This is a genomic window from Rheinheimera faecalis, from assembly GCF_021290965.1.
GTDB lineage: Bacteria > Pseudomonadota > Gammaproteobacteria > Enterobacterales > Alteromonadaceae > Pararheinheimera > Pararheinheimera faecalis.
In genome coordinates this window covers 1-57,671 of record NZ_JAJOYT010000015.1, presented here as the reverse complement: position 1 = coordinate 57,671, position 57,671 = coordinate 1, and the positions used below count along the sequence as shown (strand labels likewise).

Sequence of the window (57,671 nt, the reverse complement as noted above, 5' to 3'; positions counted from 1 at the left end):
CCGGCGCCAATCAACAGCACTTTGACTTTGCCGAGCTGACCAAAGATTTGTCGGGCTAAACTTACCGCAGCAAAAGCGACAGACACTGCACTGGCACCAATGTCCGTTTCAGTACGAACCTGCTTGGCCACTGAAAAGGTCTTCTGAAACAAACGCTCAAAAGCCGGATTAATAGTACCGGCCTGACGCGAATGGCTATAAGCCTGCTTCACTTGCCCCAAAATTTGTGGCTCACCCAGCACTAAAGAATCCAGGCCGCAAGCCACACGCATTAAATGACTGCTGGCCTGCTGATCCTGATGCAGGTATAAATGATGCTGCAATTCGGCCAGATCCAGCTGATGAAATTTGCTCAGCCAGTCAATTACTTGTTTCGATTGTTCAGGGCTGCCGCTAAAATACAGCTCAGTTCTGTTACAGGTGGACAAAATCACAGCGTCAGACACCTGGGTCTGAGTGGTCAGATCCCGCAAGGCGTCCAAAATTTGTTCAGGCGCAAAAGCGACCTGCTCACGTAAGGAGACAGGTGCAGTTTTATGATTAATACCTAAAGCAAAAATGGTCATTCACCTGTTTGGCCCGTTTCGAAAAAACCGGCGTTAGTCAAAAGAGGGCGAATTGTACGAAAAAGCCCAAACTAAAAAAAGCGTAGAGAAGGAATTAGTGTGTTTGCAGCGATAAAAACTGGTTGTTTTGTAGTTTTCAGTCTGATTTTGACAGGTTGTGCCAGCAACAGCAGCCAGCTAAAACCAGTTATTCCCCTATCAGCCCAACAACGACAACTGCAATTAGAGCAATTGCAGGAGTTTACACTGACCGGAGCCTTAGGTGTAAAAGCGCCTCAAGAGAGCGTCAGCGGCAGTTTAAACTGGCAACAACAAGGCCCCTATTTTCAGGCCAGTATGACCAACTTTGTGGGCATCAGCATCTTTGAACTGGAAACCGACGCTTTGGGCGCTACGGTCAAAGCAGATGGCGAAACTCATAAAGCCCAGTCGGCCAGTGCCCTGCTGGATTATTTATCCGGCTGGAGTTTACCTATTGAAGAAATGCCGCTCTGGCTCAAAGGAGTGGCAAGCCCGGAAAGCTTTAATCATCAATGGGATGCTCAAGGCCGTTTAACCAGTTTTACGCTAAAAGACAGTCAGCAGCGTGACTGGCAAGTCAGTTACAGCGAGTTTTTCCCCGATGCCTTAGCTTTGCCAAAACGTATTCAGTTGGATTCGAAAGCCGATGGCAGCCGTATTAAGCTGGTGGTGCGTAAATGGCAACTTTAACTTTATCGGCGCCAGCCAAACTGAACTTATTTTTACATATCACAGGCCGCAGGGCCGATGGTTATCATAATCTGCAAACCTTGTTTCAAATGCTTGATTGTGGCGACCAGCTTAGTTTCTCACTCACCAGGGATGGTGAAATCCACTTTAGTTGTTCAGATAAAAGTATAGAAAACGACAGCAATCTGGTGGTGCGCGCCGCTAAGTTACTGCGGCCTTTAGCCTCGGATAACGCCGGTGTAAAAATCCATCTGGATAAACAAGTGCCTATGGGGGGCGGCTTAGGGGGCGGCTCGTCCGATGCAGCGACCACACTGCTGGCATTAAACCAGTTATGGCAATTAAAGCTATCAAACGCACAGCTTTGTGAACTGGGCTTAAAGTTAGGGGCTGACGTTCCTGTCTTTGTATTCGGAAAAACAGCCTTTGCGGAGGGGGTTGGAGAAAAATTACAACCCGTTAGTTTGCCGGAAAAATATTACCTGATTGTGACGCCAGATGTGCATGTCAGCACGGCTGAAGTGTTCGGCAACCCTGATTTAATCCGCAATACGCCCGTCATGTCCGTCAAAGATCTACTAGACTGTGAGTGGCAAAATGACTGCGAAACTCTGGTGAAACGGCTCTACCCCGAGGTTGCAATGGTACTGAACTGGTTGATAGAATACGCGCCGTCCCGAATGACAGGTACCGGTGCCAGTGTGTTTGCCGAGTTCCAGGATGAATTAAGTGCCCGTCAAACCCTTGCAAAACTGCCTCCACCATGGCGTGGTTTTGTTGCTAAAGGGGTCAATCAGTCTGCTGTCCTGACTGAATTGGAACAAGCCGTATGACGCACAGCAGGCGACACAAAAAGCCTGCTGCATTATTAACCGGACTCACAAACTGCCCTGAGGATCCTACCGTGCCCGACATGAAGATTTTCGCTGGTAACGCCATACCAGAACTCGCCAAGAAGATAGCCAGCCGTTTATATATCAAGCTGGGCGATGCCGAAGTCGGCCGTTTTAGTGACGGTGAAGTCTGTGTACAAATCAATGAAAACGTCAGGGGATCTGACGTTTTTATTATCCAGTCTACCTGTGCACCAACCAATGACAACCTGATGGAACTCATTGTAATGGTAGACGCCTTACGCCGCGCCTCTGCCGGTCGTATTACCGCTGTTATCCCTTACTTTGGTTATGCCCGTCAGGACAGACGCGTACGCTCTGCCCGTGTGCCAATCACTGCCAAAGTAGTAGCTGACTTTTTATCAAGCGTTGGTGTAGACCGTGTATTAACGGTTGACCTACACGCTGAGCAAATTCAGGGTTTCTTCGACGTTCCGGTAGACAACGTCTTTGGTAGCCCGGTATTGCTGGAAGATATGCGCAAACGTGAATTCGTTGCACCAGTAGTGGTATCTCCGGATATAGGTGGTGTAGTGCGTGCCCGTGCTATCGCCAAACTGTTGAATGATGCTGACTTAGCTATTATCGATAAACGTCGTCCTAAGGCCAACGTGTCTCAGGTGATGCATATCATTGGTGATGTAAAAGATCGTGACTGTATTATTGTCGACGACATGATTGATACAGGCGGCACTTTATGCAAAGCCGCTGAAGCCTTAAAAGAACAAGGTGCCAAACGTGTATTTGCTTATGCGACTCACCCGATTTTCTCTGGCAATGCCGCTGAGAACATCAGAAACTCAGTGATCGATGAGCTGATCATCACCGACACTATTCCGCTGAGTGCAGAAATGCGCGCAGTCAGCAAAGTAAAACAGCTGACCTTAAGCGATATGCTGGCCGAATGTATCCGTCGTATCAGCAACGAAGAATCTATCTCTTCTATGTTTGATTAATTTCAGACTGAAGATTTGAAAAAGGCACCGCTCGGTGCCTTTTCTTTTTGTAGCTTTCATTTGCAGCCTTAAGGCTCCAGTGATACCATAGCGCGCTTTTTTGCGTCGGCTGAAGTTCACTTCATCCACCGAAAAAGCTTCTTCCTGGGGTCAGGTCGCGGAACTCAGGGTCTATTAATTTTTGGAGAATACCATGTCAAACGCCATTTACACGTTAAATGCAGAAGTCCGCTCTGATTTAGGGAAAGGTGCGAGCCGCCGCCTACGTCACGCAGACAAAGTACCAGCTATCATTTACGGTGGTCACAAAGAAGCTCTGTCTATCACTTTAGATCACTCTAAATTGTTACAAGCTCAGGCTAACGAAGGTTTCTACACTCACATCCTGACTATCGTTGTTGGCGGTGAAGAAGTAAAAACTATCGTTAAAGCTATGCAACGTCACCCGTTCAAGCCAAAAGTTATGCACGTTGACTTCCAACGCGTAGAAGCTGGCCACGAGTTACACACTGTAGTTCCAGTACACTTCATCAACGAAGCTGCTGCAACTAAGAAAGGTGGCGTAGTTGCTCACCACATCAACGAACTGGCTATCACTGTGTTACCACAGAACCTGCCAGAATTCATTGAAGTGGATTTAGCTGACGTTGCTGTTGGCGTAACTCTGCACTTGTCAGACATTAAAGTTCCTGCTGGCGTAACTATCACTGAGTTAGCCAAAGGCGCTGGTCATGACCAAGCCGTTGTTACTGTGAACAAGCCTGCTGGCAAAGCAGACGAAGACACAGCTGAGTAATGACTGAAGCAATTCAGTTAATTGTGGGCCTGGGTAATCCAGGCCCAGAATACAGCCAGACCCGCCACAACGCAGGTCAATGGTTTGTAGAACAACTTGCCCGCCGCTATAACGTTTCTCTTCGTCCTGACAGTAAATTTTTTGGCCTGACTGGTAAATTTGTCACCCAAGGTCAGGAATATAAATTGCTGGTTCCCACTACGTACATGAATTTAAGTGGCAAAGCCGTTGCAGCTATGGCGCAGTTCTATAAACTTTTACCCGAAAATATTCTGGTGGCTCACGACGAAATGGCGATAGCGCCCGGCGTAGCTAAATTTAAACTGGGTGGCGGTCATGCTGGTCACAATGGTTTAAAAGACATCACCAGTAAACTCGGCAATAATGCCAATTTTTATCGCCTGCGACTGGGTATTGGCCATCCTGGCCACAAAGATTTAGTCACAGGTTATGTGCTGGGCAAAGCACCGCAATCCGAACAGAAGCTGATCGACGAAGCTTTGGATGAATCGATGCGTTGTTTTGAGCTCTGGTTAAGCGATGGCTTAATTAAAGCGCAGCACAGGTTACATAGTTTTAGCGCGGCTTAAGCAAAAGTTTAAGCGCGTCCGGTTCGCAAACAGCACGGCTTTGCCGTCTACAGCACAAAGGAAACACCCATGGGTTTTAAATGTGGCATCGTTGGTTTACCAAACGTAGGTAAATCCACTCTGTTCAACGCACTGACAAAAGCTGGTATTGAAGCGGCTAACTTCCCGTTTTGTACTATCGAACCAAATACCGGTGTGGTGCCTGTGCCTGATTTGCGTTTACAGCAACTGGCCGACATTGTAAAACCACAACGTATCCTGCCAACGACCATGGAATTCGTCGATATCGCAGGTTTAGTGAAAGGCGCTTCTAAAGGTGAAGGTTTAGGTAACAAATTCCTGGCCAACATCCGTGAAACCGACGCAATCGGCCACGTAGTACGTTGTTTTGATGATGAAAACATCATCCACGTTGCAGGTAAAATTGATCCGGCTGACGATATCGATACCATCAATATGGAACTGGTATTGTCTGATATGGACAGCGCCGACAAAGCTATTTTCCGCGTCAGCAAAAAAGCCAAAGCTGGTGATAAAGACGCTAAAGCTGAAATGGAAGTGCTGGAAAAAGTAAAAGCGCATTTAGAAAAAGGCTTAACTTTACGTCAGCTGGAATTAAGCGACGACGAAAAAGCTCTGGTGTCGTACATGAACTTCCTGACCATCAAACCTACTATGTACATAGCTAACGTACTGGAAGATGGTTTTGAAAATAACCCACACTTAGACGTAGTAAAAGCCATAGCTGCCAAAGAAGGCGCCATTGTGGTGTCTATCTGTGCTGCTATTGAATCTGAAATTGCTGAGCTGGAAGATGAGGAAAAAGCTGAATTCCTAGAGTCTATGGGCTTAGAAGAACCAGGCTTAAACCGCGTGATCCGTGGTGGTTACTCGCTGCTGAACCTGCACACTTACTTCACTGCTGGTGTAAAAGAAGTGCGCGCCTGGACTATTCCGGTTGGCGCCACAGCACCACAAGCAGCAGGCGTGATCCACACCGACTTCGAACGTGGTTTTATCCGCGCTCAAGTGGTGTCATACGACGACTTTATCGCCTGCAAAGGTGAAGCCGGTGCCAAAGAAGCAGGTAAACTGCGCGTTGAAGGTAAAACCTACGTCTGTAAAGACGGCGACGTCATGCATTTCTTGTTTAACGTTTAACGCTAAGGTTTTACGTTACCTTTGAAAACCGGACTTTTTAGTCCGGTTTTTTGTTGGAATTAGCAGAGGCTGACAGTTCCATGTCCAATCTATTAATAGCTCAGCATCTGATCATAATTTGGCCACCCGGTTAAAGCCTAGCTTTGTGATCCACACCAAACATCAATGGTTGAAAACGTATTGTTTTTAGGTAAGGATGTTATTCATAACGCCCGCGCTATCAATAAACCAAAATTTGAGGTAAGAAATGAACGATACAGCCATCGCCTTGCTGGAACGCTTAGTATTTATTAACGAAAATGTGTTAGAAACGCTTAACGACATCAAACTAGAGTTATCAGCAATCAAAGAGGAGCTTGACTGGACCAAGGAGCACTCGCATAGCAAAGTACAGTTAGACCAGTTGGTAGAGATTCAATCGATTTTGTCTGAGATAGAGTGCAACACAATGCCCTGAAAAAAAAGAAAAAATCAACAGGGTCGGAATTTGAGCCATAAGACGCTTCGCCCATCCAGAATACCAATACGTACGCCTGTGGAATTAACATATTCAGAGATGCACTGTATCTCTCAGGGCAATGATTAAGGAAAAAGCATGCCAAGGAAAGTACTGGTAGCCATTGCATTAATATTATTAACAGCATGTGGTCGCATCACTGAAGGTGTACAGACTGTAGAATATACCACCGAACTTATTTTCCCTATGAAGCTTGCCGATGCTGAAAACATTGAGTTTTTTGTAAAACACAGAGCCCTGCTTGAACACGAAAATACTAGACGATTTTTGGCTGATGAGCTCAGGCTGTCTTTTGATGCCAATGGAAAACCATCTCACCAACTACATCCGAGCACATTCGAAGTCTATCAGCTCGGCCTCCAGATAATAGACAGCAACCCCGAGCTAGCAGAAATGTACATGTTTGGGATAAGACAAGAAATTGTAGCTATGAGCCACACCGGTGGCATTGATGGCATCGTAAATGGTATAGCCGATAAACTAGGTCGCCCTTACATCTACGGCATGGTAGACGAGTCGATGCAATTTCTGATGGAAGGGCTAGATCGCAAAAACATTGAAGTGTTGAAAAATGTGCTGAACGTTAATAGTGTGACAATGCGTCATGCTGAGATGTTACAAAAAAGTCTGTTTCCATCTGAAGAGGATGATGAAAATTTTAAAATTAAAGGCGTTGTCACTAAATCCATTTTCATGCAAAACGTTTTCGTTAATACCGTGAATCTGGAGATTAGGTTAGGTTTACTCCAACTTGGAACAAGATTCAGTGATGAAGCCTACGATGCAGCGAGAATGACCAAAGCCCGTTTAAAAATTAAATTTAACCAAGAGAATGAGGAAAGACGTAAAAGGTTAGACCGAATAATTGATATGACCAATTCTTTAGGTTAACTAGTGGTTTAAAACTTTGCCTTGTTCACTCTGAACAGAAAAAAATAACACTTTTAACCATAAGCATTTCTCAGGAAGGGAAGTAAAAATGAAAGCAAGAGATGTACTTAATGATTGCATTCTAGCCAGAGACTACTTTTCAACCGCTGTAGGAAATGGCGATTATCAGCAAGCAAAGATTTTGTGGTTTTCATGTGTAACCTTGCTTAGGGCTGTAGGTCATGTTTTGCATAAAGTCGATTCGCAAAACTTCACTGCGGCTCTTAGGGATACTCTTAATTCTCAATTTAAGCAATGGAAAACTGAAGACGCTATTTTTAGGGATTTCATTGAGAAAGAGCGCAACATCATTCTGAAAGAATATGATTTAACTATTGAAGTTTCTGAGTCCGAAGAACCAGTAACTTTTACGACTTCTGATGGTTACCAATTTATAACTAGTGATGGGCGTGAGCTGTGTGTAAATATGACGCTGATGGAGTTAGTTAAAGCAAGGGGACATGGCGAAGGCAATACTCCACTTTCTGTACTAGACGAGGCCATAGAGTGGTGGAAATCCAAGCTAAAGCTATTTGAATGATACAGAAACCTCCTCAGAATCCCCTCAGGCTAGAAGTGCAAACTGGGGGCAAGTCTTGCCCAGAAATTCGAGGTGGTAAAACGCTTTTAAGGCAGCTGATTATTTGTCGATTGTTTCTTTTTAATGGGTTGCAAGGTAGCCTTAGAATTTATTGTTAGGCATTTTTAAGAGGGTATTTAGTTGAACTTCAATTACTCGATGGCAATTCTCGCTTTGTCTCTTCTAGTAGGAGCATGCTCACCAGCAACTGATATCGCCCAAGAAAATCAATATGGCGTTCTAAGAGTCCCCCTTCCACTTGATTGCGAACTTAACCCCAGCGATCTCAATTTACCATTTGTTCAAAAGGTGGAAGTGGTCAATTTCGACTTTCCGATTGACGGAATTAACACAAATGCATTTTTGCATATTCAGCATAAAGGCTTTCCAGATCAAGTATTGACACCGCTTCTCAAAGTATTGGAGCACTGTTCACCCAACATGAAAGTGACATATGACACTCCTGCTATGCTTTCGACGGATCTCGAAGAATATAAATCTCTTTCTGCCAAGCAAAACATCTATATGGTTGTTAACAAAGGTGAGTTTGTTGTGTATTACAAAAGCCCCAAGTGAAAACAGAGGAAAACAGAGGAAAACAGGGTCAAGTCTTGCGTCTTGCCCCAAGCTTTTTTGAAGTAAATCTTAAGTTTCAAATTGCTCTACACCTCAGTACTATTGATGCGAAGTTTGGTGAATGTATGCATATAAGCTCATATGAAACTTAGTGATTTTTGCAGAACACCACAGCCAGAATGTGTGGCGAAAAACCAGATCCCCATAGTTTGGAGTAACCAGTGTTGTTAAAAACTTATTTGCAAAAACACTTCGTTGATAAACCAACCTTCGTTTCACTTCTTGGCATCACCATCGAACGCCTGGATCAGCTGATTGCCGCCAAAGCAGTCCCGGAGCCTACCTACGTCTGCGATGGAAACACCATAGGCTCTGCTGTTTTTGGGGTTATTGAGATTGAAGAATCTATTTATGGCGATTTTTTTCGTCCCGAATGCAGCAGATGGGTCAAAATTGCAGATCAAGCCGCGCCGGGCAAAGAGCGTGATGCAGTGTTCTCAGTATTAAGCCATCAGCTGGAGCTTGGCTTGCAGGACTACTTCAAAGAGCCTGAAATTATTGGAAAAAAGATCCAGGATTTCCTACCCTACTTTTTGAATGGCACCTTTGGCCTTTGTATTGCCGATCCATCCAGCGGAACCAACATAGCCCGAAAGGAAGTACTGCAGCATAAACTGGCAGAGCTCACAGAAAATGGCAGCAATCCGTCACCAGCAGGCATCAGCAACAGTGAGCTTCTACAACTTATTGACGACTACGCCCTATCCAGCATGCCGTTTTCACCTGCTGAGTACGAGCGCAGTAGCAGAAAGCGTCTGGTCGATGATTTGCGTCCTGCAGTTGCCAAAGCCTGACCTTTCTGAAAATCGCCCCCAGACAGCCGAGTTCCATGCGCTCAATCACGCACGATAAACACTGCAAAATAACAGCAAAAATTGAATAAACTCCAATTATGAAGTATTCTTTTACCAAAGAAATAGCGGAGAGCCATGATGTCGGCAAATACACAGGCGGTATTACAACAAGATCCAGAGAAAACGGCTCAGGTTGCGCTTAGCGTGTTTTTTAACATCATGAATGCCTGGCAGGTGAAAGCCAAAGACCAAATGGTATTGCTGGGTAAACCTGCTGAATCCACTTTTTACAATTGGAAAAAAGGCAAAATAGCCAGTTTGTCGCCCGACACATTGGAACGGATCTCCTACGTCATGGGGATTTACAAAGCTCTGGGTATTTTATTTGCCAGCCGCGAGCAAGCCGACGCCTGGCCACAGAAACCCAATGCAGCCTTTAACAATGAAACGGCTTTGGATTTTATGCTTAAAGGCAGCGTGATGCATTTAAGTGATATGCGCAGGTATCTTGATGCACAACGAGGTTAAGACCTGCCTGCCTGACTGGGAAAAGTTATACCGGCTGGTTCCCAGTCACTTCCCGCCCATCAACTTGTTTGAAGAGGTCGCGAGCCCAGCAGAGCTGGACATCGTATTTGCGCTGGAGTCGCTTACCAATGACAGGCTGCGTCAGCAAGCTGGTGATTTGGCGCTGGTGCCTTTAGAAGATCGAATTTCCGGCCCTGGTAGCTCTCCTGTGATGGCAGCTTTTACTCATATCAGAACCGCAACCCGATTCAGCGATGGCACAGCTTATGGTGTGTATTACGCTGCAAATAGCTTAGCCACAGCCTTTGCAGAAACTATCTATCACCGGGAGCAATTTTTAGCCGCAACCCATGAACCAGATACCGAACTGACGATGCGCTGCTATATCAATACAGTAGTTTTGCCTTTGCACGATATCCGCGGTGCTGAATTTGACGGTCTACACAGCAATGATTATGCAGCGCCACAACTTTTCGCAAAAACATTGCGTGCTTCAGGCAGCAATGGCTTGGTATACAACAGTGTTCGGCACTCAGGTGGGCAATGTATTGCAGCCTTTAAGCCTAAGGCTGTCAGCATCCCTGTTCAGGCCGGACACTACAAATACGTCTGGAGCGGCAAAAAACAAAAGATTGAACATGTACTTGAGGTCAGTCTGGTAAAACTGTCTTAGCTGTTGGGTCGGATCACTGCAAAAACAAACCCGGCATTAAAATCCGGGTTTGTTTTATATCAGAGAAAAAAGCTTAAGCCGCCGCTCTATTACACAGCCCTATAGTTATCCAACATAGTATAACTACGTGCATACAAGGCAAAAACAGCAGCAGCCAACAACGCAAAACCGGCAAAGAAGAACATTAAAAATGCGGTTTGCGACAAGCCTGTGGAGGCTACATGCGACAACACTGTTTCACTTCGAATACTGTTATTCGCCAACAAAACCCATAAGTTACCCACTGTTACCGACAACTGCCAAAAGCTGGTGATGGTACCTTTCATCGCAGCTGGTGCCTGGCTGTAGGCAAACTCTAAACCTGTGGCCGATACCAGTACTTCGCCAAAAGTCAGCAGTGCATAAGGCAGCACCTGCCAGACAATAGACATCACAGTGCCACCGTCCATCGCCAGTTGTACTGAACCAATCACAATCCAGCTTAAACCGGCAAAGGCAATACCAGCGCCCATACGGCGTAATGCGGTAATACGCACACCACAACGCTCCAGAAGCGGATACAAGACTATATGGTTAAAAGGGATCAGCAGCATCACCAGCAGCGGGTTTAATGCCTGCATCATGGCGGGTTCAAACCATTCTGGTTTGCTCATGTCATTGGCCTGTAAAATCCAGGTCGAGGCTTTTTGATCAAACAAAGACCAGAAAGGCGTCACCAGTGCAAACAGGATCAGAATACGCAGTACTGAACGCACCCCATCTACGGCTATATCAGGGTGCACACCTCGTGCTCTTTCCAACTGAATAGCTGCGCCAGCACCACCAAAGCCCATCACCAGCACTAAAGCTAAACAAAAGGCTGCGACAAAACCTAAAGTTGGGGTTTGGCTTAAGCTAAACAACGCTAACGCAAAACCTACTAAAGCCAGATAAAATCCGCCATTGGCTTTGCCCGATTCTTTGGAGAATAAGGCAGTTTTCACTACTTTTAAAAAACTATGTGGGTCTTTAGGTTCTGGCGCTATATGCACATAACGTTTGCGGCCTAACCAGAAAAACAAAGTAGCTAATGCCATCAGCACGCCTGGAATACCAAAAGCAACGGCAGCACCAAAGTACTTCAGTGTCAGTGGCATTAATAAGGAGGCGAAAAAGGAGCCGAAGTTAATAGTGAAATAGAAGATATCAAAGGCTTTTTGGGCAAGCTTTTTATTACTCTGGTCAAACTGATCGCCCATAAAGGCCGAAACTAAGGGTTTAATGCCGCCCGAGCCCAGCGCTATCAAAAATAGCCCGGTGTAAAAGCCTTCCTTACTGGTTTCGAACAGGGCCAAAAACAAATGACCAATCACATACACAATGCTCAGCCATAAAATAGTGTTGTATTTACCAAGATAACGGTCAGCTAACCAGCCGCCTAATAAAGGGAAAAAATACACGCCTATCACAAAAGAGTGAAATACGTCCTTGGCTTCACCTGCTCTTAAATGCTCAGGCACAGCAAGTAACAAAGCCGTCATTAAAAAAGGCGTTAAAATATTGCGCATACCGTAGAAGCTGAAACGCTCACAAGCTTCACTGGCAATAATGTAGGGGATTTGTCGTGGCCAACGGGCCTGTTTTACATCTGTGGACATTGGTTTTCCTCTGGCTTGCTCTGTACAAAAGCCGCTTATTTTTTAGTTTTAAGTACAAACCGATACTACCCCATCAGCCGTATATGCCCAAGCAGCGAGCAGAAAAAGCGAAAAAACTGGCTGTGTTGACATCAACTTGCATAGAAAACCAGCAAACAAACCGAATAGATAAAGATGTGGTAAAAAAACGGTTGACGCAAAAAAGTCTGGTGAGCATAATACGCGCCACTTGCTTAGGACAACTAAGACATAGTGGCTACATAGCTCAGCTGGTTAGAGCACAGCACTCATAATGCTGGGGTCGCAGGTTCGATTCCCGCTGTAGCCACCACTTAATTTGTTCGTCCAGTGTTTGCGGAAATGGCGAAATTGGTAGACGCACTGGATTTAGGTTCCAGCGCCGCGAGGCGTGAGAGTTCGAGTCTCTCTTTCCGCACCAAGCAAGTAAGAATTCTGCAGTTTCTGCAGGGGTATAGCCAAGCGGTAAGGCAGCGGGTTTTGATCCCGCCATTCTGGGGTTCGAATCCCTGTACCCCTGCCATTTAATTGAAGTGGCAGTGTAATCATCAAATTACACAATTTTAGCTACAACAGTTCTGCAGGGGTATAGCCAAGCGGTAAGGCAGCGGGTTTTGATCCCGCCATTCTGGGGTTCGAATCCCTGTACCCCTGCCATAAATTGGAACCCAGCTTCGGCTGGGTTTTTTCTTTTCTGTTGTTTCAGTTCTACTATTGGCTAGTTCTGCGAACCCCAAACTGTTTTGCCTTCAGTGGATAACGCACTAAAAGTCACAGTCCATTTGGCTGGTGTTTCATGCCACTGCCGTGATACCACTCCTTCATAACTGCCACTGCCATCCAGCTGAATACTGATCTGCTGATTGACTCCATACACCCAGCTACCGGTTTTCTCACCGCTGATACTGCCATTGGCCAACAAGTTAATACTGAGCGGCTTTTTAATGTCGGCCGAAATATCTTTGCCATGCTCAATCAGCTTGTAGCTGCCAGCTAACTGCTCTGCCGTTACTGTTTTGTCAGTGTTGGCGGCATACCTGTGCGGCGCTACCACTGGCCAGCCATTTTTGTTGATAAACATCTGATGCACCCGCACCTGATGCTGCTCCCCTTGCTGTGGAAAGCGGGTATGGAACATCAGAAAGTACTGACCTGAGCTTTCATCGTAATAAGCCGAGTTATGACCAGGCGAGACATAACCAGTACCAATGCCAGTGCCGGCCTCGCTGCTTTGGCGCTCAAACAGAAAGTTACCCATTAATTTTTCGGCATAAGGCGCTATGCTGGCGTCATCAAACAAAGGCAAAGCCGGGTTGGATTTTACGTCAGCCATTGAATTGCCAAGTGCATCAAAATAAGGGCCTTCAGGATTACTGGATCGCGCTACACGTATGTTGTAGCCACCATTGGCATCCAGGCCACCAAAAGATACAAAGAGGTAATAATAATCGCTGTCAGGGCTGTACAGCACATATCCGCCCTCTATCCGGCTGTGGTTACCCCCCATCAGGTGTTTGCCATAGCCTTGGTCCGGTAAAGGTACTCCTGTTGCTTTATCAAGCTCCAGAATAAACAAGCCGCCCGAATAAGAGCCATACAACATCCACAAGCGGCCGGCTTTATCAAAAAATACATCCGGGTCTACGACGTTCGGATGAATCGTGGCATCGTAAATTGAACCATCTTCGCTGGGTTCGCCCCACATACCGGATTTCAGCAACAGCTGTTGGTTCTTGTAAGGCCCTTCTACTGAGTCTGCCACTGCAATACCTAAAGCCGAGCGTGGCGAATCGCCTTTGCAGGCGTTGTAGTACATATAAAACTTGCCACCAATTTCAATCACATCAGCAGCCCAAAGGGTGGACGTTTGCGCCCAGTCAAAGGTTTCTTTGATTTCAGATGCCGCATTAGGCATCAGCTTATTGTTAGCATTGACGCCATCGGCCACTAAGGTCCAGTTCTGTAAATCGGCAGATTTAGCCGCAGCTAAGTGAGAGCCAAAAATATAGAAGTCTGAACCTACTTTGATCACGGACGGGTCATGCACTGACACATTAGTAAAAGTGGGCGCATTCGTTACAGGTGGAGGTATCACCACTGGCGGTGGATTACCCGAAGTTGGTGGTGTTACAGCGGGTTCAGAACCACTTGAACCGCCACAAGCTGATACCAAAATCAAATTAAGCGCCAGCCATAAAGGCGCTTTTTTAAACTTTACTATTGTCATCATAATCCCCTGTCATATTGGATAGGCCAGCTATGCTGCTGGCTCGTCTGAAACAGACAGAGTTAATAATAATTCAATATTATTGTATTACAAATAAAACTTAATGGCACAAGTCAGACAGCCGCTATGAAGGCCTGCCCTGCTTTTGTGTTCTACGCCGCCAAAACAGATAACCCAGCCCCAATAGCGCCAGTACAGCGGCAGCATAAATCGGCAGCTTAAAAGGCCTGACGGACTGGCGTAATTGCTGTTGCCAGTTGTCGTACTGCCGTTGTTTAGCCGCGACAAAATCCGGTTCAGGACAGGTCTGACCGAATTCAGCCCCCCAACTGACATAAGGCCCTTGTTGCAAATACTGCTGATAATAACCTTGTGCCAGTTCCGGCTGGCGTACTAACAGCCATTTTGTTGAATGACATAAAGTAGCAGCAAAAGCCTGGCTGTTTGGTGGCACAAGCTTCGCTGCTTCAGCAGAGAGTTCAGAGGCCAGTTGTCGGTAATGGAATCTGTTGTTGTAGGTTGAACCTGAACTGCTTAAACGCTGTAACTCTGCTGCAGGCAAAGCCGGTGTTTTCGCATCAAATTCGTAAGGCTCAAACTGACCATAAAACACCTGATAATCGGGCGCCAGTTCAAAACCTAACAACTCCAGGCCATGCTCTCTGGCTAGCTTTGCCTGTTCAAATAAGGCCTGAGCTTTAGCATTGTCAGTCCAGCTGCTTGCCGCCTTTTCTGCATGCTGTTGATAACGCTTTGCCAGTTGCTTTAATTCAGGGTCAACAAAATAGTCTTGTGCCTGTTGATATTCGCCGGCACGCATTAATCGTCTGGCAGTTAAGTGACGCAATAAAACTTCGACTGCTGTATCACTAAAATAATGCCACTGCGCTTTTTCCGGCACTGTGGTTACAGGATGCAAAGCCACAAAGCTTTTTAGCTCGCCCAGCGTTAAAACCCGCTCTGCAATATAAGCCGTATCCTGCCAATACTCAGAACCTGCTGCTGTCAGCAAAGAGATGGCCTGCAGATAATCACCACGGCTTAATTCCAGAATGCCTTGTTCTGCCTGGATCCTGCAGTACTGTTGTGTTTGTAATTCGTCGATAGACGCTTTGCTGTAATAGTCCTGTTGCGCTGCTGGTTTTTCCGCCTGTTTTGCCAATGGCGCAAAAGCTTTGCTGGCCTTGGCGTAAAACTCTGCTGCTTTGGCCGTATCCCCTGCTTTTAAAGCCATTTTTGCCTGCAGCCACCAGGCCTGCGAGCTTTGATCCAGATGAGGCAATAACTGCTTTACCAAAGCAAACTGGCCTTGCTGATAAGCTACTGTGGCAAGTGGTGTGGCATTTTTCAGTTGAATGTCCGGCAGTTGATTTAGCACCGCCAACAATCGCTCTAATTGCTCTGGCTGCAAATAACTTAAAGCACTGAACTGTGTCATCAGGTAACGACTTAATAAAGCCGCCACCGCAGGAGTTTGTACTAAAGGCATTAACTGCTGATCCGGCATTGCCGCCAGTTCTTTACTTAATAGCAATAAGGAAGCGCGGCCACTTTCACTCCAGCGGCTTTGTGCTGCATATAAACCTATGGCGCCCGCCCAGTCACCTTGTTGTTTGGCAAGCTTGGCCTGCTCACCTAAGCTCGCCACAGCCAGCTGCAGAGGATCAGGAAGTCCAGCCGCTACTTCCTGTTGCAACTGATGATACAAAGCTGAAACTTCGGCACTGTGTTCTGTCACATTTTGCTGTAACAAAACCCTTCCTAATGAATACAAAGCCCAGCTGCGTCTTTGCTGCTGTTGCTCTAAAGGTAAAGCCAGCAATTGACGAAACAAGACAGCGGCCTGCTGATAGTCTTTTTGCGCAAAAGCTACAGCTGCTGCGGTATAAAAACCTAATTCAGCAGGTAAAGCTTCACCCACAGATAAAGCCTGCTGCACTGTGCTGCTTTGCCTCATCTGCTGGACTAGCTTTGCCTGGTTGCTGCTCAGCAACTGCTGCTCAGCTTGTTCTGTGGCGCTAATCCACTTGTCATTCTGATAGTCGTATGAGTCTTCAAATACAATTGCGCCGGGTTTGGCTAATACCGCAGAAAGATCAGGCACAGCAGAGGCTAAAGCCTGAATTTCCACTAAAAACACGGGTTCAGGCAGCACAGCAAAAGTCTGGGCTCTGTCCGAACTCAGCATCATTGGAAAGTCTGGTCCACAGGCCAGTACACTGCCAGCTAACATCATGCTGCTAAGCAGTAAGGCCTTGTTAAATTTCAGCATAAAATCATCCTTTAAATGCCCAAAGGGTTAAATTTTGACAAGATGCCCAGCCCAATACTAAGGTTTGCCGGGGTTGCAGCATGGTTTCAGCTTTGGACAACATAAACTGCAGCTGATTTTTGTCTTTTGAAAAGTTGAACTGGTAGCCTGATACAGCATCCGCAGCGCTACATAAAACACCGGACAAGTTGATCCGGGCTGGTAATGGCGCTGCTATAAAACCATGGTTTTCTGCCACCAGTTCAAAGTGAGGCGCTTCGCCACGCAAACTTAATTTCAAGTCAGCAGTGAGTGTTTTACCCGAGCTGACCGCCTGTAATTGGGAATAAGACCAGCTGCGTTTGTCGGATGGCAAAGGTAAACGAAACCAGGCCAGCCCCTGCAACAGCGGCCAGTCTTGCTGTTTCAGCCATAAACTAAAACCCTGCACTGCTAAAGCATCCAGCCATAATTCTTGCCGCTCGCTTTCACTTTGTAATGCTTGTTCACTTTCAACCAGCCAGCCCTGCTCTTGTTTCAGCAAAGCTGAATGATAAGAAGGCACAGCAATATAAAATGGCTTCTGCGCCTCTGCAGCCAGTTGTTGTGTCCATTTTTTGGCTAGTTCAGTCTGAAACAGGCCTTGTTCGGGCGATATCACCGAATGGACCTGTAAGGTCAGTTGATCCGCTTGCTGTTGTAACTCAGGCCAACCCGGCTTGCCTAACCAGTCCGGTAAAGCCGTGATGTTTACAGCCAGAGTCTGGGGCAGAAGCTTACGTAATTGTTTTATCCAGAGAGCATAAGCGCCGAGCTGGCTGCTGGCGCAGTCATAATCCAACTCAAGTTGAGTGACCTTCACACCTTGCTGTTGCCACAATTGCAGCAGCGTCAGCAGTTTTTGCTGCAACACAGTTGTTGGTAAATGTTTGAGCTGACCATCAAGCCGCACCACTAGCTGCACAGCCCGTCCATCTGCAGCAAGCAGAGGTAAATCAACCTTAGCCTGAGTCCAAACCGGGCCAGTTTTTGTCTGATGCAGCTGCAAGGCTAAAACCCTCAATACACTGAAATCAGCTTTGCTTTGGGCCAAAGCTTGCGCATGTTCTGAGTTCCAGACCCGCTGCCAGATATAAATATGCTGAGAAAAAGCAGAATTGCGCTGTGGTATACAAGAGCCCAACACACAAAGGCTTAACAATAGAGTGACGAGTGTGAACTGAAGTTTCAAGCGAAGTACTTATCTATAGAGGTTATGGCTTAAGTATAAGGCCCTGCATTGCTGCAGGGCCATAGCTTTTGACTAGAAACTATCAGCAGTGATTTCCACTTGTGTGACTTCACCATAACTTTTGGCGATGTCTTTAATGGTTTCAGCTTTGCCAATCAGCACAAATTGCAGCTGCTCTTTAGGAAAGTAGCTATTGATCAGACGTTTGCTTTCAGCCACTGTCAGTTGATCCACTTTGCTTTGGAAGCTGTTGATAAAGTCCTGATTAAAACCATAGAGGTACATATCGCCTAACAAGCCAGCTAAGGCTGTATTGGTTTCAAAACGAGGTGGGAACTGGCCTTTGACATAAGCTTTGGCGGAGTCCAGCGTGGCTTGATCTATGCCCTTATCCCATAAGCGCTGATAAGTTTTTAGCGCTAAATCCACGGCTGCTTTGGTACTTTCAGTTTTGGTAAAACTGCCGATGCTAAATGTGCCGCTGGCAGAATAACGTTCAAAACCTGAGCCTGCACCATAAGTTAAACCAGAATTCACCCGCAGCTCATCATTCAGCCAGGAGGTAAAACGGCCACCCAAAACTGTATTGACCACTGAGATACCGACATAATCCGGGTTATCTTGCTTAACACCTACACCACCAATACTAAAAGTGGTTTCTATCGCATCGGCTTTATTCACCAGCAGCACTTTGGATTTGCTGGTTTGAGGTAAAGCAGCAGTTAAATCAGGTTGTGTCACTGCTGCGCCATTTTTCCAACTGGCAAAGAGTTTTTGTAGCTGCGCTTTCATCACTGCAGGTTTGAAGTCGCCCACTATGCTGATGGCTGTATTAGCAGGCTGATAAAAGCTCTGGTGGAAATCTTTCACTTGCTGCTGGCTGATGCTTTTTAACGACTCCGCAGTACCAGAAGTAGCGTTACCGTAAGGGTGAGATTCAAATACCAGCTTATTAAAGTACTGGTCGATCACCATACGTGGGCTTTCTTTAGCCTGAGCCACAGCGGCTATTTGGCGGGCTTTTAACTTATCAAACTCAGCCACATCAAAACCGGGTTGAGTCAGCACCATATGCAGCACAGACAGCATTTGTTCAGCGTCTTTGGCCATAAAATCAGCCCGTAGACTGGAACCTTCCATTGAACCATTGCTGTTTAAACTGGCGCCTAAAAAGTCGACCAGTTGTTCAATTTCAGCTTTGGTTTTACCGCCTGCGCCTAACAATAAAGCCTGACTGGTCAACTGTGATAAACCAGCAACTTTGTCATTGACTGCACCAGCACGTACTGTGGCCTGCACTGTAATTAATGGCACTTCATGTTGGGGCAATAAAAAGACGGTCAGGCCATTATCCAGCTTCAATTGTTCATAAGCTGGCATTTGGAAGCTGCTTTGGCTCTTTGTTTGCTCTGCCATAACCGGCAAGGCAAAAACAAAAGAGCTGATTAAAACCAGCGCCGCCGCTTTGGGAGTTTTAGTGAAATAGCTCATAGATCTTTATCCTCAGCAGAGTCCAGCACAGCAACAGTGCGGTTGGATTTTTTCAGGTAACTTTGTGCCACCCGCTGAATATCAGCAGGGGTGACTTTTTGATAGTTTTTCGGTGCATCAAACAACTTCTGATAGCTGCCAAAATACAGCTCGTAGGTGCCGATAATATCGGCTTTACCATTGATGGTTTCCATTTCACGGTAGAACTGCATCAGCTTTTGGTTTTTGGCTTTTTCAAGCTCAGCTTGAGTTACACCTTCTTTGGCGACTTTATTAACAACGCCAATCAGCGCTGTCTCGAGATCCGCAGCTTTAACACCAGGATTGGCGACAGCCATCAGATAAAACAGGTTTGGGTCAAAGGACATAGGCAAATAGCTAAACACATCCACGGCCAGTTCTTTGTCGACCAGGCCCTGATACAAACGTGAGCTGTTACCTTCACCTAAAATGGAGTTCAGTAAATCCAGTGCATAATAATCCGGGCTGGAGCTAGCCGGAATATGAAAACCTAACAGCAAGTTAGGGCTGGTGACTGAGGCTTTTTGCACATAAACACGACGTTCGCCTTTTTGCTCTGGCTCGACTGTGCGCACAGCGTCGGGTTTAGGCTGAGCCGGAATAGGCTCCAGATACTGCTCTGCCAGCTTTTTTACTTCAGAGAGTTTTACATCCCCTGTTACAACCATCACTGCGTTGTTTGGCGCGTAATAGGTTTTGTGATAACGCTTTAAGTCATCCAAAGTCCAGGCTTTGATGTCCGACTCATGCCCAATCACAGACCAGCTGTAGGGATGAGCGTGAAAAGCTACGCCTTTCATTTCTTCCTGAATAGTCCGAAAGTTGGAGTTTTCAAGACCAGTAGTACGTTCAGAAGCCACTACGCCTCGTTCGCTTTCAACCATTTTGGCATTGATATCCAAATGGCCTATACGGTCGGCTTCTAAATCAAAAATAGTCTCCAACGCATTGGCAGGGAACCAGTTGGTATAAACAGTTAAATCTTCAGTGGTGTAGGCATTGTTAGCGCCACCAGCAGCTTCCATAGTGCGGTCAAACATCTTTGGACCGTACTTTTTCGCGCCGTTAAACATCATATGTTCAAAGAAATGGGAGATGCCTGTAATGCCTGGGTATTCGTTGCGTGAACCTACTTTCCAGAATAAATAACTGTTGGCATTGGGAATAGACGCATCTTCCAGCACCAGAATTTTCATACCATTTTTAAGCGTAAAACTTTGAATATCTTTGGCTTCTGTTGCTTGTGCAGAACTGAACACCAGTCCGAGCATCAGCGCCAAAGCTGAATGTTTTAACCTCATACCTTCTCCCTGCCCTTTTTCTGAAAGAGAATTACAAAAGGTTAAGACTAAACGAAAAACAAAAACGCCCTGCAACAAAATTGTTACAAGGCGTGAACAGTAGAGGTTAACGGAACAATGAGTTAGTCGGGCTTATCCTGCGCAAAATCTAACTGGCCTTTGTCTGTCCAGTACACAGGCCGCACACGAGTATGTCTATTGCCATCCTGCAATGGATTGCCCTGAATTTCTTTGTAATCACGGGCGTGATACAGCATTAAATCGGTGACGCCATCTTCGGCCAACACAAAGCTGTTATGGCCAGGGCCAAAACGTTTCAGGCTGTCGTTGGTGTAAAACACCGGTTTGGGCGCTTTGGTCCAGTTTTCGGTCTTCAATAAATCTGCATCTGCTGAAGCACTCAGCAAGCCCATAGCGTAGCGGTGATCGGTGGCACTGGCTGAATAGGCCAGCCAGACTTTGCCGTTTTTAATCAGCACTGCAGGCCCTTCATTGACCTTATAACCCAAGACCTCCCAGTCAAGAAGCGGTTCTGTCAGTAAAGTAGCGGGTAATTCAAGCTCTGTGGCGCTACGCATTTTAGCTATCCACAAAGCGCTGTTATAACTTTTGTTTTTATCCTGCTGTGCCCAGACCAGATAATGCTTCCCCTGATGCTCAAAGTGAGTCGCATCCAGATTAAAACTATCCCAGCCTGTATTCAGCGGCCCCAGCTCTTGCCACTGCCCTTGTAATGGATCGGCAGAGCTGTTTTTCAGCACATAAGTGCGGATATGAAAAGCTTCTTCGCTCTTTCCGGCAGCAAAGTAGATATACCAGCTGCCGTCTATACGGTGCAGCTCAGGCGCCCAGATATTAGCGCTCATAGGGCCTTTATCTTTTTTGCGCCAAATCACTTTAGGTGCTGCTTGTGCTAAGCCTTTAATGCTTGAACTATGGCGTAACTCAATACGATCAAACTCCGGCACTGAAGCTGTGAAATAGTAAGAATCTGCTGCAGCGCGATAGACCCAGGGATCGGCGCGGTTTTTAATCAGAGGTTCTGCGTCTTGCGCAAGCAGGTTAAAACTCAGCAGGCTTATCAGTAAAAAACTACAGAGCCTCCACATAACCACCTCCACTTTTTTGCAAAGCAACCCAATCCAGCACCGCCAATTCTGATTCAGGCAAGCCCTGATAAGGTGACTGATAAATCAATAAACTGCCGGCATCAGGCTCAGCCTGTAACTGTTCTTCGGTTAAACCCTGACGGGCTGTAGTAACAAACAGCAGGTCCAGTTCAGGCCCGCCAAAAGCCAAACAAGTCGGCTGACTGACAGGTAAAAGATGCAATGCAGTTTGCTGCCCTGATGGCGAATAACGGGCTATCGCAGCACCGCCCCATAAAGCACAAAGCAGATGATCCTCTGCATCTATTACAGCGCCATCAGGTTCTGCGCCTGTGGGCACTTTGGCAAAAAAATGCGGCTGACTTACAGAACCTTGAACCGCATCAAAGCCATAAGAATAAATCACACCTGTCGGTGAGTCGGCGTGATACATCAAGTTGCTGTTTTTATTCCAGCACAGGCTATTTGGAATGTGTAAATCAGTAATCATCGCATGACAGCCTTGCTGATCCAGCCGGTATAAAGTGCCATGCTGGCCGTGATCCTGCTCTTTCATAGTGCCAGCCCAAAACCTGCCCTGACGGTCTATACGGCCATCGTTCATGCGATTGCCGGATAAATGAGTTTCAGGTTTAACCAACCAAAAGATGTCCTGACTTGCAGGTTGATACAAAGCAAAACCAGATTCAAAAGCCACCAGCATCGAATAGTCAGAGCGCATTGAGTCATTTGGATTTAATAAAGCAAAACAGCTGATACGTTCAGGCAGCGGATAGGTATTTAACTGCAGTGAAGGCCAAAACAGCTGATATAAAAAGCGGCCATGAATGTCAGTCCACCAGACCGACTGGCTGGCGCTGTGCCAGACAATGCCTTCACCTAATTTGTTTTTAAGCGGAATGCTGTGCAATAAAGTCAGTTCGGTCATGCTTTGCTCACTGCATTATTCTGCAATTTTTTACTCAGTAGCTTTTGCAAAGCGATAAAGAAAAACAGCAGACCGCCTATCACTATTTTGCTCCACCAGCTGCTTAAGCTGCCGTCAAAATTGATATAGGTTTGAATAAGGCCCATCAGCAATACACCCAACACAGTGCCGATAATAAAACCACTGCCACCTGTCAGTAAGGTGCCACCTATCACCACAGCAGCTATCGCATCCAGTTCGACACCTACAGCAGCGAGCGCATAACCTGAGTAAGTATAAAAACTAAAAATAATACCGGCCATAGCAGCCAGCATACTGCTTGAGGCATACAACAAAATGGTAGTACGGGCGACAGGAACCCCCATCAGTTGGGCCGATTGGCTATTGCCACCCAAGGCATAGACATAAGAGCCAAAGCGGCTGTAGTGAGTAAGTACCAACATCAGTAGCACCAGGGCTATGGTCAGTAAAGAGGTAGCGCCCAGCCAACCACCATCCGGCAGCTCCAGCCCAAACTCGGCCACTGCATCATAAAAAGGATGTTCAATAGCGACAGACTCTTCACTGAGTAAGGTTGCCACACCCCGGGCTAAAAACATGCCCGCCAAAGTGACGATAAAAGGCTGTAGCTGGTAATACTGAATTAAAGCGCCCATACCAGCACCAAACAGCGCCGCACAAGGCAATATCACAGCAAAAGCGAGCAGTGGATGCCATTGATAAGGTCCAATAAGCAAGGCCGCCGCCACACCACTTAACGCAATAACAGAACCCACTGATAAATCTATACCGCCAGATAAAATCACCAGTGTCATACCCAAAGCTGTGACCAGCAAAAAGGCATTGTCGCTAATTAAGTTAGTAACCACTCGCAGACTGGCAAACCCATCAAACTGGCTGGCACCAGCGCCAAACATCAACAACACCAGAGCAAAGGTGATCCACAAAGGTAAATAAGTGCGGGACATCAGGCTTTTCCTCCACGCAGCTTGCCAAAACTAAACAAGGTTTTAAGTTGATGACGAAACAGTTCAGACTGCAACATCAGCACAAGCAATATCACTAAGGCTTTAATTAATAAATTAAATTTAGAAGGTAAACCACTGACCACTATGGTGGTGCTTAAGGCCTGAATAATCAGCACTCCTATTACGGCACGAGGCAAAGAAAAACGCCCGCCTGTTAAAGCCGCACCGCCTATAACCACAGCTAAAATCGCATCCAGCTCTAACCATAAACCTGCGTTATTGGCGTCCGAGCCCTGAATATCAGCTGTAGCTATAATACCGGCCAAAGCTGCGCAGCCACCGGCCAGTAAATACACAGTCAGCTTAATGCCTCTGTCATCTATGCCCAAATAACGGCTGGCTTTGGCATTGCAACCTACAGCTTCAATAAATAAGCCCAAAGCTGTGCGTCGCAATAGCAACTGCATAATAAGCAGCGCCAGCAATACCAGCCAGACAGGTATTGGTAAGCCTAAAAAGGAGCCTGAACCTAAAGCGGCAAAGTCAGGGTTCTGAAAGGTGACAATCTGGCCTTGGTTTAATAGCTGGGCCACACCACGCCCTGCCACCATCAGCACTAAAGTCGCCACTATAGGCTGAATGCCGAGATAACTGACCATAAAGCCATTCACCAAGCCACAAGCTAAACCTGTCAGAACAGCCAGGCCTATCACAGCAGGAATGGACCAGTCCCCCAGCACTAATAAGTTAGCGCACACTGCGCCGCAAATCGCCATCACAGCGCCAACCGACAGATCAATACCACCAGTGGCTATGACTAAACTCATGCCGATGGCCAGCAAAGCCACTGGTGCACTGCGATTTAAAATATCAATCAAAGGCCCATACAAGCGGCCATCTTGCCATTGCAGTGAAAAAAACTGTGGGTCTAACAGCAAATTCACCAGCAATAACAAAGCTAAAGCCAGTAACGGATAGAGGTATAAGCTAAATTGATGCGCCGACTGGCCCGGGCTATAACGCGCCTGCCTGGCAGCTTTTAGTTGATCGGCTTTTGATTGATCTTGGTGGGTCTGTTCCACTACAGCTCCTTCGGCTCTCATACGCTGGCTCCCGCAATAGCAGCCATAATGCGATCCGGGTTCAGATCCTCACCACTTAGCTCTGCTACTTTTTTCCGGTCACGCATGACCACAATTTTGCTGGAAAAGGCGGTGAGTTCTTCCAACTCGGATGAGGTGACCAATAAAGACATGCCCTGCTGACAAAGCTGCCGGATCAGCTGCAATATTTCAGCATGAGCACCAATGTCGATGCCACGGGTAGGTTCGTCCAGTAACAACAACTGGGGTTCCACGGCCAGCCAGCGTGCCAGAATCACTTTTTGCTGATTGCCACCACTGAGCTGACCTATAGCTTTGTCGGCGTCCGGCGTGGCGATTTGCAGTTTTTCAATATAAAAATCAGCCAGTTGCTGCTGTTTCTTTTTCGAAATCACCCGCCACCAGCCTTGTTTGGCCTGCAGCGCTAAGCTGATATTTTCACGGATGGATAAAGGCGCAATCATGCCCTGGGATTTACGATCTTCAGGACAAAGCGCAATACCAAGGGCTATGGCTTGTGCCGGATTACTCAGTTTAATGGGCGAACCTGCAAAACTTAAGGTGCCACTATCGGCTTGATCCAAACCAAATAGCAGACGACAAATTTCAGTACGACCCGAACCTAATAAACCCGCTAAACCCACAGCCTGGCCCGCAGGTAAATCCAGATCCAGCTGTTGCACAGACTGGCCAGAGCTTAACTGCCGCGCTGTTAAAATAGATTCTGAGTGTTCCACTGCCTGACAAGGTGCCTGATGACGCTGCTGACACAGCTCTTTACCCAGCATAGCGGCAATCAATTCGGCTTTATTTAAATGGGCAGTCTGGTATTCACCGACAAAACAACCGTTACGCATGACCGTAATCCGGTCACTGATTTGATAAACCTGATCCAAAAAGTGAGTAATAAAAACAATGGCCACACCTTGTTGTTTCAACTGGCGCAGCACCTGAAATAAAACCTGAACTTCATCGGCATCTAAACTGGCGGTGGGTTCATCCAGCACCAGCACTTTGGTACAAGCTGCACCACGTTTAGGGGCTATACCACGGGCAATAGCCACCAACTGCTGCACTGCGACTGAGAACTCAGACAAAGGCGCAGTCACGTTGATATCAAGGCCGAACGTGCTTAATAATTGCCTGGCCTGCGCTGCCATGGCTTTTTTATCTATCAGGCCAAAACGCTTAGGTTCTGAACCTAAAAACAGGTTATGAGCTACCGATAAATTCGGCAGTAAATTCACTTCCTGATACACAGTGCTGATACCAGCTTTCTGCGCATCTTTGGGTGAATCAAAACTTTGAGCTGTAGAATCCAGCAGCATCTCGCCTGCATCTTTTTGCAGCACACCTGTCATCACTTTGACTAAAGTGGATTTACCGGCGCCATTTTCACCCAATAAGGCATGCACTTCACCGGCATATAAACTCAGCTGGGCTTGCTGCAACGCTTTTACACCTGGGAAGTTTTTGTTTATCTGCCGCAGTTGCAGCACTGGTTGTGCTGCGGTATTCATCTGATTAGACATCAGGACCTCCTGAAAGCCAGCCATGCAGGCTGGCGTTACAAAATTAATTACTTCAGGCGTCTTTTTTCATATTCAGCTGCAGCCGTATCCTGCAGGAATAAATCCCCTGTGGTACGGATCAGCTTTTCTGTGTCTTTTTTACCTTTCAGATAAGCTTCAATCACATCAAAAGCCGGGCCACCTAAATGCGGGTTCAGCTCCACTGTGGCATTGGCGTCACCATCCGCCATGGCTTTAAAGTAATCAGGTACAGCATCCACAGACACCACCAGCAAATCTTTGCCTGGCTTTAAGCCAGCTTCTTTTATCGCCTGAATAGCGCCTAAGGCCATTTCATCGTTATGAGCCCAGAGTGCACAAATGCCTTTGCCACCCTGCTCTGCTTTGAGCAAAGACTCCATCACTTCTTTGCCTTTGGCACGGGTAAATTCTGCGGTTTGACTGCGGACAATTTTGGCTTGTGGGTGTTTTGCCAACACTTCGTTAAAACCTTTAGCGCGGTCTATGGCTGCAGTAGCACCGACTGTGCCTTGCAGCTCAATGATATTGCACTGCTTTTGAGCCGCAGGTTGGCTCATTAACCAGGTCGCCGCTTTGCGGCCTTCTTCAACAAAGTCGGAGGCGATACGGGTGACAAATAACGATTCGTCCTGCACTTGCACATTACGATCGACGATGACCACGGGAATGCGGGCACGTTTGGCTTCTTTTAACACAGGGGTCCAGCCGGTTTCGACCACTGGAGCTATGATAATGGCGTCCACACCCTGAGCAATAAAACTGCGCACCGCTTTGATTTGGTTTTCCTGTTTTTGCTGCGCATCAGAAAACTTCAGATCGATGCCGCGTTTTTTTGCTTCAGCTTTAACAGACTCGGAAAAACTGGTACGCCAGCCGCTTTCCGACCCGACCTGAGCAAAACCTACAGTGGTGGCAAAACTGCTGTGACAAACTAAACACAGGCCCAAACCTGCAACTATGGATTTGATCTTCATACGTCGACTCCCCTTGTCTACTGACAGACCCATGTAATATTTTTAAATGGCAGGCCTGCTGTGATTGAACTCTGTTTTGATAAAACTGTTGTTATAAAACGTTAGCTATACCCCGTTAGCTATACCCCAATACAAAACGGCTGCACTGCCGATACAACTGTCCAGCTTTAAGCAAAGCCGTTGGAAAATTTGCTTTATTGACCGCATTTGGATAACCATGAGGCTCCAGACATAAAGCGGCGTATTTCTCTATTGGCGTGCCTTGGTTACCCACTATGCTGCCATCGAGAAAATTGCCGCTATAAAACTGGATACCAGGTTGGTCAGTAAAGAGCTGCAAAGTTCGGCCTGAAACAGGATCCCGCACTAAAGCCGCAGCTCTGTTCTGATCACGCTCTTTATTTAATACAAAATAATGGTCGTAGCCGTTTTCAAGCTGGCCAATATCCTGACCTATAAGCTTGCCTGCTTTAAAATCAAAAGCGCCTGTTGCCGGCACTAACTCGCCTGTGGGTACCAGTTGTTTATCCAAAGCCAAAATAAAATCGGCCTCGAGCTGCAATTGCTGTTCAAGTACAGTGTTTTGACCGACGCCGCCAATAGCCCAATAGGCATGATTGGTCAGACTGACAGGAGTGTCTTTATCTGACACAGCGCTGTATTCCAGCACCAATTCATGATGCGCCAATAAGGTGTAACGCAACTGCACATCCAACTGCCCCGGAAAACCTTGATCGCCCTCTAAGCTGGTGATCCGAAAAGTGACGCTGACTCTGTCTTTTTGCTGGTCTATATCAAAACTCCAGAAGCGACTGCCTAAACCATCAGGGCCACCATGCAATTGATTAGGCCCTTCATTGGCAAGCAAAGACAGCACCTGACCTTTGTGCATATAAGCGGCAGCACCAATGCGGTTTGCCACCCGGCCTATAGTCACGGCGAAATAATAAGGATTGCGGGCAAAGTGACTTGGGTCCTGGTAATTTTGCAAAAGTTCTGTTTTTTCGGCGGAGTCAGGATCTGGCATCAATACCGACCATAAACCCGCGCCCAAATTACTTAAGGTCACTGTTAATCCGGCCGGATTAGTCAGCTTAATCAGCTGCAAGGACCGCTTTAACGCAGCCACCTGCAAAGTGTCGGTAGTGACAACAAAGCCCATATTAAGCGTCAACCACTGCGCTGGTTTTTACGCCATTCACCAAACGCGGTAAGCCCCATGGATTGGCGTTTTGCAGCTCTGGTGGTAATAACTCTGCCGGGTAATTCTGGAAACAAATAGGACGGACAAAACGGGCAATAGAAGCAGTGCCTACCGAAGTAAAACGGGCATCAGTAGCGGCAGGGAAAGGTCCGCCGTGCATCATCGCATCACAGACTTCAACACCGGTCGGGAAGTTATTCACCACCAGACGGCCTACTTTTTGTCTCAATACACTAATCAATTCAGCCTGAGCGGAAAGCTCAGCAGCTGTGGCCTGTAAAGTACCAGTCAACTGACCTTTTAAAGTGTGCACTACGGCCAGCAGTTGTGCCTGATCGGCACAACTCACCAACACAGAGACATGTCCAAAGACTTCTTCCTGCAAATGTGGGTTCGCTAAAAAGGCTTCGGCTGTGACTTTAAAGAGTTTGGCCTGAGTGCAGAAGCCTGCTTTGTCGCCCACAGCTTCACCGCTGCCGACCAATTCAACACCGGACTGAGCAGACAAATGCGCCGTGCCTTTTTGATAAGCCGCAGCTATGCCTTCGTTCAGCATGACACCAGCTGGTACTTTGGCTAAAGCAGCGGAAGCTGCAGCGCAGAATCTGTCTAAAGCCGGGCTTTGAATAGCCACTGCCACACCAGGATTGACGCAGAACTGACCCACACCCAAAGTTAAAGAACCCACAAAACCTGCAGCTATAGCTTCAGCATTTTGTTCAAGCGCTTCTGGTAATAACACTACAGGGTTCACGCTGCCCATTTCGGCAAATACAGGAATAGGTTCTGGCCTGTTATTCGCCAGTTGAAACAGTGCCATGCCCCCAGCTAAAGAGCCGGTAAAACCTACAGCTTTTACTTCTGGCGCAACCACCAGTTCAGACCCTACTTCACGACCCGCGCCCATAATCAAAGAAAACACGCCAGCAGGTAAACCGGCTTTTTGCACCGCTTTGTGCAGCGCACGAGCTACCAGCTCACAGGTTCCGGGGTGTGAGTTATGACCTTTGACTATGACAGGGCAACCCGCTGCTAAAGCAGCTGCTGTATCACCACCAGCCACAGAAAAGGCCAGCGGGAAGTTACTGGCACCAAACACCACCACAGGACCTATTGGCTGATTGGTGTAACGTATATCAGGACGAGGCAAAGGCTGGCGATCAGGCAAAGCGGTATCAATACGGATATTCAGATATTCACCAGAGCGGATAGAAGATGCAAATAACCGCAGCTGATTGACGGTACGGGCACGTTCGCCTTCACCACGGGCTTTTGGATAACCTGTTTCCAGCGCGACACGTTCTGGCAACTCATCACCTAAAGCCATAATTTCATCGGCGCATAATTCTAAAAATTCAGCACGCTGTTGAAGTGAAGTAGCAGCAAAAACCGGTGCAGCTGCTGCAGCCGCAGCCACCGCCTGATGCACCTGAGCTTTGCTGGCATAACTCATCACAGGTTCAATAAAAGCAGCAGCAGCTGGGTTGACCGCCTGGTACTGACCCGCTTCGCCTTGCACCCATTGCCCGTTAATCAGTTGTTGGCCTGTAATCATCATTGCTAAACCCTTGTTTACTCTCAAGTAATAAAAAGTGGTGGTAAAAAAGCGGCTGGATCACTGCGCATGCAGTTAAATCCAGCCACCGTCCACAATAAAGTTTTGTGCTGTACACAATTTGCTGTCGTCGGAAGCTAAAAACAGCGCCATAGCAGCTACATCTTCCGGCATCAGGCTGTCTTTGACGCATTGATTTTTTTCAATATCCCGTGCTGTTTCTTCGTTCACCCAGTACTTCAACTGACGTTCTGTCATCACCCAGCCCGGCGTTAAGGTATTAACGCGGATTTTATCCGGCCCTAAATCACGGGCTAAACCACGGGTTAATCCCAAAACTGCAGCTTTAGAGCTGGTGTAGCCAGGCATACCGCCCTGACTTTCGTACCAGCTCATCGAACCTAAATTGATAATGGAACCAGTACCCAGCTCTTTCATATGCGGATACACCGCCTGAATGGCAAAAAACTGATGGCGTAAATTGATATTAACCCGCTGATCCCAATACTCCGGCGTGACTTCAAGGAAGTTATGCCGGGTATCGCTGGCAGCGTTATTGATTAATACGCTGATAGCGCCAAGCTGTTGTTTGACCTGCTCTATCACTTGCTTTAAATCATCAATATCCAGCAAATCACAGCGATAAAACTTCAGTTGAGCCTCTGGATATTTTGCAGTTAAATCAGCCACTAAGGCCTTAGATTCAGCTTCTAAAATATCAACAAAAGCCACTTTAGCTCCCTGGGCGATAAAAGCTTCCACCAGACAAGCACCAATGCCTGAACCACCGCCACTGATAAATACTGTCTTACCTTTCAGGCTGGGGTAGTGATTGGTTAAATTCATTATTTTGCCTCGTATAAAATAGCTTTTAGGGCTGGCACCACCCACCCTAAAAGCTTGGCCAAATGCCTAAACTAATGCGAATGGGCCGGCACCGCAGCACCACGACAGCCAACTAAAAAGTCGAAGTCGCAGCCTTCATCGGCCTGTAAAACCCGTTCGCGATAAATTTCCATATAACCACCAGTGCGCATAATCACCTGAGTGGCTTTTAATTTCTCTAAACGTGCGGCGATTTCTTCGTCAGACACTTCCAGATGCAATACACCATTGTGTGCATCCAACTGAATATAATCGCCTTCCTGCACTGCGGCTAAAGGCCCTAATTCCATGGCCTCAGGCGTAACATGCAGCACCACAGTACCAAAAGCTGTACCGCTCATACGGGCATCCGAAATACGCACCATATCTTTAATGCCTTTTTTCAGCACCTTAGGAGGTAATCCCATATTGCCGACTTCGGCCATACCTGGGTAGCCTTTTGGCCCACAGTTTTTCAACACCATCACGCTGTTTTCATCAATATCCAGTTCCGGATCATTAATGCGGGCTTTGTACATATCGAAGTTTTCAAAGACGACTGCCTTGCCACGGTGCTTGAGTAAATGCGGGCTGGCCGCAGAAGGCTTGAGCACTGCACCACGAGGCGCTAAGTTGCCGCGTAAAATGCAAATGCCGCCACTGGCCACCAATGGATTGTCCATAGGACGAATCACATCGTCGTTATAACACTCAGAATCTTTGACGTTTTCCCAGATGCTTTTGCCGTTGGCCGTTAACGCATCGTTATTTAACATGCCATTTTCGCCTAAACGGCGCAGCACAGCTGGCAAACCACCCGAGTAATAAAACTCTTCCATCAGGTACTTACCGGACGGTTGCAGGTTCACCAGTGTTGGCACACCTTTGCCATGTGACCAGTCATCCAAAGATAAATCCACACCTATACGACCTGCTATGGCTTTTAAGTGGATCACAGCATTGGTGGAACCACCAATGGCAGCGTTGGTGCGAATGGCATTAATAAAGGCATCTTTAGTCAGAATTTTCGACAGTTTTAAATCTTCATGCACCATATCAACAATACGCATACCGGATAAATGCGCCAACACATAACGGCGCGAATCCACAGCAGGAATAGCCGCATTGTGAGGCAAGCTGGTGCCTAAAGATTCCGCCATACAGGCCATAGTGGACGCGGTGCCCATGGTGTTACAGGTACCGGCAGAACGCGACATGCTGGCCTCCATATCCATAAACTGCTCCAGCGTAATACGGCCAGCCTTATATTCTTCATGTGCCTGCCAGACCAGCGTGCCAGAGCCAACGTCCTTGCCGTGGTGTTTGCCGTTTAACATAGGACCACCTGTCACCACTATGGTCGGTAAGTCACAACTGGCAGCGCCCATTAATAAAGCAGGAGTAGTTTTATCACAGCCCACCAACAGCACCACACCATCGATAGGGTTGCCGCGAATCGCTTCTTCAGTATCCATAGCCGCTAAGTTGCGCGTTAACATAGCAGTTGGACGTAAATTAGATTCACCGTTTGAGAACACCGGAAACTCAACCGGAATACCACCGGCTTCACGGATACCATTTTTAACCCGTTCAGCGATTTGACGAAAATGTGCATTACAAGGCGTCAGTTCAGACCAGGTATTACAGACCCCAATCACTGGCTTACCCTGAAAGTGATGATCAGGAATGCCCTGATTCTTCATCCAGCTGCGATACATAAAACCATTTTTGTCGTTAGTACCAAACCAGCTGGCAGAACGAAGCTGCACTTTTTTCTTTTCGTCTTGGGCCATAGTTGAATCCTGAAGCAAACTAATTTAATAATATTGTATTACTAATACATCAAGCTGAAGCCGAAATTCAAGCAGTTCGTAAAAAATTTTCACCAAAGCTGTGCAGCTTTATTCATTCTGCATTGATTTAATTAGAATTTTTTTCCTGCTCCTGATTTGTGCAACTTTTGCACATCCGGCTCATTTAGTAATACTATAAGATAATTATTATTAAATCACGACAGGGGTATTATGAAAAACGTTCAGATTTTTACCATTTTTCTACTGACCGGATTACTGAATCTGGTGAGCTTCAGCTTGTGGGCTGCTAATCCAATTTTTACTGATGTACGCACTGCAGATCCGGCCGCTTTAGTGGTCGGCGATACTGTCTATTTGTACACTGGCCATGATGAAGCCAAAGACAATAAGACTTTTTTTGTGATGAATGACTGGCTGGTGTTTTCATCCAAAGACATGAAAAATTGGCAGGCCCATGGCGCTAAACTCAAGGCCAAAGACTTTAGCTGGGCTAAGGGCGATGCCTGGGCTTCTCAGGTGATTGAAAAAGGTGGCAAGTTTTATTGGTATGTCACAGTGCGTCACGCCAGTATCAATGGTTTTGCTATTGGTGTTGCTGTAGGTGACTCACCGCTTGGGCCATTTAAAGATGCCCGCGGCACTGCGCTTATTACCAACGATATGACGACCGACACCCACATCGACTGGGATGATATAGACCCGTCCGTCTTTATCGATGACGACGGTCAGGCCTATTTGTTTTGGGGCAATACCAAACCCCGTTACGCCAAACTCAAAGCCAATATGACAGAGCTGGATGGCCCTATTCAGAATTTGGATCTGCCCAATTTTACCGAAGCCATTTGGGTGCATAAAAAGGGCGATTTGTATTACCTGTCGTATGCTTCGGGTTTTCCGGAAAAAATTGTTTATGCCACCAGTAAAAAGATCACTGGCCCTTGGGTTTATCAGGACATCCTGAACGAAGTAGCAGGCAACTCACCGACTAACCATCAGGCCATTATTGAATTTAAAGGCAAAGATTATTTTATTTACCACACAGGAGCAGCTCAGCCTGATGGTGGTGAATTCCGCCGTTCTGTGGCCATCGATCGGCTGTATTACAACAAAGATGGCACTTTAAAAAGGGTCATTATGACCAGTGAAGGTTTAAGCAAAGAGTAATCCCCTTCGTACTTGAAGCTGCAGCGTTGTCGCCTAGCTGCAACATCAATTACTTTGGGGATAATTGGGGTCGACCTACTTTAAACGGGTGGGGATAAACCCCGCCCCTACAGTTCTGCTTGACAATAGAAAGTAGAAAACAGATATTAATCTTATTGTAGTACAAATAAAAATTAACGAGGATGTGCGATGCGTTTAATTCAATTTGTGACACCAGAGCAGCAACGCGCTGTGGCTCTGGTGTTATCCAGCACAGAGGTTCAGCCTTTAAGTCAGATTCAAACCGTCTATCAGTTGGCGAATCAGGCATTAGCTGCCAAAAAGCCATTGCAACAACTGGTAAAAGAACTGGTCAGTGACCAGAAACTGGATTATCAGGCCATTCTGGCGGAAGGTCGTTTATTGGCGCCTTTTGATCATCCGGATCAAGCGCATTTGCTGGTGACTGGCACAGGCCTGACCCACTTAGGCAGCGCTGATACCCGCGCCACTATGCATGCTCAAACCAGCGGCAAAGCTGTGGCTGAGCTGACAGATACGATGAAAATGTTTAAGTTGGGTCTGGATGGCGGTAAACCTGCTGCAGGGGAAACCGGTGTACAGCCTGAATGGTTTTATAAAGGAGATGGCAGCATAGTGGTATCCCCCGGTGCACCGTTGTTGTCTCCTTCTTTTGCTTTAGATGGTGGCGAAGAACCTGAAATTGTTGGAGTTTATATCAATGACGCTGAAGGTCAGCCCTGGCGTATTGGTTTTGCTTTAGGCAATGAATTCTCCGATCACAAAACCGAACGGCTGAATTATTTATACCTGGCGCATTCCAAATTGCGGCCTTGTGCAGTAGGTCCTGAACTGTTGCTCGGCGATTTACCCGCTCATATTGAAGGCACCTCACGTATTTACCGCGACGGTAAATTACTGTGGCAAAAAGCTTTTGTCAGCGGTGAAGACAATATGTCGCACAGCATCAGTAATCTGGAACATCACCACTTTAAATACGATTTATTTTGCCGCCCGGGTGATGCCCATCTGCATTATTTTGGCACTGCCACTTTAAGTGTTGGTGATGGCATTGAAACTCAAGCCGGTGATGTATTTGAAATTGAAGCACCGGCCTTTGGTTTGCCGCTACGTAATACTCTGGCTGTGGATACCAAACAGCCTTTGAAAGTGAAGATGCTTTAAAACGTTAGGCAGGCAGAGTCTCAGACTCTGCCTGCCATTACCTACTCCGGCTGTTTGGCCAGGTTTTTTAAGGCGTATTCTAAGTTTTCTTTCGATTTAGCCAACAGCTGAAACATCTCTATTTTTGCTTTGGCCGCATCGCCTGCAGCTATCGCCTGATACACAGCTTTGTGGCCCGGCAACGAATCAACATACTCTTCTGCAATAGCACTGCTTAAACGGAATAAGCCCATCAACGCCGTTTGTATTGTCATGCCCAACGAAATCATAAATTCATTATTGGTGGCATCCAGCACCGCCATATGAAAATCCAAATCGCTGGAGAACACTGCATCAGTGCCAATTTCAGCTTTTTCCATCGCATCGTAAGCAGCGCCTAATACTCTGGACTGTTCTTCGCTGCTGTTTCTGGCAGCCAGTTCAGCGGCAGCTGGTTCAAAAATTTCGCGAATCTCAAACAAGGAGATAAAAAACTGCGGTGATGGTTTGGATTCAAAACACCAGCTTAAAATTTCGCTGTCGAACATATTCCAGTGTTTACGGGGCCGAATGCGGGTGCCCAGTTTAGGCCGGGATTCCAATAAACCTTTGGATGTCAGAATTTTAAAAGCTTCACGCAGCGCAGTGCGGGATACGCCTAACTCTTCACCTATAGTGGTTTCATTCGGAATATATTCACCAGGTGAATAAATGCCACTGACAATACGGGTACCCAATTCTTCCGCAACCCAGCCATGAATACTTTGAGGCCGGCTTTTTAACTGATTTGCCATGCAGATCCCCTAAACATCGACCTGCAATTCAGGTCAAAAACGAATTCTTACTACAATAGGATATATGTTAACCGATTTATCGCGTTAAAGCCTAACAGCTGTCTGATTTCATTAGTTTTTCATTATAAAAGTAAAAAATCATAGGCATTAGGTTAGCAAATAGCAATAGCCGCCTTTGCTGTTCCGCCTTGGTGCGTTTTTGCACAATCACAGCGCAAGCTTTCGGTATTTCAGCGCTAAAGCACCGACACAAATTAACCTAATCCAATGAAAAATATAAATATTTAAAAGCTGGCATAAGAGCTGCTTTGTTTTGTTATCGCATTGGCTGCGGTTAAATAATCATCTTTTGGCAAAGGCGCCATCTGTTTGCCTCCGGTTTTCGGGGTCAGACAGATGGCGTTTTTTTTTGAGGAAAATCTATGAGACGTATAGCTCTTACTCTGTTGCTCGGCACCTGCTGCCTGAGTCAGGCAGCAGTTGCAGAAAAAACTGACCTGCGTTTAGGTTTCGTCAAGCTGACCGACATGGCACCTTTGGCTGTAGCGCTGGAGCAAGGATTTTTTGAAGATGAAGGCTTGTTTGTCAGTGTAGAAGCTCAGGCCAACTGGAAAGTATTGCAAGACAGAGTGACAGACGGTCAACTCGATGCCGCTCATATGCTGGCAGGACAAGTAGTAGCAGCTTCTGCTGGTTTAGGCAGTCAGGCCAGACTACAAACTAGTCTGGTGTTGGATTTACATGGCAATGCCTGCACCGTCTCTAAAGCCATATGGGAGCAAGTACCAGCAGCGCAAAAATCTGCTACAGGTCAGGCACAATCGGCATCAGTGCTACAAACAACGCTGAAAGCTTATGCTGAACAAGGCAAAACCATGCAGTTTGGTACTGTATTTCCTTACTCCAGCCATAACTATGAACTGCGTTACTGGCTGGCCGCTGGTGGTATTCACCCTGGTTTTTATGCGCCAGAGCAAGGCGATAATTCAGGCCAGCTACAAGCGCAGTTACTGATTTCTGTGACCCCACCACCCCAAATGCCAGCCACTATGGAAGCTGGTACTTTGCAAGGTTTTTGTGTCGGTGAACCCTGGAACCAACAAGCGGTACAAAAAGGCTTAGGTGTGGTGCTGGTGACCAATGAGCAACTACACGGCACCATGGCGGAAAAAGTATTGGGCGTCACAGCAGATTGGGCCAAAGCCAATCCTAATACCCATATCAAACTAATTAAAGCCTTATTGCGTGCGGGTTACTGGCTGGATCAAAACAACAATGCCAACAGAGCTGCGGCGGCAAAAATGATCGCTCAGCCGCATTATGTCGGCGCAGACGTAGGCATTTTAAGCCGCAGCATGACAGGCACCTTTGAATTTGAACAAGGTAAAGCCAGTCAGCAGCAGGACTTTAATGTGTTTTTCCGTTATCACGCCACCTACCCCTTTTATGCCGATGCAATTTGGTACCTGACGCAAATGCGCCGCTGGGGCCAAATTGCTAATGCTCAGGACGATGCCTGGTATTTGCAACAAGCTCAGCAGGTGTTTCAGCCAGAACCCTATCAACAGGCTGCTGCTGAACTCATTGCCGAAGGCAAACTGAAAGCTACAGATTTTGTCGACTTTAAAACCGCTTCTTTAACCAGACCAGGCAAAGAATCCAGCTTTATCGACGGAAAAACCTTTGACCCCAGTCAGCCTAACGCCTATTTGCAGCAGTTCGCTATAGGTCAACAAAGTGCTGCTACGGCAAAAATGTCCACAGCCAAAAACTAACAGGAGCTTGAGATGAAGATTCTGCACCATCCAGCCTTTCATCAATGGCAAAGCCAGTTCAGCTCTTCGCTGTTCTGGCGCAAACAGCTGAAACAAAGCCTGTTAACGTTCAGTGGCCTGCTGGTGTTTGTATTGTGCTGGCAGCTGGCATCCAGCCAAATCCAGACGTCGTTGGGCCAGTTTCCGGGCCCCACTCAGGCCGCGGCCCAGTGGTCGCAGTTAATTGATGAATATCAGGCTGAGCAGCAAAGAGAAGATGCGTTTTATCAACGCCAGCAGGAACGTCATGCAGCAGCGTTAGCTGAAGATCCAACGGCTGAATTACCCAGCTTGCCGTACCGCGCCAGACCGACCTTTTTTTCACAAATTCTGACCAGCCTGCAAACGGTACTAACCGGCTTTGTGCTGGCCAGCTTGATTGCTATACCGCTCGGCATTTTGATTGGTCTGAGCAGCAACCTGTATCAGGTATTTAACCCGCTCATTCAGCTGTTTAAGCCTATTTCACCTTTGGCCTGGTTACCGCTGGTGACCTTAATTGTCAGCTCGGTGAACTTAAGCCCGGTGTGGGGCAGCCGCTCTTTTGTAGTGTCGGTGTGCACTGTGATGCTGTGTTCGCTCTGGCCCACTTTGTTAAACACTGCAGTAGGCGTCAGCCAGGTGCCACAGGACTTACTCAATGTCAGCAAAGTGCTGCGCTTAAGCTGGTGGCGTCACCTGCGCATCATAGTGCTGCCCTCTGCTGTGCCTATGATTTTTACCGGTTTACGTTTGTCTTTGGGCATTGCCTGGATGGTGCTTATTGCCGCCGAAATGCTGGCGCAAAATCCAGGCCTAGGCAAGTTTGTCTGGGATGAATTTCAGAATGGCTCGTCCGACTCGTTAAGCCGCATTTGTGTGGCTGTGCTGGTGATAGGCCTGCTGGGTTTTGCGCTGGACAGGCTGATGCTGATGCTACAACGCAAAGTGAACTGGGATAAAACTGCGGTCAGCCGATAGGAGCTCGTTATGCAAAAAACACATTTAGAACTGACTCAGGTGGGTATTAGTTTCCCCACCGAAAAAGGCCCTTTTGTTGCGCTGCAAAACGTCAACTTGCATATCAAAAAAGGCGAGTTCGTCAGCCTTATTGGTCACTCAGGCTGCGGTAAATCCACAGTGCTGAATATTGTCGCAGGTTTACATCAGGCAACAGCCGGTGGGGTGATTTTAAATCACAAAGAAGTCACAGAACCAGGTCCTGAGCGGGCTGTGGTGTTTCAAAACCATTCATTATTGCCCTGGCTGACTGTGTATCAAAACGTCGAGCTGGCAGTAAAACAGCAGTCCAAGGGCAAAAAAACCAAAGCAGAAATTCGAGATTGGGTGGAACACAATCTGGCCTTAGTGCATATGAGCCATGCGCTGGATAAAAGACCCAATGAAATATCAGGTGGTATGAAACAAAGGGTCGGCATAGCGCGGGCTTTGGCGATGCAACCTGAAGTGCTGTTGATGGATGAACCTTTTGGTGCTTTGGATGCGTTAACCCGCGCCCATTTACAGGATTCGCTGATGGATATTCAAGCACAGCTGAATACCACAGTGATGATGATCACCCATGATGTGGATGAAGCCGTGTTGTTGTCCGACCGCATTGTAATGATGACCAATGGCCCTGCCGCCACTATAGGCGAAATTTTAACAGTCGATTTGCCGCGACCGCGCCACAGACTGCAACTGGCCGATGACCCGACTTACAACCACTATCGCCATCAGGTACTGGGCTTTTTGTATGAAAAGCAGCGCAAAGTGGAAGATTTGGGTAGTAAAAGAGCGGAAAAACAGCAGCAGAAAACTCAGGCCAGTGCCTGAACCTCAGTAAAGATCCAGCAGGAGCAAGCAATGAAAGCAGCAGATTTAGTCATCATTGGTAACGGTATGGCCTGCCATAAATTGCTGGCCGAATTGGTGCAGCAGCCAGGCCGCCCCGCCAGTATTCTGGTGTTTGGTGCTGAAACTAAAGCAGCTTACAACAGAGTGTTATTGTCGTCCTTACTGGCTGGCGAGCTTGCTGACGAAGCTGCGGAACTTAGTCCAGCCGACTGGTATCAGCAGCATGGTATAGAGCTGGTGCTGAATGACGCCGTAGTACATCTGGATAAAGATAAAAAACAACTGATTAGCCGAACTGGCTTAGTGGTGCACTATCAGCAACTGGTGTTGGCTGTGGGCGCACAAGCAACCAAACCTGCTTATGCAAAAACCGCTCTGCCTGGTCTTTGTACTTTCAGAAACTGGCAGGATTTAGCACAGTTGCGTGAAGTAGCAGCCAAAGGCGGCAAAGCCATAGTGCTGGGCGGTGGTTTTTTAGGTCTGGAGGCAGCTGAAGGCTTACGCAAACAAGGCATGCAGGTGACTTTGTTGCAGCGCAGTAGTTATCTGCTGAATCGCCAGCTCGATCCAACAGCAGCGACTTTATTACAACAGCAGCTGGAGCACAGAGGCCTGCATGTGTTCACCAACATCACAGTATCAAAGCTGTTGCAGCAGGATCAAAAATTCAGTGGCGTATTACTTGCTGATGGCACAGAACTAAAAGCAGATGTGTTGGTTATGGCACTTGGTATCAGCCCGGATCTTCAGCTGGCGCAACAGTCTGGACTAAAAACAGATGTGGGTATTTGTGTTGATGCGCAGTTGCGAAGTTCAGACCCGGACCTGTTTGCTTTAGGTGAATGTTGTCAGTTCGGTGAACATACTTTTGGTCTGGTGGCTCCTATAGCGGCACAAGCACAAGTGTTAGCAGCCGTATTATCAGGTCAACACGCTAGCTATCAGCCATCCGACAGCAGCACACAACTTAAAATCAGCGGCATTCAATTAAGCTCTTGCGGCGATATCCCCACTTTATTACAACAACAGGATTTACAACAGTTTTGCTATCAGGATCAGCAGCACCACGACTATCGCAGACTCTGGCTGGATGCAGAACAACGTTTGGTCGGAGCCGTTTGTTTAGGCGACACCAGCTTGTCTGGTTTTTATGCCGAGCTGATTAATCAGCACACTGTGATCCGTTGCAGTACTGAGCTTTTATTTGGGCCAGCAGTATTTGGTCCAGCGCAAATTGCGGCTTAAATGCTAAGGACTGATATGCAGCAAAAGTTAGCCGTTTCAACACAGAACACCAGCACCTTAACAGACAACTTTGGCCGCAACTTTGGTTACCTGCGCTTATCTGTGACAGAGCAATGTAATTTTCGCTGCCTGTATTGCCTGCCGGATGGCAGCCAGTGCGAAGTCAAAAGCGAATTAAACCTACAGGAAATTAAACAGCTGGTGACTGTCTTCGCTGAACTTGGCACCAGCAAAGTACGGATCACAGGCGGAGAACCCAGTTTACGCAAAGACTTAACCGCCATTATCGACACAGTCAAAAACATTGCAGGCATTCAGACTGTGGCTTTAAGCACCAACGGTTACCGACTGCAAAAAGAAGTGCGTAACTGGCAGCAAGCAGGTTTGGATCAACTGACCGTCAGTGTGGACAGTCTGGACGAGGCTACTTTTGCACTGGTAACAGGTCAGGACAAATTGCCGCAGATTATGGCCGGGCTGGAGCTTGCCGACAGCCTGGGTTTTGACAGTATTAAGCTCAATACCGTGCTGTTGAAACAACACAATGCAGCAGCGTTAAGTGACTTTCAGGCTCTGGTGCAGCAGAAAAACTGGACCTTACGTTTTATCGAACTGATGCAAACCCAAAGCGGCGTGGCCTTTTTTCGTCAGCAGCATTTATCAGCCCAGATGCTGGAGCAACAACTGCAACAACAAGGTTGGACCGTATTAACAAAAACCGCTACTTCAGGCCCGGCCCGTGAATACCAACATCCGGATTATCTGGGCCGTTTAGGTTTTATTACGCCGTACCAGCAGGATTTTTGTGACAGCTGCAACAGATTAAGAGTGTCCAGCACTGGCCAGTTATTTTTGTGTTTATTTGCCGAACAACATCAAAACCTGCGGCCGTTACTGAGCCAGTCCTCAGTACAACTCAAAAGCTGGTTACAGCAGCAAGTTCAGCAGAAAAAAGCCAGCCACTTTTTACATCAGCAAAACCCGGGCGCAACCCGGCACTTCGCCATGATAGGTGGCTAAGGAGGAGAGATGCTTGAAAACTTTACCGCCATTTTACTCTGTGGTGGCAAGTCCAGCCGAATGGGTCAGGACAAAGCCTTATTAGGTTATGAAGCTTCACCTTATCGTTGGCAAGGTATGGCGCCGACCTTACTGGAACACCAGCAACTGCTGCTGATTCAGGCCGGTGCGAGCGAAATTTTACTCAGTGGCAACAGAGCAGGCGCTATAGCCGACCATTGGCCTGGAAAAGGACCGCTGGCCGGTATTCATGCCTGTTTAAGTCAGAGCAAACACCCACTGAACCTGGTGATCCCTGTGGATATGCCGGGGCTGAGTCCGGCTTTGCTGGAAACTTTAGTGCAGCGCCATCAGGGCGATATCAGCGCTTTTACCGAAAGTACTATGCCTTGTGTGCTGCGCCGCTCTGAAGCCATGTTGGATTATCTGGAGCTGCAATTACAGCAAGGTGGTTCAGAGTGTTCACTCTGGCAATTGCAACAGCAATGGCAAGTTCATCAAACGCCCTGCCCCGCACCGGAGCAGCTGTTTAACCTTAATACCATTACAGAATGGCGCCAGCATCAAAACGCCAGGGAGAACTTATGGCCTTTCAGTTCAGTAGCTTATTAACGCCTTTATCCATAGCAGTGCTGACGGTGTCCGACACCAGAACGCCGGACAACGACAGCTCAGGGGATTGCCTGGTCGAGCGTTTAAATGCAGCAGGCCATCAACTGGCAGAGCGGCGTATTGTCAAAGACGATCTGTATCAGATCCGGGCTTTGGTCTCACAATGGATTATTTCGTCTGATATTCAGGTGATTTTGCTGACAGGCGGCACAGGATTTACCGAACGCGACTCAACCCCAGAAGCTATTAAACCTTTGTTGGATAAAGAGATTATTGGTTTTGGTGAGTCATTTCGTCAGTTGAGTTGGCAGCAGGTCGGCAGTTCAACTATCCAATCCCGTGCTTTGGCGGGTTTAGCCAATAAAACCCTGATTGTTTGCTTGCCTGGATCGCCCAATGCCTGCGCCACGGGCTGGGATTTGATTTTATTGGAGCAGCTGGATTCCCGGCATAAGCCCTGTAATTTAGTGCCACATTTAAAAGCTGCCACAACGGCTTTCTGCCAACCAAGGAGTGCCTGATGCAACAACTTACCCATGTGGACCAAAGCGGCCAGGCCTTTATGGTGGATGTCAGCCAAAAAGCAGTGACCACCAGGCAAGCCACAGCCACTGCCTTATTACAAACCACCAGTCAGGTGATCCAGTTGATTGAGCTGCAACTGGTGAAAAAAGGCGATGTGCTCTCCACAGCACGTCTCGCCGGCATTATGGCGGCCAAACAAACCAGCCAACTGATCCCCTTGTGTCACCCGTTGCCGCTGAGTCAGGTGCAGGTACATTTTCAGCTGGATCAAACCAAAGGCCAAATTCGTATTCAGTGTTGCTGCAAAGTCACAGCCAACACTGGAGTTGAAATGGAAGCCATGACCGGAGTTTGTGTCGCCGCTTTAACTTTGTACGACATGGTCAAAGCTGTGGACCCGGCCCTGCAAATCAGCGCTGTGCAACTGCTGGAAAAACAAGGTGGAAAATCCGGTCTATGGCTGGCGCCAAATGTACAGAAGGAAACAGCTGATGCTTAAAGTAGTGTTTTTTGCCAGTTTGCGTGAAGAGCTGGCCACTCGCGAATTGCAGCTTAGGTTACATCAGCCTTTAACAGTGGCAGAGCTAAAACAACAATTGGCCTTAACCAGTCCGGTCTGGCTACGTGAGCTTTGTCAGCGGCAAATCTTGCAGGCGGTTAATCAGCAACTCGTTGGACTGGATCATCTACTACAGCAAGGTGATGAAGTGGCGTTTTTTCCTATGGTGACAGGAGGCTGAATGTCTTTTCATTGCCAGATTAAAGTAGGAGTGCAAACTGAAGACTTTGCCGTTGCAGCTGTTTATCAGCAGTTGCTAACTCAAAGCCCGGACTGTGGCGCTATTTGTCTATTTGTCGGTAAAGTACGGCAGTTTCAACTGGACGATGCAGGCCACAACCCACAACAAACCAGCGCTTTATTGCTGGAACATTATCCAGGCATGACAGAGCGGGTTTTACAGCAACTGGCTGAACAAGCGGCCAACCGCTGGCCTTTGCAACATATTAAGCTTATTCACAGAACGGGGCTGCTAGGGCCAAATGAACAAATAGTGCTGGTTGCAGTGTCTTCGCCGCACAGAGCTGATAGTTTTGCCGCGACAGAGTTTTTAATGGATCAGCTCAAAAGCCAGGCGCCTTTTTGGAAAAAACAGCACCATTTATACCCACAACAGCATCAGCAACAAAGCCAGTGGCTGCAATCAAAAGACAGCGATCTGGCGGCAGCCAGACGTTGGTATAGCCCGGAACAATTACCGCTGCTGTTAAAGGCCACAGATGCGCGGCCTTAAGTTGGTTTTTACTGCGCTGATTTTCAGTTGCAGTACCAATGCGGCACAGCTGATAGCAGCAGCTTCAGATTTACGCTTAGTACTGCCAGTGCTGTTGCAGCAGTATCAGGCAAAAACCGGCGTCAGCATCAATGCGGTATTTGCCTCCTCCGGCAAGCTCAGTCAACAAATTCAGCATGGTGCGCCTTTTTCGTTATTTTTGGCGGCCGACTCTTTGTACACCAACAACTTGCTGCAACACTGCAGCCCAAAACAGCGCTGCCAAACCGGCGTATATGGCCATGGCCAGTTATTGATTTGGTATCACCATCGTTTTCAAACGGCAGAACAAGCGCTGGCACAAAGCCATCATATAGCCATAGCCGATCCAAGCCATGCGCCTTATGGCAAAGCCGCTTTGGCCTATTTGCAGCAGCACTCACTTCGGCCAGAGCTGCAAGCCAAAATACGCCGCAGTGATAATGCCGCTTTGGTATTGCATATGCTAAGTACAGGCCAGGCAGAAGTGGGTCTGATCGGTCATGCACTTATGCCTGCAGCCCAATTGCAGCAGTTATTGCCACAATCCCAACAGCAGCAACTGCAGTTATTACAAAAGCTGGGCCAGACAGAGGTTGTGCCTGCACATTTATACCCGCCCATCCTCCATAGCTGGTTTTACCAGGCTGATCCCAAACAACCTGATATCAAAGCGTTTTTAGACTGGATGCAGGCCGCCGAACAACAGCAGTTTTGGACCGACGCTGGCTTTAAGCGGGAGCACAACTAATGCTGTATCCATCTGAATGGCAAGCCTTGTGGCTGACAGTAAAACTGGCACTGCTGAGCAGTTTTTTATTACTGCTGCTGACAGCACCACTGGCCTGGTGGCTTAGCAGGGGCCAAAGTTCAGGCCGCAATGCAATCAATGCCCTGTTGACCTTGCCTTTGGTCTTACCCCCTACCGTCTTAGGCTTTTATTTAGTCTTGTTATTAAGTCCGGATTCCTGGTTCAGCCAGCTACTGCGACTGATGGGGATTGAAGCTTTGGCTTTTCGTTTTGAAGGCCTGGTACTGGCTTCTATGTTGTATTCTTTGCCTTTTGTGGTGCAGCCGCTGCAACAGGGCTTTGGCCAAATTGCTCAGGATTTACTGCAGCAAAGCCAGGCCTTAGGTGCCAACCGCTGGCAGTTAGTGGCTCAGTTAATTTGGCCGTTAAGCCGCCCTGCTCTTTTTAGTGCTTTTATTTTAAGTTTTGCCCATACGCTGGGCGAATTTGGCATAGTGCTGATGATAGGCGGCAATATTCCGGGCCAGACCCAGCTGCTGTCGATGCTGATTTATGATCAGGTCGAAAGCCTGAATTATGCCCGCGCTCATCTGTTATCCGGCTTGTTATTGCTGTTTTCTTTTTCTGTGTTGTTTTGGTTGTATCAGCAACAGCGAGGCCCACAACAGAGAGTGCAGCAGCAAAGGAACCAGCAATGAGTCTGCGGCTAAAGCTACACTGGACGACCTGCAACTTCCATTTGCAGCTGGAATTGGAGCTTAACAATCACTGGATTGGCATCTATGGCCAATCCGGTAGTGGTAAAACCTCGATGCTTAAAGCCATAGCCGGACTATTGCCAACGGCCACAGAGCATTGCAGTTTTAATGACGAGTTATGGCAACAAGGCTCCTTTGGGCAGCCGTTATCAAAGCGTAAAGCGCTCTATCTGGCACCTGAAGCTGTATTAATGCCACATAAAACGGCGCTGCAACAGTTAGAGCTGGCCAGCAGTTGGAGCAAATCCACTGCAGATATCAAGCAGATTATTCAGGACTTTGAATTAGAGCAGCTGCTGACCTTGTATCCGTCACAGCTGTCATCAGGGCAGCAGCAAAAGCTGGCTTTAGCTCAGGCACTTATCGCCAAACCCCGCCTGTTGTTGCTGGATGAAGCGCTGGCCCATCTGGATCATCAACAAAAAGCAGCAGTGCTTAAAAAGCTGAAACTTTATCAGCAACAACAAGGTTTTATGCTGCTATGGGTCAGTCATCAAATGGAAGATTTATGCCTCTACTGCGAGGAAATAATCTGGTTAAAACAAGGCCAGTTGCAGCGGCAACAGCAGCTGTCATCACAGCAATCTAACCAGCTGTTTTATGCGATTTAGCGTAAACAAAACGCCAAAGGCTGCAGCTGTACTTGCTGCCCGGCTTTGACACCTGAACCTGCAGCAGGCAACACCACGAGCGTATCAGCACGCGCCAGTTCAATTAAGGCTGCAGAACTTTGACTGGCGGCAGGCACTACGGAGCCTGAATCTTGTTCAGTGCAAAAACGCGCACGCTGAAACTCCAACCGCCCCGGCTTTTTACCAAAATCTGCCGCTGCAGTGGTATAAAAATCGGCTGAAGGCAAAGCTACAACTCCAGCCGCTTTTTCTAACACTGGCAATACCAACTGTTGAAATGTGATGGCAGCAGACACCGGATTACCCGGTAAACCAAAAAACCAGCAATGGCCTAATTTGCCAAAGGCAAAAGGTTTACCCGGCTTGATTGCCACCTGCCAGAATTGCACCTGTCCCAGTTCGGTGAGCACCTGTCGGGTGAAATCAGCCTGGCCTACCGACACGCCACCAGAACAAATCAACAGATCCGCCTCTGTACTGGCCTGTAAATAAACTTGTCGTAATAGATCCGGATTGTCCGGCACAACACCCAGATCCAAGGTTTCGCAATCAAGCCGCTGTAACGCTGCGTGCAATAAATATCTGTTGGCATCGTAACAATGACCGGGCTTTAACGGCTGACCTGGTTCTGTTAACTCATCACCACTGGAGCAAAAGGCCACTTTCAGTCGGGTATAGACTTGGGCACCGGCCAGACCTGAAGCAGCTAAAACCGCCAGGTCCAAAGCGCCCACTCTATGTCCCACAGCAAATAACAAAGCACCAGCTGCTAAATCTTCGCCAATCCAGCGGATATGGTCGCCCTTTTTGTAACCTTGCTGTGGATCGAACCTGAGTTTGCCTTGTTCCACCCTACAATATTCCTGTATCAACACAGTGTCTGCACCATGTGGAATAGCGGCCCCCGTCATCACCGCCATAGCCTGACCTGCTTGCAAAGTTTGCCGGGCCTGTTGCCCTGCCAAAACAGTGCCAACCAGCTCTAAAGCAACACCAGCCTGAAGATCCTCATATCGTAGCGCATAACCATCCATAGCAGACTGAGTAAAAGCCGGCATAGCGACCGGGCTATAGACAGCTTCTGCCAGCACTTTGTCTAAAAGCATTGGCAAAGGGCAGTACTGACGTTGAGTGGGAGGCTGTACTTCGCCCAACATCAGCTCCAGCGCATCTGCCACACTTAAACTTTGTTGCTGCAAACATGCGCTGCTACTCATAACGCTGTGGCTCATAACCTTTCTCCTTGCAGGCTAAGCTCTGAGGCTATCAGGGCTTTTAATTCAGGAATACAGGAACCGCAATTGGTGCCACATTTCAGCCGCTGCCCAAGTTGCTGATAGCTCTGACAGCCTTGCCGAATGGCCGCACAAATTGAGGCTTCACACACCTGAAAACAGCTGCAAATTACTGCACTTTGCGCCTCGCCAGACCTGCTTCGGCCTGTCAGCAACTGCCGCCTTTCGCTCAAGCTGAGCTCTTTATTAAATTGCTGGTCCAGATACTCCAAAGCTAAATTCAGTGGTTCAGGACTGATAAAAACACAACAACTTAACTGCTCCGCCTGAAAAGCAGCGGCTCTGTAATGACCAAGGGTTAAGGCCTGACTACACAACTCTGGCTGAATACCTAAAGAGGACAACCACAGCTGCAGCCTGGCTGCATCCAATCCAGTGCCAGCTGCAAGTGCCAAATCCATTTCTGCTAATTCCAACTGATAAAGCACAGTCTGGCTCTGTTTTTGTTTGCTGGCATAACCACTGCTGCGACACAAAGGCCACAGCTGTTCATCCAGTTCTGGCTTTAGCATCAGCCAGACCTGCCAGTGTAAATTTAAAGGCAGGATCTTTACTTGCGCTTGTTTTAACGCTGGCTGGCCTGAAACCGGGTCGACCAAAGCGGGGACCAGCACATCGCAGCGGCCCTGGCTGCTAAACTGATCGGTCCAATGAATAGGCACAAAACACTCGCCACTACGCTGAGCTTCAGTCAAACGGACACGAGCATCCATCTGACCTAATGAATTCGATAAACGAGCCAAACCACCATCGGTGAGGCCTAATTGCTCTGCGTCCTGTGGATGCACCTCCAGAAAAGGCTCGGCTCTATGCTGCAGCAAAGCAGCTGCGCGGCCTGTTCTGGTCATACTATGCCACTGATCCCGGATACGACCTGTGTTGAGCAGCAGATGATCCGCAGCCACGTCAGCAGCTTGTTGCTGAGAGACCGCAATAAAACCTGCTTTGCCTGATGCTGTATAAAACTGGCCATCAGAGCCTAAACGAGAGGCCCCATCCGGATATTTGCTGTTCACCGGCCATTGCACAGGTGCTAAATCCTGATACTGCTGTACTGTTAACTGCATCAAACCAGATAAATCAAAAGCCCGCTGGCCACTGTTCTTATAGGCAGATAAAGCCGCATGTTCGGCAAAAATATCGGCAGGCCCGCTGTAATTAAAATGTTCAGCAAAGCCCATAGCTTTGGCAACATCACAAATAATTTGCCAGTCATGCCGCGCCAAACCGGGCGCAGGTAACAAGGCGCGTTGCCGTGAAATACGCCGCTCTGAGTTCGTCACAGTGCCGTCTTTTTCACTCCAGCCTGTGGCAGGCAACACTATATCAGCACAGGCTATGGTATCGGTGTGGCTGACAATGTCAGACACTATCACCAAAGGACAAGCCTGCAGCGCCGCTTTCACCCTATCGGCTTCCGGCATACTGACCACAGGATTGGTGGCCATAATCCAGATGGCTTTTACGTCCCCCCGCTCGACAGCTGTAAATAAGTCCACCGCCTTGTAACCGGGCTGACGACAGATGTTTGGCGCTTGCCAGAACTCCTGCACCAGTTCGATATCGGCGTTTTGACTGTAATCCATATGAGCCGCCAGTTGATTAGCCAGCCCTCCCACTTCGCGCCCGCCCATCGCATTGGGCTGACCTGTAAGCGAAAAAGGCCCACAACCTGCTTTGCCGATGCGGCCTGTGGCCAAGTGGCAGTTGATAATAGCGTTGACTTTATCTGTGCCGTTTTGCGCCTGATTCACCCCTTGTGAAAACAAAGTTAAGGTCAAAGGCTCATCGATAAAACAACGGTATAAAGCTGCCACTTGCTCTGCGGTTAAGTCGCAGCCCAAGGCCACTTGCTCTATAGTGCCGGCTTGTTGCTGTGCAGTCGCCAGTGCTTCGGAAAAACCTTGGGTATGGGCGAGGATAAAGTCGTGATCCAGCTGGTTTTCTTTGGCAAGAAAGCTCAACAAGCCATTAAATAACAACAGGTCCGAGCCGGGTTTCAGCGCCAGATGCAAGTCAGCTCCCTCGCAGCTGGCGGAGCGGCGTGGGTCTATCACGATAATTTTACGGCTGGGGTCTTGCTGTTTGCAGGCCTGAATGCGCTGAAATAACACCGGATGATTCCAGGCCATATTGGCTCCAACCAGAATATAACAACGCGCCAGCTCAATATCGGCATAACAACCCGGCACTATATCGGCGCCAAAAGCACGTTTGTGGCCCGCCACAGTAGAAGCCATACAGAGTCTGGAATTGGTATCGACATGAGGGCTACCAATGAAACCTTTCATCAGCTTATTGGCGACATAATAATCTTCGGTCAGCAGCTGGCCTGACAAATACATAGCCACAGACCCAGGTCCATACTGCGCAATAATAGCGCTAAGCCTGCTGGCTACAGTGTCTATAGCTTCAGACCAGCTGACGGTTTGACCATCCACTTTCGGCGCCAGCAAGCGTCCTTGTTGGCCCAGAGTTTGGGCCAAAGCCGAGCCTTTGACACATAAACGCCCATAGTTGGCCGGATGCTCTTTATCGCCAGACAGCTGCAGTCCACTTTGGTGATCGGCGACTATGCCACAACCCACACCACAATAAGGGCAAGTGCTTTGTAGTTGCATGTCTTTTCCTCTTCCAATAAAAAACGCCCGTCCCTGCTTCCCGAAGAAGAAGCAGTAAGACGAGCGCCTTTGCCCATAATGTTGTTGAAAGAGTAAGCAAAGCCGATGCCAACCCCTGTCTGCTGACTTTTGGCTGGTTGCAGCCGGATAGCACAGAGGGCTGCTGGGAAAAGGGCATGATTCTGGTGCAGACTGACCTAAAAAAGTGCAGTGCTATCGGACTTAAAGTGCAGCAGAACAAACAGGACAATGCGGATTTTTAATAATTTGTACCTGTTGCCACTGACTAAACAACGCATCAAAACACCAGAGCTGTCCGGCCAACTCAGAACCTAAACCAGCCAGAATTTTTACCGCTTCCAACGCAGCTAAACTACCAATCACTCCGACCAAAGGCGATAATACGCCCTGATCCAGACAACTAAATTCCTGCTGTGCCAAAGCACTGCTGTAACAACAATAACAAGGACCTGTGGCAGAGACAGGAAAATAACTGATTTGACCCTCCAGCCGCACAGCAGCCGCAGTGAGTAAAGGTTTCTGTTGCTGATAACAGGCCAGCTGTAACTGCTGGCGGCTATTCAGGTTATCGGTGCAATCAAAAACCAAATCAAAATCAGCCAGCCTGTGATTCAGGCTATCAGCCGTGACTTGTTCATGCCAGCTTTGCAGCATACAACCTGGGTTAACCAGCTGCAGTTTTCGCTCTGCCACTGCTGCTTTAGCCAACCCCAGATCGGCATCCTGATACAACAACTGGCGCGGCAAATTACTTAAGCTGACCTGGTCAAAATCCACCAATGTTAAGTGACCAAGACCAGAGCTCACCAGATAAGGTGCAGCGGCAGAACCGACACCACCCAGGCCGACCAGCAGAACTTTTTTTTCCTCCAGCTGCTGCTGACAATCTTCGTCCCACTGCGACAGCAGAAAATGCCTGCTATACCTTAATTGCTCTGCCATAGGTAACGCCTTAAAACCTGAGATCTGAACTTCCCAAAAATTTGAGCATTTATTGTGCCAGCACATGAAAGTGATAAAAACTGTAATCCTATATTGCCTTTGATACTGTTCTCTATTATAAAGCCGCCGGTAGAGCGTCCGGATTAACTACTCAGCAGAGGTTGTTGTTCAATTGCCAGTAAAGATAGCGCCAAAAGATATTAAGTTGGGTTATGCCATTAAGTTGCCTGTAGGTTGGATGAAGCATCCTTTTCTGACCAATAAACTGGTCGTGGAATCAGTGCAGCAGATCCGTATTATTCAGTCGCTTGAGCTGGATTATGTCTATTTTTATCCGGAGCGCAGCTCGGTTATTCTTGATACCTCAACGGACACCACAGACTGCTCTGTTACACAAGGTTTAGAAGATGTGCAGTTGCGTACTCAAATGCAACTGGATAAAGAACAACGGATAGAGCAAGCCAAAGCACACCGACGCGAGCTGCAAAAAACCGAAAAAGCTTTTGCCCAGTCCATGGCGCAAGTCCGCAATCTGATGACCAAAGTTCAGGGCCGTCCACTTAACGCAATTGAAGATGCAACCCAACTGATCAGCAATCTGGCCGACACTATTCTGAGTGAAGATGCACTGGTATTGCATCTGATTTCACAAGCGGGTAAAGAGCAGGAGTCGATGTACTTTCATGTACTAAACGTGTCTATCCTGGCGATGATGCTGGCAAAAAACTTAAAATACAGCGCAGATGAAGTGAAATGGGTCGGTTTAGGTGCCATGTTCCATGACATAGGTAAGTTGAAAATCCCGAGCCAGATCCTTCGAAAAACCACAGCCTTAACAACGCCTGAGCAAAACTTTATCAAACTTCATCCAAAACTTGGATTGGAGCTGCTTGGCCTGACCCAACAATTCCCAGCTGAAGCCAAAGCTATAGTAGAGCAGCATCATGAGTATCTGGACGGTAGCGGTTATCCGGCAGGTTTAAAAGCGGATGCCATTAACAAGTTGGCCCGAATTGTCGCTGTAGTAAATGAATTTGATAACCTCTGTCATCCGGCAGATATGACACAGGCCCGTTCTCCTCATCATGCTTTATCTGTGATGTTTAAAACCATGAAAGGCAAACTGGGCGATCTGGAAATGAAAGTCATGATTAAGATGATGGGGATTTATCCACCAGGTACTGTGGTGATGCTGTCGGATAAAAGAGTGGGCATCGTCATGGCGGTTAACTCCGACGCTATGCTCTACCCTAACGTACTGATTTATGATGCAGATGTACCGCGGCTTGAAGCGGCCATAGTCACTTTAGAAGCCAATAAACTTTCGATTGAAAAAGTGATTAAACCCAAAGCCTTGCCACCTGAGGTTTTTGCCTATTTAAACCCAAGGGCTCAAGTCAGTTATTTTGTGCAACAAAAAAACTGAGTCAGGTCAAATGCTTCTGGATATTGGCTAAAATTGTGGCATTTTTTGCTACGTGAATACCCTGTTTAGCTTTATAATGTCCGACCAGTTGTAAACCGCTGTTTTACTTCTGTATACAAATCAATGATCAGCTGTCAGGATGTAGTACGCTGAATTTTTACACTGCCTTTCGCAGACGACTTAAAGCGCTCAATAAAGTGGTTTTATTGCCCGCCGGACAGAACTAAAAATTTATGAATAGTCATCCTGGATCAGAACTTCTGATCTCTTTTATCTTGTTGTTAGCTCTGGTCGCAGGTGTCGCCTGGGGTTTTATGGCAAGGCCATTGCGTATAGCGCCTAAAGCCAGTATTCGCTTTTTTTTCGCCAATATGTCGTTAAGCGCCGGTATCTACTTACTCACTGTACACACATCAAACGTCAGTTTTCTGAACTGGTTACTTGCCGACATCGCCATATTGTCCAGCTTTATGCTGATTGGCTGGGGTATTCAAGAGTTATTTAAACTGCATTCAAGTGTGAAACGTGATGGTCTGATTTTACTCTTCACCTGCCTGCTGATGCTTACTGGCCATTTACAACAACTGGATCCGATTTTTTTGGGTGTGGTGTTTTCAGTCACTGCCACTATATTTTTATTTTCAGCCAGCCAACATAATTTTCAGGCCATACAAAAGGATTTTGGTATTGCCGCTGCTTGTCTGATGTCTGCACCTCTGTTTATTGCAACTGCTGTTTTTTTCGCCAGGACCCTGATTTTGCTCTGGCCAGAAACTCATGCTGACAGCTTTGTTGCCACATATACAGCAGAAGCTATGCCCTTTTTATGGTTCTGCGTCATCCTGACATTAACCATTAATATAGTGATGATCGGCGGAGCTTTAGCCCGCCTGGTTGCAAAAATCCGTCAGTTTGCTGAGCGGGATCAACTGACAGGCTTGTGGAACAGAAGAGCAGTATTAAAAAAACTGCAGGAAATGCATGAGCAGTGGCAAAAACAGCAACAAAGTTACAGCCTGATTTTGCTGGATTTGGACCACTTCAAACTGATTAATGACAGTTTAGGCCATGACGCCGGAGACGCAGCCTTGCGTCGATGCGCTACCACCTTATCTGCTGTAGTGCGCACTCAGGACTTAGTCAGCCGATATGGTGGCGAAGAGTTTTTATTGTTATTCCCAGGCGTTACCGCAACAGAGCTTCCTCTGATCGCCGAAAAAATCCGGATCACTCTTGCTGGCTGCCAGTTGATTTGGCAAAACCAGCCGATAGAACTCAGCGCCAGTCTGGGCTACATCACTGTGTACCCTGGCGCCAAAGCCGAGCATCTGCTGACATTAGCAGACCATGCAATGTACAAAGCGAAAGCCGAAGGTCGTAATAAAGCCTGCCCTGCCGTGATCAGTTAACCCGGTCCAATTCAATTACAAACCTCACAGACTACTTGTCAGCCCGTCAGATTCTGCTATAGATGAAAGCACTTTCAGATCTACAAGGTTGGACGGATGCACTGCAAAATTTCTTATTATGTTGTAAGCCCTGTCGCTGCTGTGTTGTTGGGCGGCTGCGGCACCAGCGACTCAGCAAAAGCAACTTCGACAGCTGACAATCCGCAATGGCAATTAGTCTGGCAAGATGAGTTCTCCGGCCATCAGCTCGATTTAAACAAATGGAGCTTTGAAGTGAACTGCGCCGGGGGCGGTAATAACGAACGTCAGTGTTATACCAACAGAGTTGAAAACGCCAGGGTCAAAGACGGCGTACTCACCATCACAGCGCTCAAAGAAAACTTCTCAGGCCCTGCGGCTCAGGACTATACAGCCCACTACGATCCAAACATCACCACTCAGCGTGAATTTACTTCAGCACGCCTTCGCAGCAAAGGTAAAGGGGACTGGACTTATGGTCGCTTTGAAATCAAAGCTAAATTGCCATCAGGACAAGGCAGCTGGCCTGCCATCTGGATGTTACCTACAGAGTGGCGTTATGGTGGTTGGGCTTCTTCCGGTGAAATTGACATTATGGAAGCGGTGAATCTTGGCACTATCACCGATGATATAACGGCTCCGGGCCAAAGCGAGCAGCGGGTGCATGGCACTTTGCATTATGGCAGGCAGCCTCCGGGCAATCTCTATTCAGGCACCAGCTATAAAGCCAGCCACTTTAAGCCCACTGAACAATTTCATGTTTACGCGCTGGAATGGGAAGAAGGAGAAATTCGCTGGTATATCGATAACGTGCATTACGCCACTCAGACCCAACAAGGCTGGTATAGTCAGTCTTTATCTAAAGACGGGGCCTGGCAGCAAGCTGCTGGTGCAGCACCTTTTGATCAGCCTTTTCATTTACTGCTGAATCTGGCCGTAGGTGGCAACTGGCCGGAAAACGTCAATGAAAAAGGGGTGGATCTGGGCATCTGGCCACAACAGATGCAAGTCGATTATGTGCGGGTTTACCAATGCCCAACTGACACACCAGATGGCAAAGGCTGTGGTACGAAAAGCGCTGCGGCAACACAGGTTCCGGGGTATCAGCCACCGGTTTTATCCGCAGGCTGAGCTTGGGTACTTAAAATCAACTGCTGAATAATACGATCGGCCTGGGCTTTATAGACAGGCCATTGCAGGTAATTGCCTTGTGTCAGCACCAGCACCATATCCAGAGTTGGAAATACTGCAATGTACTGACCACCATCGCCTTCTGCTGTGTAATAAGAGACTCCGTCCTGCTTTCGTAGCCAGAAATAATAGCCATAATCGCCAGCTGAGCTTCCGGCCTGACGGCTGGTCATTTGTTGCACCCAGCCAGAGGGTAGCAACTGTTCACCTTGCCACTGGCCTTGCTGCAAATACAGAACTCCTAATTTGAGCATATCGCGGGGCCTCAGCCATAAACGAGCCGAGCCTTCAGGTACACCATCGGGCTGAGTGTCCCAGCGATACTGGCTAAATCCTAATTTATCAAACAGCTGCTGTTTAGCCCAAGGCTGCAACGGCTGCTTTAGCTCACGCTGTATCAGGCGTAATACCAGATTGGGTAAAGCACTGTTGTAAACCCAGCTTTTGCCTGGCCCGGTATTAGGTTGTTGCAGCAGGTAATTCACAAAATTTTGCTGTTGCCACAGTTTTACTAAATCATCGCCTGTCCATTCATCCCAGACAAAACCTGCTTGCATGGACAATAACTGATGCAGGCTAATACTGGCTTTTAGCGGATCAGCTTTGATCATCGGATGCTGTGGTAACAGCTGGGCCAAAGTGCTGTCGACAGTCAAACCTGTCTGCCGTAAAGCGATTCCCGTTAAGGTGGCCGTCACAGCTTTTGTCACTGAAGCAACATAATGAGGTTGATCAATAGACCAGACAAAATCCTGCTGACCTTTGACCAACTTTATCCCCTGTTCAAAGTTGATAAAGTCGTTATTGCCTTTTTGGTAGTGCTCAACCACCAAAGCGCCGGATTTATACAACAGCAGGCTATGCACCTGCTGATAACCGGGCTTGGTTTTATTCTGAATTTGCAGCAAAAGTTGTTGCAACACCTGCTCATTCAACCCTTGCTCTGCTGGCTTTTGCTGCGGAAAAAAAGTATCGGACGCAGCACTCACCTGGAGCTTAGTCTGTGGTGCCTGCTGGCTCTGTGCCAACACAGGAAAAAAAACACAACACAACAGAGCGCCAGAGACCAGCTGTTTGGCTGCAGCAGAGAACATCCTTCAGAACTCCACTGTGCAGCCACGCTGCTGACTTTGCAGCGCTAGTTCTATCAGCCGAATGCCTTGCAAAGCTTCGGTTGCAGAAACAGGGCTGGTTTTTCCATGTTGTAAAGCGGCCACCAATTGCTGGTAAAACAGCTGATAATTACCAGCTAAAGTTGGATAAGTTTTTTGGCCATCGGCGTTAGCCACTACCCCATACATAGCTTCAGGCTCCAATCCCCAATCTACGCCGACAGGTTTTTGACCTGCTCTTAACGCATCTTCCTGCGGATCCAAGCCTGTTTTATGATAACAACCCAAATCACCCTGCAAAATAAAACGAGTGGTTGGCAGCGCACAAAAAGGACTGGAATGCAGCACAACTTCTTTGTCAGTGTAGTGCAACATCAAATGGAAATAGTCCACAGTGTCACTGCCCTGACGTAAAGCGCGACAGCGTGCCGTTAATGCTTCTGGTGCACCAAATAAGGCGATGGACTGATCAATCAAATGTGGCCCCAGGTCGTATAAAATCCCGGTCCCTTCTCCTTGCAGTTCACGCCAGCGTTGCCTTGGCACAGGCCGGAAACGGTCAAAGTGCGATTCAAAATAACGGATAGCTCCAAGTTCACCAGACTCAAGCAACTGCTGTAGCGTCAGAAAGTCACCGTCAAAACGCCTGTTATGGTAAACAAAAAGCTGGCGTTGTTGTTGCTCAGCCAGCTCAAACAGCTCCCACCCCTCCGCCTCCGTCAACACAAAAGGTTTTTCTACCAGCACATGTTTTCCTGCCAGCAAAGCTTGTTTTGCCAGCGGGTAATGACTGTCATTGGGTGAGGTGATGACTACAAGCTCTGCATCAGAGAGACGGATAAGCTCATCAGCATTTTGGTAATGCTTTATATCCGGATAATCCAGCCGCAATTCGGGCTGACTACTGCTGATCGCCATCAGCTCGAGCTCTGGTTGTAGCAAAATAAAAGGCAAATGAAAGGTTTTGGCTGACAAGCCATAGCCTATAACGGCAGTTTTGATCATAAAGGCTCCGGCATCAGTAGAGGCATGATGATGCATTCTAATACGGTAAACACAGCTAAAGGGCAAAAAGGTCAGAAAAAACAGAAGTATGTGAAGGAGTGCAAGCAACCAACTGAACTGCTGTCGCCAGACAGCCTTCCAAATTTTGGACACAAACAATTGTCCGGAGCAATTGTTAACATCGAAACAAAGTGACGATGGTCCGACAGGATAAGTGCTATTGATGACGGCGAGTACAAAAAAATCTGGAATTTTTTTGAACAACGCGTAGCGTTGGCCCGACAGGGTGAGCGCCATGGATGGCGGCGAATACAAAAAAATCTGGAATATTTTTGAACAACGCGAAGCGTTGGCCCGACAGGGTGAGCGCCATGGATGGCGGCGAATACAAAAAAATCTGGAATATTTTTGAACAACGCGAAGCGT

54 protein-coding genes and 4 tRNA genes (1 of these 58 running past the window's edge) are annotated in these 57,671 nt (G+C 47.6%); 35 read left to right on the top strand and 23 right to left on the bottom strand.

Annotated features, from left to right (window positions below):
* Positions 1-566, bottom strand: partial view of a glutamyl-tRNA reductase gene (hemA, locus tag LSG34_RS18670; RefSeq protein WP_233010753.1) — the 5' end (the start) only. It extends 682 nt beyond the left edge of the window; the window shows 566 of its 1,248 coding nt (coding positions 1-566); its start codon is at positions 564-566; its stop codon lies beyond the left edge, outside the window.
* Between the two features lie 99 nt (positions 567-665).
* On the opposite strand from hemA, the gene lolB reads away from it, so the two are divergent.
* The 13 genes from lolB (at position 666) to LSG34_RS18605 (ending at position 10,331) form a co-directional block, all read left to right on the top strand.
* A complete protein-coding gene (gene lolB / locus LSG34_RS18665) occupies positions 666-1,277 on the top strand; it encodes a lipoprotein insertase outer membrane protein LolB (RefSeq protein WP_233010751.1) in 612 nt (203 codons plus the stop codon).
* The gene (gene ispE, locus LSG34_RS18660) at positions 1,265-2,110 is read left to right on the top strand and encodes a 4-(cytidine 5'-diphospho)-2-C-methyl-D-erythritol kinase (protein WP_233010748.1); all 846 of its coding nucleotides are present in this window, start codon (positions 1,265-1,267) and stop codon (positions 2,108-2,110) included. The genes lolB and ispE overlap by 13 nt, the downstream gene beginning before the upstream one ends.
* A gap of 71 nt (positions 2,111-2,181) precedes the next feature.
* Positions 2,182-3,126 (top strand): ribose-phosphate pyrophosphokinase, encoded by a 945-nt coding sequence (locus tag LSG34_RS18655; RefSeq protein ID WP_046521316.1) that lies wholly within the window; start codon positions 2,182-2,184, stop codon positions 3,124-3,126.
* 193 nt (positions 3,127-3,319) lie between these two features.
* Positions 3,320-3,922, top strand: a complete 603-nt coding sequence (locus tag LSG34_RS18650) for a 50S ribosomal protein L25/general stress protein Ctc (RefSeq protein WP_233010746.1) — start codon at positions 3,320-3,322, stop codon at positions 3,920-3,922.
* Positions 3,922-4,512 carry an aminoacyl-tRNA hydrolase gene (pth, locus tag LSG34_RS18645; RefSeq protein WP_008899749.1) on the top strand — a complete coding sequence of 197 codons (591 nt, stop codon included), beginning with the start codon at positions 3,922-3,924 and terminating at the stop codon, positions 4,510-4,512. The genes LSG34_RS18650 and pth overlap by 1 nt, the downstream gene beginning before the upstream one ends.
* Positions 4,513-4,581: 69 nt before the next feature.
* On the top strand, positions 4,582-5,673 hold the full coding sequence (gene ychF / locus LSG34_RS18640) for a redox-regulated ATPase YchF (RefSeq protein ID WP_233010743.1): 1,092 nt from the start codon (positions 4,582-4,584) through the stop codon (positions 5,671-5,673).
* Positions 5,674-5,920: 247 nt separating this feature from the next.
* Positions 5,921-6,130: a hypothetical protein gene (locus LSG34_RS18635; RefSeq protein WP_233010733.1), complete on the top strand. Its 210-nt coding sequence runs from the start codon at positions 5,921-5,923 to the stop codon at positions 6,128-6,130.
* 138 nt (positions 6,131-6,268) lie between these two features.
* Positions 6,269-7,081, top strand: coding sequence for a hypothetical protein (locus LSG34_RS18630; RefSeq protein WP_233010731.1), 813 nt, complete (start codon positions 6,269-6,271; stop codon positions 7,079-7,081).
* Between the two features lie 88 nt (positions 7,082-7,169).
* On the top strand, positions 7,170-7,661 hold the full coding sequence (locus LSG34_RS18625) for a hypothetical protein (RefSeq protein ID WP_233010730.1): 492 nt from the start codon (positions 7,170-7,172) through the stop codon (positions 7,659-7,661).
* A 180-nt stretch (positions 7,662-7,841) separates the two neighbouring features.
* The gene (locus LSG34_RS18620) at positions 7,842-8,276 is read left to right on the top strand and encodes a hypothetical protein (RefSeq protein ID WP_233010727.1); all 435 of its coding nucleotides are present in this window, start codon (positions 7,842-7,844) and stop codon (positions 8,274-8,276) included.
* A gap of 221 nt (positions 8,277-8,497) precedes the next feature.
* Positions 8,498-9,130 (top strand): DUF6058 family natural product biosynthesis protein, encoded by a 633-nt coding sequence (locus tag LSG34_RS18615; RefSeq protein WP_233010725.1) that lies wholly within the window; start codon positions 8,498-8,500, stop codon positions 9,128-9,130.
* 138 nt (positions 9,131-9,268) lie between these two features.
* The gene (locus tag LSG34_RS18610) at positions 9,269-9,658 is read left to right on the top strand and encodes an MbcA/ParS/Xre antitoxin family protein (RefSeq protein WP_233010722.1); all 390 of its coding nucleotides are present in this window, start codon (positions 9,269-9,271) and stop codon (positions 9,656-9,658) included.
* Complete coding sequence (locus LSG34_RS18605) at positions 9,642-10,331, top strand: RES family NAD+ phosphorylase (protein WP_233010720.1); 690 nt, start codon at positions 9,642-9,644, stop codon at positions 10,329-10,331. The genes LSG34_RS18610 and LSG34_RS18605 overlap by 17 nt, the downstream gene beginning before the upstream one ends.
* A gap of 89 nt (positions 10,332-10,420) precedes the next feature.
* Here the strand turns inward: LSG34_RS18605 and LSG34_RS18600 are convergent, their stop codons facing one another.
* Positions 10,421-11,968, bottom strand: coding sequence for a POT-type proton-dependent oligopeptide transporter (locus LSG34_RS18600; RefSeq protein ID WP_233010718.1), 1,548 nt, complete (start codon positions 11,966-11,968; stop codon positions 10,421-10,423).
* Positions 11,969-12,222: 254 nt separating this feature from the next.
* On the opposite strand from LSG34_RS18600, the gene LSG34_RS18595 reads away from it, so the two are divergent.
* The 4 genes from LSG34_RS18595 (at position 12,223) to LSG34_RS18580 (ending at position 12,643) form a co-directional block, all read left to right on the top strand.
* A tRNA-Met gene (locus tag LSG34_RS18595) sits at positions 12,223-12,299 on the top strand.
* Between the two features lie 23 nt (positions 12,300-12,322).
* Positions 12,323-12,407: transfer RNA gene (locus tag LSG34_RS18590), tRNA-Leu, on the top strand.
* A 27-nt stretch (positions 12,408-12,434) separates the two neighbouring features.
* Positions 12,435-12,509, top strand: a tRNA-Gln gene (locus LSG34_RS18585).
* 59 nt (positions 12,510-12,568) lie between these two features.
* Positions 12,569-12,643 (top strand) — tRNA-Gln (locus LSG34_RS18580).
* A 61-nt stretch (positions 12,644-12,704) separates the two neighbouring features.
* On the opposite strand, the gene LSG34_RS18575 is transcribed toward LSG34_RS18580, so the two are convergent.
* The 15 genes from LSG34_RS18575 to LSG34_RS18505 form a co-directional block, all read right to left on the bottom strand.
* On the bottom strand, positions 12,705-14,213 hold the full coding sequence (locus tag LSG34_RS18575) for a glycoside hydrolase family 43 protein (RefSeq protein ID WP_269822969.1): 1,509 nt from the start codon (positions 14,211-14,213) through the stop codon (positions 12,705-12,707).
* A gap of 124 nt (positions 14,214-14,337) precedes the next feature.
* Entirely contained in the window at positions 14,338-16,485 is a 2,148-nt protein-coding gene (locus LSG34_RS18570) for a hypothetical protein (RefSeq protein ID WP_233010716.1), read from the bottom strand.
* A 4-nt stretch (positions 16,486-16,489) separates the two neighbouring features.
* The gene (locus LSG34_RS18565; RefSeq protein ID WP_233010714.1) at positions 16,490-17,695 is read right to left on the bottom strand and encodes a DUF3142 domain-containing protein; all 1,206 of its coding nucleotides are present in this window, start codon (positions 17,693-17,695) and stop codon (positions 16,490-16,492) included.
* Positions 17,696-17,767: 72 nt separating this feature from the next.
* Positions 17,768-19,186 (bottom strand): M16 family metallopeptidase, encoded by a 1,419-nt coding sequence (locus tag LSG34_RS18560; protein WP_233010712.1) that lies wholly within the window; start codon positions 19,184-19,186, stop codon positions 17,768-17,770.
* Positions 19,183-20,508, bottom strand: coding sequence for a M16 family metallopeptidase (locus LSG34_RS18555; protein WP_233010710.1), 1,326 nt, complete (start codon positions 20,506-20,508; stop codon positions 19,183-19,185). Before LSG34_RS18555 ends, LSG34_RS18560 begins: the two co-directional genes overlap by 4 nt.
* A 122-nt stretch (positions 20,509-20,630) precedes the next feature.
* Positions 20,631-21,617 carry a glycoside hydrolase family 43 protein gene (locus tag LSG34_RS18550; protein WP_233010707.1) on the bottom strand — a complete coding sequence of 329 codons (987 nt, stop codon included), beginning with the start codon at positions 21,615-21,617 and terminating at the stop codon, positions 20,631-20,633.
* On the bottom strand, positions 21,601-22,545 hold the full coding sequence (locus LSG34_RS18545; protein WP_233010705.1) for an SMP-30/gluconolactonase/LRE family protein: 945 nt from the start codon (positions 22,543-22,545) through the stop codon (positions 21,601-21,603). The genes LSG34_RS18550 and LSG34_RS18545 overlap by 17 nt, the downstream gene beginning before the upstream one ends.
* Positions 22,542-23,513 carry a galactofuranose ABC transporter, permease protein YjfF gene (yjfF, locus tag LSG34_RS18540; protein ID WP_233010703.1) on the bottom strand — a complete coding sequence of 324 codons (972 nt, stop codon included), beginning with the start codon at positions 23,511-23,513 and terminating at the stop codon, positions 22,542-22,544. Before yjfF ends, LSG34_RS18545 begins: the two co-directional genes overlap by 4 nt.
* Positions 23,513-24,616, bottom strand: coding sequence for an ABC transporter permease (locus tag LSG34_RS18535; RefSeq protein ID WP_233010701.1), 1,104 nt, complete (start codon positions 24,614-24,616; stop codon positions 23,513-23,515). The genes yjfF and LSG34_RS18535 overlap by 1 nt, the downstream gene beginning before the upstream one ends.
* Positions 24,613-26,148 carry a sugar ABC transporter ATP-binding protein gene (locus LSG34_RS18530; protein ID WP_233010700.1) on the bottom strand — a complete coding sequence of 512 codons (1,536 nt, stop codon included), beginning with the start codon at positions 26,146-26,148 and terminating at the stop codon, positions 24,613-24,615. Before LSG34_RS18530 ends, LSG34_RS18535 begins: the two co-directional genes overlap by 4 nt.
* A gap of 47 nt (positions 26,149-26,195) precedes the next feature.
* A complete protein-coding gene (locus tag LSG34_RS18525) occupies positions 26,196-27,143 on the bottom strand; it encodes an ABC transporter substrate-binding protein (protein WP_269822968.1) in 948 nt (315 codons plus the stop codon).
* 115 nt (positions 27,144-27,258) lie between these two features.
* Positions 27,259-28,305, bottom strand: a complete 1,047-nt coding sequence (locus tag LSG34_RS18520) for an aldose epimerase family protein (protein WP_233010699.1) — start codon at positions 28,303-28,305, stop codon at positions 27,259-27,261.
* Between the two features lies 1 nt (position 28,306).
* On the bottom strand, positions 28,307-29,905 hold the full coding sequence (locus LSG34_RS18515; protein WP_233010697.1) for an aldehyde dehydrogenase (NADP(+)): 1,599 nt from the start codon (positions 29,903-29,905) through the stop codon (positions 28,307-28,309).
* Positions 29,906-29,977: 72 nt separating this feature from the next.
* The gene (locus LSG34_RS18510; RefSeq protein WP_233010696.1) at positions 29,978-30,748 is read right to left on the bottom strand and encodes an SDR family NAD(P)-dependent oxidoreductase; all 771 of its coding nucleotides are present in this window, start codon (positions 30,746-30,748) and stop codon (positions 29,978-29,980) included.
* 71 nt (positions 30,749-30,819) lie between these two features.
* Positions 30,820-32,559: an IlvD/Edd family dehydratase gene (locus LSG34_RS18505; RefSeq protein ID WP_233010695.1), complete on the bottom strand. Its 1,740-nt coding sequence runs from the start codon at positions 32,557-32,559 to the stop codon at positions 30,820-30,822.
* Positions 32,560-32,790: 231 nt separating this feature from the next.
* Between LSG34_RS18505 and LSG34_RS18500 the strand changes: the two genes are divergently transcribed.
* Positions 32,791-33,744 carry a glycoside hydrolase family 43 protein gene (locus LSG34_RS18500; protein ID WP_233010693.1) on the top strand — a complete coding sequence of 318 codons (954 nt, stop codon included), beginning with the start codon at positions 32,791-32,793 and terminating at the stop codon, positions 33,742-33,744.
* A gap of 189 nt (positions 33,745-33,933) precedes the next feature.
* The gene (gene araD1 / locus LSG34_RS18495; RefSeq protein WP_269822967.1) at positions 33,934-34,929 is read left to right on the top strand and encodes an AraD1 family protein; all 996 of its coding nucleotides are present in this window, start codon (positions 33,934-33,936) and stop codon (positions 34,927-34,929) included.
* Between the two features lie 41 nt (positions 34,930-34,970).
* Here araD1 and LSG34_RS18490 read toward each other — a convergent pair whose 3' ends face one another.
* On the bottom strand, positions 34,971-35,702 hold the full coding sequence (locus LSG34_RS18490) for a FadR/GntR family transcriptional regulator (RefSeq protein ID WP_233010691.1): 732 nt from the start codon (positions 35,700-35,702) through the stop codon (positions 34,971-34,973).
* A gap of 422 nt (positions 35,703-36,124) precedes the next feature.
* Here LSG34_RS18490 and LSG34_RS18485 point away from each other — a divergent pair, with 422 nt between their 5' ends.
* The 13 genes from LSG34_RS18485 to LSG34_RS18425 are packed head-to-tail and all read left to right on the top strand — an operon-like array spanning position 36,125 to position 46,184.
* A complete protein-coding gene (locus LSG34_RS18485; protein ID WP_233010689.1) occupies positions 36,125-37,477 on the top strand; it encodes a CmpA/NrtA family ABC transporter substrate-binding protein in 1,353 nt (450 codons plus the stop codon).
* A gap of 12 nt (positions 37,478-37,489) precedes the next feature.
* Complete coding sequence (locus tag LSG34_RS18480) at positions 37,490-38,476, top strand: ABC transporter permease (protein WP_233010688.1); 987 nt, start codon at positions 37,490-37,492, stop codon at positions 38,474-38,476.
* A gap of 9 nt (positions 38,477-38,485) precedes the next feature.
* A complete protein-coding gene (locus LSG34_RS18475; protein WP_233010686.1) occupies positions 38,486-39,331 on the top strand; it encodes an ABC transporter ATP-binding protein in 846 nt (281 codons plus the stop codon).
* Positions 39,332-39,361: 30 nt separating this feature from the next.
* The gene (locus LSG34_RS18470) at positions 39,362-40,597 is read left to right on the top strand and encodes an NAD(P)/FAD-dependent oxidoreductase (protein WP_233010684.1); all 1,236 of its coding nucleotides are present in this window, start codon (positions 39,362-39,364) and stop codon (positions 40,595-40,597) included.
* Between the two features lie 15 nt (positions 40,598-40,612).
* Positions 40,613-41,617, top strand: coding sequence for a GTP 3',8-cyclase MoaA (gene moaA / locus LSG34_RS18465; protein ID WP_233010681.1), 1,005 nt, complete (start codon positions 40,613-40,615; stop codon positions 41,615-41,617).
* Between the two features lie 9 nt (positions 41,618-41,626).
* The gene (gene mobA / locus LSG34_RS18460) at positions 41,627-42,229 is read left to right on the top strand and encodes a molybdenum cofactor guanylyltransferase (RefSeq protein ID WP_233010679.1); all 603 of its coding nucleotides are present in this window, start codon (positions 41,627-41,629) and stop codon (positions 42,227-42,229) included.
* A complete protein-coding gene (gene moaB, locus LSG34_RS18455) occupies positions 42,202-42,750 on the top strand; it encodes a molybdenum cofactor biosynthesis protein B (protein ID WP_233010677.1) in 549 nt (182 codons plus the stop codon). The genes mobA and moaB overlap by 28 nt, the downstream gene beginning before the upstream one ends.
* Positions 42,750-43,253, top strand: coding sequence for a cyclic pyranopterin monophosphate synthase MoaC (moaC, locus tag LSG34_RS18450; protein WP_233010675.1), 504 nt, complete (start codon positions 42,750-42,752; stop codon positions 43,251-43,253). The genes moaB and moaC overlap by 1 nt, the downstream gene beginning before the upstream one ends.
* Positions 43,246-43,494 carry a MoaD/ThiS family protein gene (locus tag LSG34_RS18445; RefSeq protein ID WP_233010673.1) on the top strand — a complete coding sequence of 83 codons (249 nt, stop codon included), beginning with the start codon at positions 43,246-43,248 and terminating at the stop codon, positions 43,492-43,494. The genes moaC and LSG34_RS18445 overlap by 8 nt, the downstream gene beginning before the upstream one ends.
* A complete protein-coding gene (locus LSG34_RS18440; RefSeq protein WP_233010671.1) occupies positions 43,495-44,046 on the top strand; it encodes a molybdenum cofactor biosynthesis protein MoaE in 552 nt (183 codons plus the stop codon).
* The gene (gene modA / locus LSG34_RS18435; protein ID WP_233010669.1) at positions 44,033-44,815 is read left to right on the top strand and encodes a molybdate ABC transporter substrate-binding protein; all 783 of its coding nucleotides are present in this window, start codon (positions 44,033-44,035) and stop codon (positions 44,813-44,815) included. Before LSG34_RS18440 ends, modA begins: the two co-directional genes overlap by 14 nt.
* Positions 44,815-45,513: a molybdate ABC transporter permease subunit gene (gene modB / locus LSG34_RS18430; RefSeq protein ID WP_233010664.1), complete on the top strand. Its 699-nt coding sequence runs from the start codon at positions 44,815-44,817 to the stop codon at positions 45,511-45,513. The genes modA and modB overlap by 1 nt, the downstream gene beginning before the upstream one ends.
* Positions 45,510-46,184 (top strand): ATP-binding cassette domain-containing protein, encoded by a 675-nt coding sequence (locus tag LSG34_RS18425; protein ID WP_233010663.1) that lies wholly within the window; start codon positions 45,510-45,512, stop codon positions 46,182-46,184. The genes modB and LSG34_RS18425 overlap by 4 nt, the downstream gene beginning before the upstream one ends.
* Here LSG34_RS18425 and moeA read toward each other — a convergent pair.
* The 3 genes from moeA to LSG34_RS18410 form a co-directional block, all read right to left on the bottom strand.
* Positions 46,181-47,437 (bottom strand): molybdopterin molybdotransferase MoeA, encoded by a 1,257-nt coding sequence (gene moeA, locus LSG34_RS18420; protein WP_233010662.1) that lies wholly within the window; start codon positions 47,435-47,437, stop codon positions 46,181-46,183. The two genes, LSG34_RS18425 and moeA, sit on opposite strands and share 4 nt — an antisense overlap.
* Entirely contained in the window at positions 47,434-50,121 is a 2,688-nt protein-coding gene (locus LSG34_RS18415; protein ID WP_233010661.1) for a nitrate reductase, read from the bottom strand. The genes moeA and LSG34_RS18415 overlap by 4 nt, the downstream gene beginning before the upstream one ends.
* Before the next feature lie 222 nt (positions 50,122-50,343).
* The gene (locus LSG34_RS18410; RefSeq protein ID WP_233010660.1) at positions 50,344-51,084 is read right to left on the bottom strand and encodes a HesA/MoeB/ThiF family protein; all 741 of its coding nucleotides are present in this window, start codon (positions 51,082-51,084) and stop codon (positions 50,344-50,346) included.
* Positions 51,085-51,256: 172 nt separating this feature from the next.
* Between LSG34_RS18410 and LSG34_RS18405 the strand changes: the two genes are divergently transcribed.
* The 3 genes from LSG34_RS18405 (at position 51,257) to LSG34_RS18395 (ending at position 55,068) form a co-directional block, all read left to right on the top strand.
* The gene (locus LSG34_RS18405; protein ID WP_233010659.1) at positions 51,257-52,510 is read left to right on the top strand and encodes an HD-GYP domain-containing protein; all 1,254 of its coding nucleotides are present in this window, start codon (positions 51,257-51,259) and stop codon (positions 52,508-52,510) included.
* A gap of 233 nt (positions 52,511-52,743) precedes the next feature.
* Complete coding sequence (locus LSG34_RS18400) at positions 52,744-53,919, top strand: GGDEF domain-containing protein (RefSeq protein ID WP_233010657.1); 1,176 nt, start codon at positions 52,744-52,746, stop codon at positions 53,917-53,919.
* A 96-nt stretch (positions 53,920-54,015) separates the two neighbouring features.
* The gene (locus LSG34_RS18395; RefSeq protein WP_233010655.1) at positions 54,016-55,068 is read left to right on the top strand and encodes a glycoside hydrolase family 16 protein; all 1,053 of its coding nucleotides are present in this window, start codon (positions 54,016-54,018) and stop codon (positions 55,066-55,068) included.
* On the opposite strand, the gene LSG34_RS18390 is transcribed toward LSG34_RS18395, so the two are convergent.
* Both LSG34_RS18390 and LSG34_RS18385 read right to left on the bottom strand, forming a co-directional pair.
* The gene (locus LSG34_RS18390; RefSeq protein WP_233010654.1) at positions 55,041-56,222 is read right to left on the bottom strand and encodes a serine hydrolase domain-containing protein; all 1,182 of its coding nucleotides are present in this window, start codon (positions 56,220-56,222) and stop codon (positions 55,041-55,043) included. The genes LSG34_RS18395 and LSG34_RS18390 overlap by 28 nt on opposite strands.
* Positions 56,223-56,225: 3 nt before the next feature.
* Positions 56,226-57,245 (bottom strand): oxidoreductase, encoded by a 1,020-nt coding sequence (locus tag LSG34_RS18385; protein WP_233010652.1) that lies wholly within the window; start codon positions 57,243-57,245, stop codon positions 56,226-56,228.
* Positions 57,246-57,671: the final 426 nt, after the last annotated feature.

Bases quoted from the DNA above. Each gene is read 5' to 3' on its own strand.
- LSG34_RS18630 (WP_233010731.1), top strand. From the start codon at position 6,269: ATGCCAAGGAAAGTACTGGTAGCCATTGCATTAATATTATTAACAGCA.
- LSG34_RS18550 (WP_233010707.1), bottom strand. From the start codon at position 21,617: ATGTGGAGGCTCTGTAGTTTTTTACTGATAAGCCTGCTGAGTTTTAAC.
- LSG34_RS18440 (WP_233010671.1), top strand. From the start codon at position 43,495: ATGTCTTTTCATTGCCAGATTAAAGTAGGAGTGCAAACTGAAGACTTT.
- modB (WP_233010664.1), top strand. From the start codon at position 44,815: ATGCTGTATCCATCTGAATGGCAAGCCTTGTGGCTGACAGTAAAACTG.
- LSG34_RS18610 (WP_233010722.1), top strand. From the start codon at position 9,269: ATGTCGGCAAATACACAGGCGGTATTACAACAAGATCCAGAGAAAACG.
- LSG34_RS18525 (WP_269822968.1), bottom strand. From the start codon at position 27,143: ATGAAGATCAAATCCATAGTTGCAGGTTTGGGCCTGTGTTTAGTTTGT.
- moaC (WP_233010675.1), top strand. From the start codon at position 42,750: ATGCAACAACTTACCCATGTGGACCAAAGCGGCCAGGCCTTTATGGTG.
- LSG34_RS18510 (WP_233010696.1), bottom strand. From the start codon at position 30,748: ATGAATTTAACCAATCACTACCCCAGCCTGAAAGGTAAGACAGTATTT.
- LSG34_RS18410 (WP_233010660.1), bottom strand. From the start codon at position 51,084: ATGGCAGAGCAATTAAGGTATAGCAGGCATTTTCTGCTGTCGCAGTGG.
- pth (WP_008899749.1), top strand. From the start codon at position 3,922: ATGACTGAAGCAATTCAGTTAATTGTGGGCCTGGGTAATCCAGGCCCA.
- LSG34_RS18505 (WP_233010695.1), bottom strand. From the start codon at position 32,559: ATGGCCCAAGACGAAAAGAAAAAAGTGCAGCTTCGTTCTGCCAGCTGG.
- LSG34_RS18390 (WP_233010654.1), bottom strand. From the start codon at position 56,222: ATGTTCTCTGCTGCAGCCAAACAGCTGGTCTCTGGCGCTCTGTTGTGT.
- LSG34_RS18445 (WP_233010673.1), top strand. From the start codon at position 43,246: ATGCTTAAAGTAGTGTTTTTTGCCAGTTTGCGTGAAGAGCTGGCCACT.
- araD1 (WP_269822967.1), top strand. From the start codon at position 33,934: ATGCGTTTAATTCAATTTGTGACACCAGAGCAGCAACGCGCTGTGGCT.
- LSG34_RS18555 (WP_233010710.1), bottom strand. From the start codon at position 20,508: ATGAGGTTAAAACATTCAGCTTTGGCGCTGATGCTCGGACTGGTGTTC.
- LSG34_RS18425 (WP_233010663.1), top strand. From the start codon at position 45,510: ATGAGTCTGCGGCTAAAGCTACACTGGACGACCTGCAACTTCCATTTG.
- LSG34_RS18650 (WP_233010746.1), top strand. From the start codon at position 3,320: ATGTCAAACGCCATTTACACGTTAAATGCAGAAGTCCGCTCTGATTTA.
- LSG34_RS18485 (WP_233010689.1), top strand. From the start codon at position 36,125: ATGAGACGTATAGCTCTTACTCTGTTGCTCGGCACCTGCTGCCTGAGT.
- moeA (WP_233010662.1), bottom strand. From the start codon at position 47,437: ATGAGCCACAGCGTTATGAGTAGCAGCGCATGTTTGCAGCAACAAAGT.
- modA (WP_233010669.1), top strand. From the start codon at position 44,033: ATGCGCGGCCTTAAGTTGGTTTTTACTGCGCTGATTTTCAGTTGCAGT.
- LSG34_RS18515 (WP_233010697.1), bottom strand. From the start codon at position 29,905: ATGATGATTACAGGCCAACAACTGATTAACGGGCAATGGGTGCAAGGC.
- LSG34_RS18385 (WP_233010652.1), bottom strand. From the start codon at position 57,245: ATGATCAAAACTGCCGTTATAGGCTATGGCTTGTCAGCCAAAACCTTT.
- LSG34_RS18520 (WP_233010699.1), bottom strand. From the start codon at position 28,305: ATGGGCTTTGTTGTCACTACCGACACTTTGCAGGTGGCTGCGTTAAAG.
- LSG34_RS18490 (WP_233010691.1), bottom strand. From the start codon at position 35,702: ATGGCAAATCAGTTAAAAAGCCGGCCTCAAAGTATTCATGGCTGGGTT.
- LSG34_RS18625 (WP_233010730.1), top strand. From the start codon at position 7,170: ATGAAAGCAAGAGATGTACTTAATGATTGCATTCTAGCCAGAGACTAC.
- LSG34_RS18395 (WP_233010655.1), top strand. From the start codon at position 54,016: ATGCACTGCAAAATTTCTTATTATGTTGTAAGCCCTGTCGCTGCTGTG.
- LSG34_RS18600 (WP_233010718.1), bottom strand. From the start codon at position 11,968: ATGTCCACAGATGTAAAACAGGCCCGTTGGCCACGACAAATCCCCTAC.
- LSG34_RS18475 (WP_233010686.1), top strand. From the start codon at position 38,486: ATGCAAAAAACACATTTAGAACTGACTCAGGTGGGTATTAGTTTCCCC.
- LSG34_RS18400 (WP_233010657.1), top strand. From the start codon at position 52,744: ATGAATAGTCATCCTGGATCAGAACTTCTGATCTCTTTTATCTTGTTG.
- LSG34_RS18570 (WP_233010716.1), bottom strand. From the start codon at position 16,485: ATGCTGAAATTTAACAAGGCCTTACTGCTTAGCAGCATGATGTTAGCT.
- moaB (WP_233010677.1), top strand. From the start codon at position 42,202: ATGGCCTTTCAGTTCAGTAGCTTATTAACGCCTTTATCCATAGCAGTG.
- LSG34_RS18545 (WP_233010705.1), bottom strand. From the start codon at position 22,545: ATGACCGAACTGACTTTATTGCACAGCATTCCGCTTAAAAACAAATTA.
- LSG34_RS18605 (WP_233010720.1), top strand. From the start codon at position 9,642: ATGCACAACGAGGTTAAGACCTGCCTGCCTGACTGGGAAAAGTTATAC.
- moaA (WP_233010681.1), top strand. From the start codon at position 40,613: ATGCAGCAAAAGTTAGCCGTTTCAACACAGAACACCAGCACCTTAACA.
- LSG34_RS18530 (WP_233010700.1), bottom strand. From the start codon at position 26,148: ATGTCTAATCAGATGAATACCGCAGCACAACCAGTGCTGCAACTGCGG.
- mobA (WP_233010679.1), top strand. From the start codon at position 41,627: ATGCTTGAAAACTTTACCGCCATTTTACTCTGTGGTGGCAAGTCCAGC.
- LSG34_RS18635 (WP_233010733.1), top strand. From the start codon at position 5,921: ATGAACGATACAGCCATCGCCTTGCTGGAACGCTTAGTATTTATTAAC.
- ychF (WP_233010743.1), top strand. From the start codon at position 4,582: ATGGGTTTTAAATGTGGCATCGTTGGTTTACCAAACGTAGGTAAATCC.
- LSG34_RS18415 (WP_233010661.1), bottom strand. From the start codon at position 50,121: ATGCAACTACAAAGCACTTGCCCTTATTGTGGTGTGGGTTGTGGCATA.
- LSG34_RS18480 (WP_233010688.1), top strand. From the start codon at position 37,490: ATGAAGATTCTGCACCATCCAGCCTTTCATCAATGGCAAAGCCAGTTC.
- LSG34_RS18470 (WP_233010684.1), top strand. From the start codon at position 39,362: ATGAAAGCAGCAGATTTAGTCATCATTGGTAACGGTATGGCCTGCCAT.
- LSG34_RS18535 (WP_233010701.1), bottom strand. From the start codon at position 24,616: ATGAGAGCCGAAGGAGCTGTAGTGGAACAGACCCACCAAGATCAATCA.
- yjfF (WP_233010703.1), bottom strand. From the start codon at position 23,513: ATGTCCCGCACTTATTTACCTTTGTGGATCACCTTTGCTCTGGTGTTG.
- ispE (WP_233010748.1), top strand. From the start codon at position 1,265: ATGGCAACTTTAACTTTATCGGCGCCAGCCAAACTGAACTTATTTTTA.
- LSG34_RS18560 (WP_233010712.1), bottom strand. From the start codon at position 19,186: ATGAGCTATTTCACTAAAACTCCCAAAGCGGCGGCGCTGGTTTTAATC.
- LSG34_RS18575 (WP_269822969.1), bottom strand. From the start codon at position 14,213: ATGACAATAGTAAAGTTTAAAAAAGCGCCTTTATGGCTGGCGCTTAAT.
- LSG34_RS18500 (WP_233010693.1), top strand. From the start codon at position 32,791: ATGAAAAACGTTCAGATTTTTACCATTTTTCTACTGACCGGATTACTG.